This is a genomic window from Roseomonas sp. SRI_022, from assembly GCF_057586215.1.
On the sequence record NZ_JBYCZL010000037.1, the window covers coordinates 1 to 44,136 of the forward strand.

Genomic DNA, 44,136 nt, shown 5'->3' on the forward strand with positions numbered 1-44,136 from the left:
GCACCGCCGCGCAGGACCGCCTGACCCGCATCACCGCCCAGCACGGCGCGATGCAGAAGGACCGCGACGCCGCCGCCGCCGAACACATCCCAGCGGAGGAGCGCGAGGCCGCGGCTGCCGCGCTCGCCGCCGCCGAGGCCGCGGTGGAGGACGCCCGCATCGCGCTGGAGAAGGCCGAGGCGATGCGCGCCTGGGCCGCCGCCGCCCATGCCGAGGCCGGCCGCGCCGCGACCGCCGCTGGCGGCGAGCGTGCCCGCGCAGCCGCGGAAGTCGATGCGCTGAAGGCCGTGCTGTCCTCCCGCGAGCCGGGGGCAGCGGCGCCGATCCTCGACCAGGTGGGCGTGCCAGCCGGGCTTGAGGCCGCGCTCGGTGCGGCGCTGGGCGAGGCGCTGGAAAGCCCGTCCGATGAGGCGGCGCCGCGGCACTGGCGCAACCTGCCGCCGCTCGATGCCGCCGCGCCCCTGCCCGGCGGCGCGGTGCCGCTGTCGCGGCTTGTCGAAGCACCCGCCGCGCTGTCGCGCGCCCTGTCGCAGATCGGGTTGCTGCCGCGCGGGACCGAAGGCGCCGCGTTGCAGGCGGCGCTGAAGCCGGGCCAGTCGCTGGTCACCGAGGATGGCGCGCTGTGGCGCTGGGATGGCCACACCAACCGCGCCGGGGCGCCGACGCCGGGCGCGGTGCGCCTCGCCCAGCGCAATGCCCTCCGCGCGGCAGAGGCGCGGCTCGACAAGGCCGAGGCCGAGGCCGCCACCACCGACGCCGCCCGCGCCGAGGCCCTGAAGCAGGAGGAGGAGGCACGCCGCACGGAGGCCGCCGCCCGCGACGCCCGCGCCCGCGTGGAAGCAGCACTCGGTGAGGCGCGGCAGGCCGAGGCGGCGCTTGCCGCCCGCCATGCGCGTGCTGAAAGCCGGCTGGCGGCGATCGAGCCGCAGCTCGCGCGCCTTGCTGCTGACCGTGCCGAGGCCGAGGCGCTGCTCGATGCCGCCTGGCAGGCGGTCTCGGCCCTACCGGACCTCGCCGGCCTACGGGCCGAGGCCGAGGAGGCCGGCCGTGCCGAAGCCCGCGCGCAAGCTGCCGAACACGCCGCCCGCGAGGCGCGCCGCAACGGCGAGGCGAATGCCAAGGGCGCCCGGCAGCATGAATCGACGCTGGCAGCCCGCGCCGCCGAGGCCGAGAGCCGGCTCGCCGCGCTGGAACCGCAACTGGCGCGGCTCGCGGCGGAACTGGCTGAAGCCGAGGCGGGGCTTGCAGAAGCCCTGGCCGCCGAGGCCGCGCTGCCGGATCTCGACGCGATGCGTGCGGCCGTCACCGCCGCGCGCGATGCGCTGACCGCCGCCCGTGGGGCGGAAGTCCAGGCACGCAGTGACATCGGCGCGCTGGGGAATGAAGCGCAGCGCGTCGCCGCGCGGCTCGCTGCCGTGGCCGAGGAAGCCGCGCTGTGGACCACGCGCGGCGCGGATGCCGAGGCGCGGGTCATCGAACTGCGTCGCCGCAGCGCCGAGGCGCAGACCGAACGCGATGGACTTGCGGAAGCGCCGGAGGATGCCTCGGCGAGCCGCCGGCAGGCCTCGGCGCTGCTTGCCGAGTGCGAGGCGACGCACGCCGCCGCCGCCGCCGCACTGACCGCCGCGGAAACCGCGTTGCGCGACAGCGGCGAGGCCCGCCGCCGCGCCGACGCCACCTTCGCCACCGCGCGCGAGAGCCAGGTGCGTGCCGAGGGTTCGGCCGAGGCCGCCGCCACGGCCGAGGAGGCGGTCGCTGCGCGCATCGCCGAACGGCTCGGCGAGGACGCCGACCTCCCCCCACCGCCGGAGGAACTCTCCGACGTCGCTGAAGACAAGGCGCGCCGCAAGGTCGAGCGCCTGGCGCGCGAGCGCGAGGAGATGGGGCCCGTCAACCTCCGCGCCGAGATCGAGGTGACGGAGATCGAGGACCGCATCGGCCAGATCACCACGGACCGCGACGAGGTGACGGCGGCGATCGCCAAGCTGCGCGGTTCGATCGGCCATCTGAACCGCGAGGGCCGCGAGCGCCTGCGCGAGGTCTTCGACCGTGTCGATGCCGAGTTCCGCAACCTGTTCGCGCGCCTGTTCGGCGGCGGGCGGGCGCATCTGGCGCTGGTTGGGTCCGACGATCCGCTGGAAGCCGGGTTGGAGATCTACGCCGAGCCGCCGGGCAAGAAGCTGTCCACGCTCTCGCTGCTGTCGGGCGGCGAGCAGGCGCTGACGGCGCTGTCGCTGATCTTCGCGGTGTTCCGCTGCCAGCCCGCGCCGGTCTGCGTGCTGGACGAGGTGGATGCGCCGCTCGACGACGCCAATGTGGAGCGGCTGTGCGACCTGCTGGACGCCATGGCGTCGGATTCCGGCACGCGCTTCCTGGTGGTCACCCACCACCCGCTGACGATGGCGCGGATGCATCGGCTCTATGGCGTGACCATGCAGGAACGCGGCGTGTCGCGGCTGCTGAGCGTGGATCTCGGCCAGGCGGTCCAGATGGCGGAAGGGCCGGTCGCCGCCTGACGACGCGGGCGCGCATAGGCGCCTGAAACGACGGCGGCCATAACGCTTCGCTTACCAGGGCGGCTCTATCGCTTGGGTTCGAGTTGGAGCCCTCCCCGCCATGGCCCTTGCACGCCGCAGCCTGCTCGCCTCGCTCGCCACCCCTGGCGTCGCCGCGGCTACGGCTGATCCGGCGCTCGAGGTGCAGGGCGCGATCGCGCCGCCCTCCCCGCGCCGGCTCGGCCTTGACGCGCTCGATGCCATCGCCAGCCTGCCGCTGAGCACCCGCACGCCCTGGACGCAGGGTCTGCAGCATTTCTCGGGCGTGCCGCTGCGGCGCCTACTGGATACGCTGGGCGCGCAAGGCACGACGCTGCGCGCGGTGGCGCTGAACGATTACGTCGCCAGCATGCCGATCGCCGAGGCGGTGGCGAGCGACGCCTTCCTCGCGACGCGCAGGGACGGCGCGCCGATCCCCGTCCGACTGCGCGGCCCGTGCTGGATCGTCTTCCCCTGGTCGCAGCGGCCGGAACTGGAAACCCCGGAAAACCGCCGCCGCGCCGTGTGGCAGTTGCAGCACATCGAGATCGCCTGAGGAGGGCCCGGCATGGCAACGCCCCGACGATGGCCGCGCGCGACAATCCCGCTGGTCGGGGCCTTCCTTGCCGCGATGGTCTTCGTCGCGTCGCTCGCCATCTCGGCCCGGCAACTCGCGTCCCACGCCGAATTGCAGGTCGCGGGCCATCGCGTCGGAGTATGGGAAAGCAGCCAGGCGCTGCTGGAAGCGGCCCGCCTCGGCACGGAGATCGAACGCCTCGCCGCCGGCCAGCCCGACGCCGCGCGCGCCATCGCCCTGCGCTACGAGATCCTCTGGAGTCGGTTGGTGTCCCTGCAGGAAGGCGATGGGGAGAGGCATCGTTCCCCCATCCTGCTGTCGGTGCGCGCCCGGCTGCCTGCGCTGTTCGTCGTGCTCGGGCGGATCGAACCAGTGCCCGCGGTGCACCTGGCGGGCGACGGCATGGCGATCGGACGCGCCCATGATGCGCTCGGCACGCTGGTGCTCGAACTCGGCGAGGCCAATCGCGCCCTGCAACACGACCAGCGGCTCCGCACCGAGGCGGCGGCCGAGGGGCTGCGCCACCTGCACCAGGCCTTCGCGATCAGCCTGATCGGCCTGATCACCAGCGCCACGGTGCTGACGGCATTGCTCTACCTGCTGTGGCGGCGCGCCAGCGGATCGCTGCGGGATGCCGAGGCGGCGCAGCGCCGCGCCAGCCGCTCCGAACGTCTGCTGCGCGTCGTCGTGGATGCGCTGCCGGTGATGGTGTCCGCGCATGACCGGGATGGGCGCTTCGTGCTGGCCAATGCGGCACTGGCCCGCTTCCATCGCACCACGGAGGCCGACCTGCTCGGCCGCGACATCGTCGAGGCGACAGGGCAGGCCGAGGATGGCGCCGACATCGCAGCCGCGCTCGCCGGCGGCACGCAACTGCCCTTCCGCGAGGAGACGGCGAGTGGCCCGGACGGCACGCCACGCACCCTGCTGACCACCGCGGCACCGGTCGGCGACCCCGGCGCGCCGCCCTCGGCGGTGGTGCGGATCAGCCTCGACATCTCCCGCCGAAAGGAGGCGGAGGAGCATATCCGCTACATGGCGGAGCATGATTCGCTGACCGGCCTCGCCAACCGGCTGCTGTTCACGCGGCGGCTGAACCACGCCCTGGCCGAGGGCGGCATGGTGGCGCTGCACCTGATCGACCTCGACGACTTCAAGGACGTCAATGACACGATGGGGCATGCGGCGGGCGATGCGCTGCTGATGGCGGCCACCGGCCGCATGCGTGCCTGCCTGAAGCCCGGCGACATGCTGGCGCGGCTCGGCGGCGACGAATTCGCCGTGGTGCAGGCCGGCATCACCGGCGCGAAGGAGGCTGATGCGGCCGCCGCACGGATCGTGCGCGCGCTCGGCGCGCCCTATGCGATCGACGGGGCTTCCATCCCCGCCGGGGCCAGCGTCGGCATCGCCATCGGGCCGGCCGACGGGGTGGATGGGCCGGCGCTGCTGCAGCGGGCCGACATCGCGCTGTATCGCGCCAAGGCATCCGGGCGCGGCCAGGTGCGTCGCTTCTCCGCGGCCATGGCCGCCGCGCTGATCGACCAGCGGCGGCTGGAGAGCGATGTGCAGCAGGCGCTGGAAGCGGGCGAGCTGCATTTCGCCTACCAGCCGAAGTTCCGCCTGTCCGACCTGACCTTCAGCGGCTGCGAGGCGCTGCTGCGCTGGACCCACCGGACGCGCGGCGTGGTGCCGCCCTCGGTCTTCGTGCCGGCGGCCGAGCGCGCCGGGCTGTCGGCGCGCCTTGCCCGCGCGACGCTCGCCATGGCGCTGCGCCAGCAGCAGGCCTGGCAGGCGGAGGGACTCGACATCGCCGTCGCGGTGAACCTCTCGGCGCGGCACATCGTCTCCGGCCAGGCACCCGAGCTGCTGCGGGAGGCGCTGGAGGCCAGCGGCGCGCGCGCCGAGGGAATCGAGATCGAGGTGACCGAGGACGTCTTCATCCGCGACCCGGAGGCGGCGGCGGCCACCCTCGCGCGGCTGCGTGAGATCGGGGTGCGGCTGGCGCTGGATGATTTCGGCACCGGCTACGCCTCGCTCGGCTATCTCCAGCAACTGCCCTTCGATGTGATCAAGCTCGACCGGTCCTTCGTCGCCGGGCTCGGCACCAGCACGCGGACGGAACGCATCGTCGATGCGGTGGCGCGCATCGCCCATGGCCTCGGCGCCCGACTGGTGGCGGAGGGGGTGGAGAGCGCGGTGCAGCTCGCGCGGCTGCGCGATATCGGCTGCGACGAGGGGCAGGGCTACCTGCTCGGCCGGCCGATGGCGCCCGCGGCGCTGGCGCAGCTGCCGGGGCCGGCCGCGGCCCGACGCACCGGGACGCTGATCCCGGCCGCCTGACCGGGGCACGCGCGCGATTGCCGAGCCCACCCGCACCGTCCCGAGGGCCGGCGGCGACGTCGACCGACGGTCGCCGGTTCGGCCTGCGGCGAAAATGCTCTAACCTTGCGGAAACGCGTGTCTGGCGCTTGTTGCGCCGCGTCACGCGCTTGACAGGTGGGGGGGCTGACCGTAAAGCGCCGCCTGCCTTCCGGCGGGGTCCCGCCAGGGAGCGAAGGTGAACGAGCGCGACGGTTTCGAGGAGCGGTTGCGGCAGGCCAGGTCCGAACGGGGCTTGGACAAACCGCCCACAAGTGGCGGGGCGGTGCCGCATAGCCCCTGGGGGTATGGTCTGCGCGCGGGGGTCGAGGTGGTCTCGGCCCTGGTTGTCGGCATAGTGATCGGCTTTCTGCTGGATCGCTGGCTGGGGACCTGGCCTTGGCTTTTCCTGGTGTTCTTCGTCCTGGGCAGCGTGGCCGGGGTCCTGAACGTGTATCGCCTGTTCAATCCGCGTCCGCGCTCGCGCATGAAGTGAGAGATCGACGGGGGATCAGCCGGTGGCGACCGAAGGCAAGACGATCGACGCTCTGAGCCAGTTCGAGCTCTCGCCGATGCTCGGCGTGGTCGGGCAGGCTGTCTCCTTCAGCCAGTCGAACTTCTTCATGCTGCTGGCGGTGGTGCTGTCCGCCGGGCTGATGCTGGTCAGCGCGAGCCGGGCGGAGCTCATCCCGGGCCGGCTGCAGGCGCTCGGCGAAGCGGCCTATGAATTCATTGCCGGCATGGTGCGCGACCAGGTGGGCGACGAGGGCAAGAAGTACTTCCCCTTCGTCTTCTCGGTCTTCATGTTCGTGCTGTTCGGCAACCTGCTCGGCATGCTGCCCTACGCCTTCACCTTCACCTCCCACATCGCGGTGACGCTGGCGCTCGCGGTGGTGGTGTTCATCACCGTGACTGTGGTCGCGCTGGCGCGCCACGGCATGCACTTCTTCTCCTACTTCTTCCCCGAGGGCGCGCCGGTCTGGCTGGCGCCGATCATCATCCCGGTCGAGATCATCTCCTACTTCTCCCGCGTGGTGTCCCTCTCGGTGCGTCTGTTCGCGAACATGGTCGCCGGCCACGTCATGCTGAAGGTGTTCGCCACCTTCGTCGTGCTGCTGGGTGGCCTCGGCGCGGTCGGCCCCTTCGTGGCCGCCATGCCGCTCGCGGTGAACATCGCCCTGGTCGGCTTCGAATTCCTGGTCGCTTTCCTGCAGGCCTACGTCTTCGCGATCCTGACCAGCATCTACCTGCACGACGCGGTGCATCTGCACTGACCCGCCATGTGACCGGGGTGCGGTCGCACACGCGTACGTTCAGAACCTCCATGGATTGACGGAAGGACGAGTATCATGGAAGTCGCCGCTGCGAAGGCCCTCGGGGCCGGCATCGCCGTTATCGCCCTCTTTGGCGTGGGCCTCGGGATCGGGAACATCTTCTCCTCCCTGATCACCTCGGTGGCCCGCAACCCGGGCGCCCGCGACGCCGTCTTCCCGATCGGCATCCTGGGCTTCGCGCTGACGGAAGCGGTGGCGCTCTTCGCGCTGCTGATCGCCTTCCTCATCCTGTTCGCCTGATCCCCGGCCCTGCCGGCCCGCGCGAGCGGGCCGGCGGGACCTGTGGACCCGCCCGCGGCGCCCTTCGCCACGGGCATTGAGGCGATGGAGATGACGGCGATGCGCCGAGTGACGATGATGGCGGCGCTGGCCGCCGCACTGCCCGCCGCGGCCATGGCAGCCAGCACGGGCTCCGTGCCCGTCGAGGGCATGCCCCAGCTCGCCTTCGGCCACCCCGAGCAAGGCCCGCTGCTGATCGGCCAGGTGGTCTGGCAGCTGATCATCTTCGGTGCGCTGGTCTACATCATGGCCTATGTCGCGCTGCCGCGCGTCGGCGCCGTGATCGAGAACCGCCACAACCGCATCTCCGCCGACCTTGAGGCCGCGCAGGCCGCCAAGACCGAGGCCGATGCCGCCATGGCCGCGCACCGCGCCGCGACCGAGCAGGCGCGCGCTTCGGCCCGCGCTTCCGTGGCCACGGCCCTGCAGGCGGCCCAGGCCGACAGCGACGCCAAGTCCGCGACGCTGAACGCCCGGCTGAACGCCCAGGTCGCCGAGGCCGAGGCGCGCATCGACGCGTCGCGCACCGCCGCGATGGGCGCGCTGCGCGGTGTGGCAACCGACACCACCGAGGCGCTGCTGTCGAAGCTGGTTGGCAAGGCCGATCGCGCGGCGGTTGAAGCCGCCGTGACGCGCGAACTCGCCGCGCGCGGGAGGGCGTGATGCACCATTACGAACATTTCTGGCTCGACCCGAAGTTCTGGGTCGCCGTTTCCTTCGTCCTGTTCTTCCTGCTGCTCGGCAAGAAGCTGTGGGGCGCGATCTCCGGCGCGCTTGATGGCCGCGCCGCGGGCATCCGCCGCCAGTTGGACGAAGCCGCGCATCTGCGCGCCGAGGCGGAGGAGATGCTGAAGGCCGCCGAGGCCGAGCGCACCGCCGCCGCCAAGGAAGCCGAGGAACTGCTGGCCCACGCCCGCGCCGAGGCCGAGCGCGTTGCCGCCGCCGCCGCCGCCGAGGCCGAGGCTTCGGCCAAGCGCCGCGAGCGCATGGCGCTCGACCGCATCGCCGCCGCCGAGGCTTCCGCCGTCACCGATGTCCGCAACGCCGCCGCCGAGGTGGCCGGTGCGGCCGCCCGCGCGGTGCTGACCGAGACGCTCGACGCCAGCGCCGACGCCGCGCTGGTGGACCAGTCCCTGGGCGACCTGCCGAAGGCGCTGCGCGCCGCCTGAATCGGCACCGCCGATCCGTAAAGGGGTGCCAACCGCAAGGCTGGCACCCTTTTTCATGTCCGCCCTGCGGTCATCTCCCCCTTTTCCTCCGTCCCCCGATGGGCGAGCATTTCGCCACTTACCGTGTCCGGGAGGCACATCATGACGCTTCGCTTCACACTGGCCGCCGCGCTCGTCGCGGGGTCGGCCTTCGCCGCGCAGGCCAACAATTTCCGTTGGGCCAATGACGGCGACACCAACTCGATGGATCCCTACACGCGGCAGGAGACCTTCCTGCTGTCGTTCAACGCCAACATCTATGAGCCGCTGGTCCGCCGCGACGCGCAGATGCGCGTCGAAGCCGCGCTGGCCGAGCGCTGGGAGAACCTCTCCCCCACCGTCTGGCGCTTCCATCTGCGCCGCAACGCCCGCTTCTCGGACGGCACGCCCTTCACCGCCGACGACGTGCTGTTCAGCGTCGAGCGCGCCCGCGCGACGGGCTCGAACATCCAGGGCGTGCTCGCCTCGGTGAAGGAGGTCCGCAAGGTCGACGACTACACGGTGGATTTCGAAACCACTGTGCCGAATCCGATCCTGCTCCAGGAAATCACCAACTGGGGCATGATGAGCCGCCGCTGGGCGGAGCAGCACAATGCCACGCGCCCGGCCGACCTCACCTCACGCGAGGAGAACTTCGCGACCCGCAATGCAATGGGCACCGGCCCGTTCCTGCTGCAGTCGCGCGAGCCCGATCGCCGCACCGTGCTGGTGCCGAACCCGAACTGGTGGGACACGCCGCGCCACAACCTGACGCGCGCGGAATTCAACGTCATCTCGAATGACGCGACGCGCGTCGCGGCGCTGCTCTCGGGTGAGATGGACTTCGTCTACACCGTGCCGCCGCAGGATGTGGAACGCATCCGCCGCTCCCCGGGCGTGAGCATCATGCAGGGGCCGGAGCTGCGCACGATCTTCCTCGGCATGGACCAGATGCGGCCGCAGCTGCTGAAGTCCGACGTGCAGGGGCGCAACCCGTTCCAGGATGTGCGCGTGCGCCGCGCCATGCTGCTTGCGATCGACGTGAACGCCATCCAGCGCACGGTGATGCGCGGGCAGTCGCGCCCGTCCAACCTGCTCTACGGCCCGGGCGTGAACGGCTTCGTCGAAGCCGACGACCAGCGCCCGGCGGTGAACATCGAGGAAGGCCGCCGGCTGCTGCGCGAGGCCGGTTTCCCGAACGGCTTCGGCGTCACGCTCGACTGCCCGAACGACCGCTACGTGAATGACGAGGCGATCTGCACCGCGATCACCGCGATGCTCGCGCGCGTGGGCATCCGCGTGACGCTCGCCGCGCAGACGCGTGCACGCTACTTCGCCGAGATCAACGCGCCGCGCTTCAACACCTCGTTCTACCTGCTCGGCTGGACGCCCTCGACGTCGGACGCACACAACGCCTTCTACAACATCGCGGGCACGCGCGACGGGGCGCGCGGCGTGTTCAACAGCGCGGGCTATTCCAACCCGCAATTCGACACGCTGATGGACCGCATCGCCGTGGAGACCGACGCGGCGGCCCGCCAGCGCCTGATCTCCGAGGCGAGCAAGATGCTGCGCGACGACGTCGCCTTCATCCCACTGCACCAGCAGCAGATCGTCTGGGCGGTGCGCAATGGCTGGACGGTCGTGCAGACCGCCGACAACTACTTCCAGCTGCGGCATGTGCGCCACGGCCAGTAATTGACCGCTGGAGGGGCCCCTGCCCCTCCGCCCCCCGGTGCGCTTGCCATGGGCGCGCCGGGGCGCGCAGCATCGCGGCATGACACGCTTCGTCCTGCCTGCCGCCGAGGCCGCCGCGACGCCGAACGAACCCGGCCGCCTGTCCGCCCACATCTTCGCTCATGGCAGCTTCGAGGTCCGCTGGTACGCGCCGCACGGCACGGATCCGCAGATGCCGCACACGCGCGACGAGGCCTATGTCGTCATCCGCGGCCGCGGCACCTTCTTCTGCGACGGGCAGCGCGCACCCTTCGGTCCCGGCGACATGTTGTGGGTCCCTGCCAGGGCCGAGCATCGCTTCGAGGACTTCTCCGACGACCTCGCCGTCTGGGTGATCTTCTACGGCCCCGAGGGCGGCGAGGGCTGACCCCCGCGCGTTGCATGCATCGCCACGCCCGGCCATGCTGCCGCCATCCGGGCCGCGGCCCACAGGGGAGAGAAAGCAAGAATGGATCGTCGTCGTTTCGTTGCCGGTGGCGCTGCCGGTGCCGCCGTCGCGGCCGTGGCCGCGCCGCATGTCGCGCAGGCCCAGCCGCGCATCCGCTGGCGCTGCCCCGGCAGCTTCCCGAAGTCGCTCGACACGCTGTACGGCACGCAGGAACACATCTGTCGCCGCGTCGGCGAGATCACCGAGGGCGCCTTCCAGATCCAGCCCTTCGCACCCGGTGAGATCGTGCCGGCGCTGCAGGTGCTCGATGCCGCCGGCTCGGGCTCGGTCGAGATCGGCTGGTCCGCACCCTACTACTACACCGGCAAGGATCCCTCGCTGGCCTTCGGGTCCTGCGTGCCCTTTGGGCTGAATTCGCGGCAGCAATATGCCTGGTGGCACAATGGCGGCGGCGCCGAGTTGATGGCCCCGGTCTTCGCCGACCAGGGCGTGCGCTGCATCCTCGGCGGCAATACCGGCGCCCAGATGGGTGGCTGGTTCCGCAAGGAGATCAGGACCGTCGATGACCTGCGCGGCCTGAAGTTCCGCATCGCGGGCTATGCCGGCGACGTGCTGGGCAAGCTCGGCGCCGTGGCGCAGCAGCTTGGCGGGGCGGACATCTATCCCGCGCTGGAACGTGGCGTCATCGACGGGGCCGAATGGGTCGGGCCCTATGACGACGAGAAGCTCGGCTTCCAGCGGGTCGCGCAATACTACTACTTCCCCGGCTGGTGGGAGCCGGGTCCCTCGATCACCATGCTGGTCAACCAGCGCGCCTGGGAAGGCCTGCCACCGCAGTTCAAGGCGGCGCTCGAGACGGCCTGCGGCGAGGGCTACATCTACATGACCGGCCGCTACGACGCGCTGAACCCGCCGGCGCTGCGGCGGCTGATCGCAGGCGGGACGCAGCTGCGGCAGTTCCCGCGCGACGTCATCGCGGCCTGCTACCGCGCGACGCAGGAACTCTATGCCGAGCTCGGCAACCGCAATGCACGGTTCAAGGAGATCCACGCGCAGTGGGACCGCTTCCGCCAGGACCAGCAGACCTGGTTCCGGGTGGTCGAGGACAGCTTCGCCAACTCCATGGCGCAGTTGCAGGCGCAGGCGCGCTGAGCACCTTCGACCCCGGCCAGGCGATCGACTTCGCCTGGAACGGCCCGCCGCCCGGCTCCGCGGCGGCGGGCAAGACGCGGCTGCTGCTGGCCGACAGCCTCGGCTGCATGCTGGCCGGGTTGGGCCATGCCAGGCCGCGCGACTTCGGCGCGGCGCTGGCAGCGTCCATGCCCGGCGCCATCCACATCGCGGGCGTTGCGCCCGGATTGTCGCAGGCGGGCGCGGCCGCGCTGCTTGCCGCCGCGATGTGCTGGGACGAGGCAAATGAGGGCCTCGCCAGCGCCCATGGCCGCCCGGCGCTGGCCGTCGCACCGCTGTGCATCGCGGCCCTTGCGGAAGGCCGCGTGACCCTCGGCGAGGCGCTCGCCGCCTTCGCCCTGGGTTATGAGGTTGCCGGCCGCGCCGGGCAGGCCTGGCGCATCCGGCCCGGCATGCATGTGGACGGGTCCTGGCACGCGCTCGGCGCGGCGGCGGCGGCGGCGCGGCTGGCGGGCAGCGACCAGGCTGCGGCGGCGCGCGCGGTCCGGCTGGTGGGCTGCCAGATGCCCTTCTCGCTCTATGCGCCGATCGCCGCCGGGATGGACGGGCGCAACACCTATCCGGGCCATGCGGTGCTGCTCGGCACGCTGGCGGCCGCCGGGGCCGCCGCCGGCATGGACGCGCCGGAGGGCGGCTTCGCGGAGGCACGCCGTCTCGCCCTCGGCCTCGACCAGGAAGCCGCGGTGGCGCCACCCGGTCGCTGGCTGATCGAGGACGCCTACATCAAGCCCTTCGCCGGCGTGCGCCACGCCCATTACGCGGCGGCCGCGGCGATCGAACTGCGCGCCCTGCTGGGGCTGCGGCTGGCCGAGGTCCGGTCGGTCACGCTCGCCACCTATGGGGAGGCGCTGCGCTACGCCGCCAACCGCGCGCCCGCCAGCGCTATCGCGGCTCAGTTCAGCCTGTCCTGGGCCGTGGCCGCGGCGCTGGTGCAGGGGGATCTCGGCCCGTGCGCCTATACCGATGCCGCGCTGACCAACCCCGCGCTGCGCGACGTCGAGGCGATCGTCGCCCTGGTCGAGGACACCGACCTGACCGAGACCGGCGATCGCGGCGCCGGCCTCGCCGTGGAACTCCAGGACGGCACCGTGCTGGAGGCCCGCGCCGACCGGGTGCCCGGCGACCCAGCCCTGCCGATGAGCGTCGACGCCGTCTGCGCCAAGTTCCTCCGCTTCGCCGCGCCCCTGCTGGGGGAGAACCAGGCACGCGCCGCGCTTGTGCTGCTGCTCGACGGTGCCGCGGAAGACCGGGCGGCGGGGATGCTGCTCGCACCGATCCGGCCTTAGAGTAACCGCAAAGCGCAACAGGAGGCCAAACCATGCCGAGGATCACCCGACGCGCCGCCCTGGCATCGACCGCCGGCGTCGCACTGGCCATGCCCGCGCGCGCGCAAGCCGCGTTCCCATCCCGCCCGCTGCGCATCTTCGTCCCCTTCGCCGCCGGTGGGACCACCGACATCCTGGCACGCGCGATCGGGGAGAGGCTCTCGGTTGCACTCGGCCAGCCGGTGGTGATCGACAATCGCGGTGGCGCCGGCGGCACCGTGGCGGGGGAGGCCTTCGCGCGCAGCGACCCCGATGGCCACACGCTGCTGGTGGCGACCGCCTCGCTGATCTGCATCAACAAGGCGCTCTATGCGCGGCTGCCCTTCGACCCGGATACGGATTTCGTGCCGGTCGCGATGCTCGCGCAGCAACCCAACGTGCTGGTGGTGAACCCGCGCGAACTGCCGATGACGACGCTGCCGGCGCTGATCGCCCATATCCGCGCCAATCCGGGCAAGGTGAATTTCGCCTCCTCGGGCACCGGGTCGCAGTTGCACCTGACTGGGGAGATGTTCCGCGCGGCGGTCGGCGTCGAGATGACGCATGTGCCCTATCGCGGCAGCGCGCCGGCGATGACGGACCTGGTCGCGGGCAATGTGCCGATGATGTTCGACGGGCTCGGCACCGCGCTGCCGCAGGTGCGCGGCGGGGCGATCCGCTGCCTGGGCGTCGCGGCCGACAGCGAGAACGCCGCGCTGCCAGGGGTGCCGACCATCGCCTCGGTCCTGCCGGGCTTCCTGTCGGTGAACTGGACCGGGCTGTTCGCGCTGCGCGGCACGCCGGAGGCGGTGGTGGCGCGTATCGATGCCGAGACGCGCCGCGCCATCGCGGGACCGGAGCTGACAACGCTGTTCCGCGAGCGTGCCTTCGACCCGATGCCGATCCCGCGCGCCGCCCTGCCCGCCTTCGTCACGGCGGAAAGCGCACGGTGGCGCGAAGCGGTGCGGGCGTCGGGCGCACGGGCGGAGTAGCGCAGCCCCGTGCGCGCGAGGATGCGGCGATTGCGGAACCGGAGAGGGACTTCGCCCCTCTCCCGACCTCTCCCCCACCAAAGGCCGAAAGGCCTTTGGAAACCGTCACCTGGCGTTGGGCGGGGCAGGAGTTCCACGAAGACGAAGGGTGCGCCGTGCCCGGAGCGCGCTCCGTCATGTCGGCCTGGTTGTCATGCCCGACACCAAGTCCCGGCGGTCCAGGGTGCACTGCACCCTGGCGGGGTGAGGCTTGGAGAGGGGCGGAGCCCATCTCCAATCAACAGCGCCACAAAGTTCGCGCGCATGGGGCGAGACCCCTCGCGCGCCGATCAGAATGTCACGCGCCCTGCGGCGGCAAGGGCCAGCAGCAGCGACGCCACATGCGTCGATTGCTGCACCTCCCCGTCCTGGATCAGCCGCAGCACATCGGCGACGGGGATGAGTTCGACGGCGATCTCCTCCCCATTGTCGAAGGATTGCACGCCGTCGGGATGGGCACCGAGGGCGAGCACCGTGTGCACGCGGTTGGTATGCGTCGCGGGGTTGGGGCGCAGGCTGACGACGCGGCGGAACTCCCGCGCGCCATGTCCTGTTTCCTCGCGGAATTCGCGGCGGCCGGCGATGATGGGGTCGCCGGCATCGGCGGCGTCCATCACGCCGCCGGGGAGTTCGAGATGCACCTCGCCCGCCGCATGGCGGTACTGACGGTTCATCACCAGCCGGTCGTCATCCGTCAGGGCGACGACATGCACCCAGTCCGCGTATTCCAGGACGTAGAAGGGATCGACCACGTCGCCCGAGGGCGCCACGCAGGAATCCGCGCGCACGCGGATCCAGCGATCCGCGAGCACGATGCGGCTGCCCGTGACGCGCCAGTGGCCGAGCCCGCTCATTCGGCCGCGATCTGCTGCGCCTGGGCGTAGGCTTCGAGCGGCGCGCAGGAACACACCAGGTTGCGGTCGCCATAGACATTGTCCACGCGCTTCACCGGCGGCCAGTATTTGTGCGCCTTGACGAAGGGCAGCGGGAAGGCCGCCTGCTCCCGCGTGTAGGGGTGCGGCCAATCCTCCGCCGCGATCTCGGCCGCGGTGTGCGGCGCGTTCTTCAGCGGGTTGTCGGCCTTGTCCATGCGGCCCTGCTCCACCGCACGGATTTCCGCGCGGATCGCGATCATCGCGTCGATGAAGCGGTCCAGTTCGGCCTTCGGCTCGCTTTCGGTGGGTTCCACCATCAGCGTGCCGGCGACCGGCCAGGACATGGTCGGCGCGTGGAAGCCGTAATCCTGCAGGCGCTTGGCGATGTCCTCGACCATCACGCCGCCGCCCTGCTGGAAGCCGCGGCAGTCGAGGATGCATTCATGCGCGACCATGTTGTTCATGCCGCGATAGAGCACCGGGAAATGCGCCTCGAGCCGCTTCGCGACGTAGTTGGCGTTGAGGATCGCCACCTGCGTCGCGCGCTTCAGCTCCTCCGCACCCATCATGCGGATATAGGCGTAGGAGATCGGCAGGATCGAGGCCGAGCCCCAGGGTGCGGCGGACACCACGATGTCCTTCGACCCGCCGCAGTCGATCACCGGATGGCCCGGCAGGAAGGGGGCGAGTTCCGCCGTGACGCCGATCGGCCCCACGCCGGGCCCGCCGCCGCCATGCGGGATGCAGAAGGTCTTGTGCAGGTTGAGGTGGCAGACATCCGCGCCGATCGTCGCCGGTGAGGTCAGCCCCACCTGCGCGTTCATGTTCGCGCCGTCCATGTAGACCTTGCCGCCCTTCGCATGGATCAGGGCGCAGATCTCGCGGATCGACGCCTCGAACACGCCATGCGTGGACGGGTAGGTGATCATCAGCGCGGCGAGGTTACCCGCGTGCTGTTCGGCCTTCGCCTTGAGGTCGTCGAGGTCCACGCTGCCGTCGCGGTCGGTGCCGACGACGACCACCTTCATCCCCGCCATCGCCGCCGAGGCCGGGTTGGTGCCGTGGGCCGAGGCCGGGATCAGGCAGATGTCGCGATGCGTGTCGCCGCGCGACAGGTGCCAGCCGCGGATGGCGAGCAGCCCGGCATATTCACCCTGGCTGCCCGCATTGGGCTGCAGCGAAACCGCCGCGAAGCCGGTGATGCGGCAGAGCCACTCGGACAGCCGGTCCGTCAGTTCGCGATACCCCTTCGCCTGCTCGATCGGCGCGAAGGGATGAATGACGCTGAAGCCGGGCAGCGTGACCGGCACCATCTCGGCCGTCGCGTTCAGCTTCATCGTGCAGGACCCGAGCGGGATCATGCTGCGGTTCAGCGCGACGTCCTTGTCCTCCAGCGACTTCATATAGCGGAGCATCGCGTGCTCCGAATGATGCGCGGTGAAGACAGCGGCGGTGCAGAAGGCAGAGCGGCGTTCCAGCGCGACGGGAATGCCGCCCGCCGTCGCACCCGCCGCAGCGGGCTTGCCGGCAGCCTCGGCGATGGCGGCGGTCAGCGCGTCGAGATCCTCGCGCGTCACCGTCTCGTCCAGCGCGATGCCGACCGTGGTCGCGTCGATGCGCGCGAAGTTGAAGCCGCGCTTCAGCGCCGCATCCATCAGCGCCTGCGCCTTCGTGCCGGCATCAAGTGCGATGGTGTCGAAGAACGCATCGTGCTTCGGCGCGAAACCGGCGGCCTTGGCGGTGCCGGCGACCAGCCTCGCGAGCAGGTTCACCCGCGTCGCGATGCGCTTCAGCCCGGCCGGCCCGTGCCATACGGCGTACATGCCGGCCATGACGGCGAGCAGCACCTGCGCGGTGCAGATGTTCGACGTCGCCTTCTCGCGGCGGATATGCTGCTCGCGCGTCTGGAGCGCGAGGCGCATCGCCGGCGCGCCGGCGGCATCGACGGACACGCCCACCAGGCGCCCCGGCATCAGCCGCTTATGTGCATCCTTCACCGCCATGTAGCCGGCATGCGGCCCGCCATAGCCCATCGGCACGCCGAAACGCTGCGCCGAGCCGACGACGACATCGGCACCCATCTCGCCCGGCGGCGTCAGCAGGCAGAGCGACAGCGGATCGGCCGCCACGAGCGCGAGGCCGCCACCGGCCTGCACCGCGGCAATCTCGGCCGTCAGGTCGCGCACCTGCCCGGTCGTGCCGGGGTACTGCAGCACCAGCGCGAAGGGCTTCGCCGCGGTGACTTCCGCGCCGATCGACGCGACCGCGACGAACTTCACCTCGATGCCGAGCGGCGCCGCGCGCGTCGTCAGCACGGCCTTGGACTGCGGATGCAGGTCGTCGGCGGCGATCAGCAGATGCGACTTTCCGCGCGTCGCGGCGTGGGCGAGGTGCATCGCCTCGGCCACCGCCGTCGCCTCGTCCAGCAGCGAGGCATTCGCCACCGCAAGGCCGGTCAGGTCGGTGATCATGGTCTGGAAGTTCACCAGGGCTTCCAGCCGGCCCTGCGCGATCTCCGCCTGATACGGCGTATAGGCCGTGTACCAGCCGGGGTTCTCCAGCACGTTGCGGCGGATCACCAGCGGCGTGTGCGTGCCGTGATACCCCATGCCGATCAGCGACTTGACGTCGGCGCGGTTGCGCAGCGCCATGGCGCGCAGCTCCGCGAGCAGTTCCAGTTCCGTCGCCGGTTCCGGCAGCCCCGCCATGTCCATGCCGAGGATCGCCGCAGGCACGGTCTTCGCGGTCAGGTCATCGAGGCTGGTCGCGCCGACCACCTTCAGCATCTCGGCGATCTCGGCCTCGCCCGGCGCGATGTGGCGCGGCGCGAAGGCGTCGCCCGCCTCCAGCGCTGCAAGGGTGTCGAGAGCGCTCATGCCTGATCGTCCACGAAGGCCGCGTAGGTGGCCTCATCCATCAGCCCGTCCATCGCGCCGGGGTCGGAAGTCGCGATCTTGAAGAACCAGCCATCGGTGGTCGGCGCCGAGTTGATCGTGCCGGGATTGTCGCCGAGCGCGCTGTTCACCTCGACGATCTTGCCGGCGATCGGGGCATAGACATCGGAGGCGGCCTTCACGCTTTCGACCACCGCGATCGGCTCGTTGGCAACGACGACGCGCCCGACCTCGGGCAGGTCCACGAAGACCACGTCACCGAGCGCGTTCTGCGCATGGTCGGTGATGCCGACGGTGGCGACGCCACCCTCCATGCGCACCCATTCATGGTCCTTGGTGAATTTGGTGTCGGACATCGGTGCGGATCCTTCAGCGGACGTAGCGGTGGGGAACGAAGGGGGTGGGCGCGACGACGGCCGGCAGGGCCTTGCCGCGCACCATGAGTTCGAGGGCGGTGCCGTCGGCGGCGTGTTCGCGCGCGACGTATCCCATGGCCATCGGGCCGTTCAGCGAGGGGCCGAAGCCGCCCGAGGTGATCTCGCCAATGGCGGCACCGCCCGGCGCATGGACAGGCGTGTGGCCACGCGCGGGCTGGCGGCCTTCGGGCCGGATGCCGACGCGCAGGCGCTTCGCGCCATTGGCGAGTTCATCGCGCACGCGTTCCGCGCCGGGGAAGTTCCACTCGGTGCGGCGGCGCTTGCCGATGGTCCAGGTGAGTGCGGCCTCGACCGCGCTGGTCGTCTCGTCGATGTCGTTGCCGTAGAGGCAGAGCCCGGCTTCGAGGCGCAGCGAATCACGAGCACCAAGGCCCGCCGGCTGCACGCCCGGCAGCGCCAGCACCGCGCGGGCGAAGGCTTCGGCCTTGTCCGCGGGCACCGACACCTCGACCCCGTCCTCCCCGGTGTAGCCGGAGCGCGACACCAGCGCCGTCACCCCGGCGATGGTGAAGGATCCGACGCCCATGAAGGGCAGTTCCGCGATGCCCGGCGCGAGCGTCGCGATGGCCGCCACCGCGCCCGGCCCCTGCAGCGCGATCAGCGCGCGATCGGCCAGCGGCTTCAGCGTCACGCCGGCGGGCAGCGCGGCTTCGATCCGCGGCAGATCCACATGCTTGCGGCTGGCATTCACCACCAGGAACAGCCGGTCGCCCAGATTGGCGACCATGAAGTCGTCCAGGATGCCGCCATCATCGGTGGTCAGCAGGCCGTACTTCTGCCGGCCGGGCTTCAGCACCTGCACATCGGCGGGTGTCACGCGTTCCAACGCGGCGGCCGCACCTTCGCCGACGAGTTCGGCCTGGCCCATATGGGACACGTCGAACAGCGATGCGGCGGCGCGGCAATGCAGGTGCTCGGCCATGATGCCGACGGGATATTGAACGGGCATGGAATACCCCGCGAAGGGCACCATGCGCCCGCCGAGTTCGCGGTGCAGCGCCGCCAGCGGCGTTTCCAACAGGGTCTCGGGCGACGAATCGGCCACGGTGCCTCCCGCCGCATTCCGCGGCGCTTGGGGTTCAGTCCGTGGCCCCCCTCTGTCTGATGGACCTGAGAGATTCGGCGGGGGCGTTCCCTCGCCTTACTCCGTCGGTGCCGGCGCCTTGCAACGCCGGGCTTTCCAGAGGCCCCTTCCCCGCGCGGCCCTTGGTGCCTGAGCGTTTCCGGGGGCCGGTTGCGCCTTCGGCGGAGGTGTCGCCACCTCTCTCTCCCGCGCGGGATCTGCGGGGTGCGTCTTCCTGACAGATCGGGGGGTGTTTGTCATGCCCTCACATGCCGCGCCCTCAGATGCCAGGCGCCGTCGCGCTCCGCGCCCCCGTTCCTTGTGCCCTCAAACGGCGGGCGCGGCCCATCCGGGCCGCTTGCCTTCGCGCCACGCACTGGTGCGCTGGCCGCGACGGTGGGTTCGGGCGCGGTCGCGCCGTGTGCTCCCGGCCCGATGCCCCGCATCGAGCCGAAGGGGCGGATCGTCGCAGGTCCGAGGGAGCGATTTCTTCGCTTGCGTCGGGCCTTGCCCGGACAGCAGCCGCACTACCCGAAGGGCTGCCAGGTTTCGGTGACGGCCGGCGGGCGGACGGTGAAGCGCCAGGCGCAGCCGACCTGCGGCTGGTCATGGGTGCGCGCGATGGGCAGGCCCGCCAGGGCGCACATCAGCAGCGCGCCGGTGCCGCCATGGCCGACCAGCGCCAGCCCGCCGTCGCCGTGCCCGGCCAGGATTTCCCGCGCCGCTGCGACCACGCGGGCCTGCGCGTCCACCGCGCGTTCCCAACCTTCGACACTCTCGGCAGGCCGGGCAAAGAAGGCGTCGGCCAGGCGCTCGAATTCCTCGCGGGGGCGGTAGCCGGTGCTGGACCGGTCCATCTCCGCGAGCCCCGGATGCACCCGCACCGGCAAGCCGAAGCGGGCAGCGAGGATACCGGCCGCCTCGATCGCCTTGGTCTCGTCGCTCGCCCAGACAGCGGCGAGGCCTTCGAGCCGCGGATCGGCGGCGAGGCGCCGCATGCGCGCGATGCCTTCCGGCGTCAGGTGCCAGCGCGGCACCGGCACCGCCGGGTCGATGACGACCTCGGGGTGGGAAACAAAGATACCCTGCCTGTCCATGTCAGCCCCCAAAGCCGGAAATCTTCGGCCGGATGCCAGGCATCGGGCCGCGAGCGCACAGCGCGACCGCGCCCGGACCATCAGCCGCTGCCGTCACGCCAGTGCCCGGCGCGAAGCCAAGCGGCCCGGATGGGCCGCGCCCGGCGCTTGGGGGCACGAAGAGACTCCAACGGCCGCCGAGGGCGGTCGTTGGGATCATCGCGCGCCGCGGCGGCGGTTGGTCTCCAGCTGTTCCGGCGTCAGCTGGAAGGACAGGCGGACGGTGTGGTTCTCGACCCGGCGTTCCTCGACTGGGAAGTTCAGCCTGATCGGGCGGCTCTGCACGCGGGTGCGGTTGGCATTGCCCTCGAAGGTGACCGGGGTGGTGAATTCCTGGCGGTCGATCACCTGGGTGTCGTCCGAATCGGTCACGGCGATGAACCAGGGAAGCGAGACGGATCTGAGGCCCGTGCCAGCCGGGCCGCGTTCGACGTCGAAGACACCGCTGACCGCGACCACCACGGATCGCCGGCGGTCAGTGTAGTCGCAACTCGCCTGGAAGCCGATCAGCCGGGCGTCGAAGGTCATGGCGGCCAGGTCCTGCACTGCGCCAGCGCGATACCGCGTCAGGTCCGCGCCATCGGCCAGGACCGCGATGCGTGGGCAGGGTGCCGGCGGGCTGCTCGAGAAACTGTTGCCGCCACCGCACCCGCCGAGCAGCGCCGCCGCCGCCAGAGCCATCGCCACATCGCGCCGCATGAATCCCACCCCTTCTGCCCCCTTTGACCCCAGGCGCCCCATCTATAGTGTGCCGCCCGCCCGGGACAGGCCGCAACCTGCCCATATTTCGGACCCACCCTGCCTGCCATGACCGCCGACAAGCCCCGCCTCCACGTCCTGCTCGCCGGCCCCCGCGGCTTCTGCGCCGGGGTGGACCGTGCGATCCGCATCGTCGAGGAAGCGCTGAAGCGCCACGGCGCCCCGGTCTACGTCCGGCATGAGATCGTGCACAACCGCTTCGTCGTCGAAGGGCTGGAGCGCCAGGGCGCGGTCTTCGTGGACGAACTGTCCGAAGTGCCCAACGATGGCCAGCCCGTCGTGTTTTCCGCCCATGGCGTGCCGAAATCCGTCCCGGCCGAGGCGCGCGCCCGGCAGATGTATTTCCTCGACGCCACCTGCCCGCTGGTCAGCAAGGTGCACCGGGAAGCCGAGCGCCTTCACGCGCGCGACCACCACCTGCTGCTGATCGGCCATGAGGGCCATCCCGAGGTGATCGGCACCATGGGCCAGTTGCCCGAGGATGCCGTCACGCTGGTCGAGGACGCCGCGGCCGCGCGCCGCGTGCAGCCGCCGCCGGGCAAGGCGCTGACCTACACCACCCAGACCACCCTGTCGGTCGATGACACGGCCGAGATCGTTGCCATCCTGCGCGAGCGCTTCCCCGGCATGACCGAGCCCTCGAAGGAGAGCATCTGCTACGCCACCACCAACCGCCAGGCGGCGGTCAAGGCGGTGGCGGCGCGCAGCGAGCTGGTCATCGTGGTGGGCGCGCCGAACTCATCCAACTCCGTCCGCCTGCGCGAAGTCGCGGAGCGCGCCGGCGCGCCGCGCGCGGTCATGGTCCAGCGCGGCGCGGAGCTCGACCCCGCGCTGGCCGATGGCTGCACGACCATCGGCATCAGCGCCGGCGCCTCCGCACCGGAGGTATTGGTCCGCGAAGTGGTGGACCGCCTGCGCGAACGCTTCGAGGTGACGACGGAGGAAGTGACCGTCGCGCTGGAGGACGTGATCTTCCGCCTGCCGCCGATGCGCGCCGTCGCCTGATGGCCGTCTATACCGAAGTCACCGATGAGGCGCTGCGCGCCTTCCTCGCCGACTATGATCTCGGCGAATTGCTCGCCTTCCGCGGCATCGCCGAGGGGGTGGAGAATTCCAACTATGCTCTCAAGACCGATGCGGGGGATTTCATCCTCACGCTTTACGAGAAGCGCGTCGATCCGGCGGAACTGCCCTATTTCCTCGGGCTGATGGATCATATGGCGCGGCGCGGGCTCGCCTGCCCGACGCCGGTGCATGCGAAGGACGGCCAGGCGCTGCGGATGCTGGCGGGCCGGCCGGCGGCGATCGTGACCTTCCTGGCCGGCGTCTGGCCGCGCAAGGTCAGGCCCGAGCATTGCGCGCCACTCGGCCGCGCGCTCGCGCAGATGCACCGCGCCGGGGAAGGCTTCGGCATCGAGCGGCCCAATGCGCTGGGGCCGGCGGGATGGGCACCGCTGCTCGACCGCTGCCGCGCGCGCGGTGATGAGGTGCAGCCAGGACTGATCGCGGAACTCGACGCGGCGCATGCGGGCATCCTGGCTGCCTGGCCGGCGGCAGGCGCGTTGGCGCGCGGACATATCCACGCCGACCTGTTCCCCGACAACGTCTTCTTCCTGCCGGGCGAGGACGGCAAGCCGCGCGTGTCCGGGCTGATCGACTTCTACTTCGCCTGCACCGAGCTGCTCGCGTACGACATCGCGGTCTGCCTCAACGCCTGGTGCTTCGAGCCGGACTACGCCTTCAACGTGACGAAGGCGCGGGCGATGCTATCGGCCTATGACGCGGTGCGCCCGATGGGGCAGGAGGAACGGGCGGCCCTTCCCGTGCTGTGCCGCGGCGCCGCGCTCCGCTTCCTGCTGACGCGGCTGTATGACTGGACGCATACGCCCGCGGGCGCGCTGGTCACGCGCAAGGACCCGCTGGAATACCTGCGCAAGCTGCGCTTCTTCGCCCAGGCCGGCAGCGCATCGGCGCTTGGTTTATGAGCGCCGATCCCCGTCCGACGGTCGATATCTGGACCGATGGCGGCTGCAAGCCGAATCCCGGTCCGGGCGGCTGGGCGGCGATCCTTCGCTTCGGCGAGCATGAGCGCGAACTCTCCGGTGGCGAGGCGGAGACGACCAACAACCGCATGGAGCTGACCGCGGCGATCATGGCGCTGGAAGCGCTGAAGAAGCCCTGCATCGTCGCCCTGCACACCGACAGCGAGTATGTGAAGAACGGCATCAGCCGCTGGATCCATGGCTGGGTGCGCAGCAACTGGCGCAATGCGGCGAAGGAACCGGTGAAGAACCTGGACCTGTGGCAGCGGCTGCTCGCAGCGGCCAAGCCGCATCAGGTCGAGTGGAAATGGGTGCGCGGCCATGCCGGGGACCCGATGAATGAACGGGCGGACGCGCTGGCGACGGCGGCGCGGGATGCGGCGGCGGGGTGAAGCCCCGCCGCACCCGCCTCACTCAGAACCGCGGAACATGCAGCCCGCCATCCACGTAGAACGCCCCGCCGGTCGAGAACGGTATGTCGCCGGACACCAGCCCCGCCACGGCCTTGCCGACATCCTCCGTCTCGCCCCAGCGGCGGATGGGTGAGATCGCCCCGGATTCGATCTGCCGTGTATAGGCATCCCGCACCGACGCATTGATGTCCGTGCGGATCACGCCCGGGCGGATGTCGTAGACGGGGATCCCCGCTTCCGCGAGGCGCAGCGCGAAGACCTTCGCCAGCATCGCCGTCGCCGCCTTCGATGCGCAGTATTCGATGCGCCCGAGGCTCGCCATCTCCGCATTGACCGAGGAGATGAAGACCAGCGCGCGATTGCCCCGTTCCGGCGCGCCTTCCGCCAACATGCGGCGCAGCACCGCCTGGCTGACGAAGAACGGCGCGCGGCTGTTCACCGCCAGCACCGCGTTCCAGGATTCCGGCGTCACGTCGAGCGGGTCGCCGCGGTTGAACGCCATGATGCCGGCGTTGTTGACCAGCACCTCGACGCCGCCGCCGGCGTCCCAGGCCCAGTCCACCATCGGGGCGATGCCGGCCACCTCCGACAGGTCGCAGACATGCAGCCGGAAGCTGCCGCCTTCCTGCGCGACGAGACGCGCCGTCTCCTCCGCGCCCTCCTCGCTATGGTCGGCGCAAAGGATGTCGTAGCCGCGGCGGGCGAGATGGATGCTGATGGCGCGGCCCATGCCGCGACGTGCGCCGGTGACCAGCGCGACTGGACGACGGGACATACGGTTCTGCTTCCTCCTGCTCGCGCCACGCGCCGTGGCCGGCCTGCGGCAGGGTAGGCAGGTGGCGGCCGCAGCGGCAATCGCGGCCGGGCCGAAGCAGGCGGGCCGCCGGCCTCGTCCATGAACGCGCGGGTCAGCGCTGCGGCGCTTCGAGATCCGTCGTGATCACCGCGGTGTTCGGCCGGCCATCGGTGCGGTTGGCCGCCGAGGCGAGGATGGTCGCCGCCGGCAGCGGCACCGGCCCTGATTGTGGCGGCTTGCCCACCGGCGGAATGATGCTGACGTAGCGGGCGCGCAGATAGGTCAGCATCCCATAGGGGCGCGGGGTGGCCGATCGCGACGGCTCGCCCTGCCGCACCCAGCCCGGCAGCGCCTCCGGCCGCCGCATCAGCGCCTGCACATCGTCCAGGAAGGCATCCGGATCGACGCCATCGGTGTAGATGGCGCATTGGCTGCCGGGTTCCAGCATGACCACGCTGTGCCGGCCGAGCTGGCCCCGCACGCGCCAGCCCGCGGTCTCGCGCACAGGGCCGTTCGTTCGCAGTTGATCGGCCGGCACGCGCGGCGATGCGGCGAGTTCGGCCGCGGCGACCGCCTCGGCCGACTCGCGCCGCGCCAGGGCGGCGACGCAGACGCGCTCGAAGAGCGCGAGCGCTTCCGCCCCCACCGCCTGTGCACCGGCGACAGGGCCCGTGGCCGGCTTCGACCCCGCGCCCTGGGCCTGCGCCGTCCCGGCGGAAGCGGCCAGCATCACCAGGCCGGCCAGTGCAGCGCGGCGGTATGGTCGCGTCATCGTCGCTCTCCCATCCAAGGAGCCGGCGGTCAGCACCCGGCTGACACGCCGATCAGTAGTAGGTCAGCTCCCGCGCCTTGCCGCTGAAGATCCGCCAGGCGAGCGCGGTGTAGGCGAAGATGGTCGGCAACACGACGATGACGCCGACCAGGATGAAGGTCAGGCTCTCCGGTGCGCTCGCCGCCTGCCAGATGGTCAGGCGTTCCGGCACGACATAGGGGAAGAAGGACCAGGCGAGCCCGGCGAAGAACAGCGCGAACAGCGCCGTCGCACCCCAGAAGGGCAGCCGCCGCCTGGCATCGTCGGGCAGCGGCATGCGCGCCAGCAGCCGCGCCAGGCCGACCAGCAGCAGTAGTGTCAGCACCGGCAGCGGCGCGAGCAGCACGACCTCGGGGAAGGAGAACCAGCGGTCGAAGATGCGGCTGCTGACCATCGGCGTGACGGCGGACACCAGCAGGATGCCGAAGCCGAGCGGCCAGACCGCGAGCCGTGCCCAGCCGATCGCAGCGCGTTGCAGCCCACCCTCGGTGCGCCAGATCAGCCAGGCGGCGCCGACGAAGGCATAGGCGATGGGCAGCCCGAGTGCCGCCATCGCCGCAAACGCATAGGCGTGCCATGCCTCGGAGAAGCCGAGCACATAGCGCCCGAGCATCCAGCCCTGGGCCAGTGACGCGACCAGCGACCCGGCGGTGAAGGCATGGTCCCACAGCCGCTTGCGGCGCAGGTCCGGGGCCTTGGCGCGGAACTCGAAGGCGACGCCGCGCAGCATCAGCGCCACCAGCATGATCGCGACCGGCAGGTACAGCGCCGTCAGGATCACGCCATGCGCGGATGGGAAGGCCACCAGCAGCAACCCGACGCCAAGCACCAGCCAGGTCTCGTTGGCATCCCAGAAGGGGCCGATGGCCGCGATCATGCGATCGCGGTCGGCCTCCTCGGCGACCCGCGGCAGCAGGATGCCGACGCCGAGGTCGAAGCCGTCGAGCACGACGTAGTTGAAGATGCTGACCGCCATCAGCACGGCGAAGATGACCGGCAGCCAGTCGGGCGGTACGAACGGGGTCATGCCGGAACTCCCTCCTTCACCTCGGCCGTGTGGTCGGTCGCGATGCCGGCCCGCGTGGCGAGGCGGAAGACGGTGACGATGTAGGCGACCAGCAGCGAGCCGTAGAGGGTCACATACATCGCCAGCGTCAGGCCGATATTGCCCGCCGGCACCGGTCCGGCGGCCTGGGCGGTGGTCAGCACCCCCGTCACCAGCCAGGGCTGGCGGCCGATCTCGGTGACATACCAGCCGGCGAGCGTCGCGACCCAGCCGGAGAAGGTCATGCCCACCAGCGCCATCAGCAGCCATCGCGGCGGCGCACCGCGGCGCCAGAGGAACCAGGCGCTGGTCAGCCCCGTCAGGATCATCAGCACGCCCATCCCGACCATCACGCGGAAGGCGAAGAAGACCGGTGCGACCGGCGGATGCAGGCCTGGGTAGTCGTTCAGCCCCGGCACCACGCCGTTCGCGTCGTGGCGCAGGATCAGGCTCGCCAGGTCGGGGATGCCGATCTCGAAGACGTTGCGGCGCTCGGCCTCGCTCGGGATGGCGAAGATCAGCAGTGGCGCGCGGCGCTGCGTGTCCCAGTTGCCTTCCATGGCGGCGATCTTGGCCGGCTGGTGTTCCAGCGTGTTCAGCCCGTGCTGGTCGCCGAGGAAGGATTGCAGCGGCGCCAGCACCGCGGCCATCACGATGCCGGTGCGCAGCGCCGCCATCACCGACGGCGCATGGTCCCCGCGCAGCCAGCGGAAGGCCGACAGTCCCGCCACCAGGAAGGACACCGTCACCGCCGAGGCGGTGACCATATGCGCGAGGCGATAGGGAAAGGACGGATTGAAGATGATCGCCATCCAGTCCGTCGCGTGCGCGACGCCGTCGCGCATCTCGAAGCCCTGGGGCGTCTGCATCCAGGAATTCAGCGCGAGGATCCAGAAGGCGGAGGTGGTGGTGCCGATCGTCACCAGCATCGTCGCCCCGGTATGCACCCATCCCGGCACGCGACGGTAGCCGAACAGCATGATGCCGAGGAAGGTCGCCTCCAGGAAGAAGGCGGTCAGCACCTCATAGGCCAGGAGCGGGCCGGCGATGTTGCCCACCTTCTCCATGTAGCCCGGCCAGTTCGTGCCGAACTGGAAGGACATGGTGATGCCCGAGACGACGCCCATCGCGAAGGACAGCGCGAAGACCTTCACCCAGAAGCGGTAGGCATCCATCCACTTGTCGTCGCCCGTCGCGGTGAAGCGCAGCTTGAAGAACAGCAGCACCCAGCACAGCGCGATGGTGATGGTGGGAAACAGGATGTGGAAAGAGATGTTGGCCGCGAACTGGATGCGGGCGAGGATCAGGGCGTCCATGGCGATCAGGCCTCCTTCTTGCCGCGCAGCAGGCCGGCGACCCGGTCCTTCGCATCGAGAAGCTTCGTCACTCTGGCACCAAGCGCAAGCAGCGCCGCAAGACGTTCGCTCTCGAGCCGCTTCACATCATCGTACCAGGTCGTCAGCCGCTCGATCATGCCATGCATCGCGCCCATGCGGTCCTGGGCGTGGCGCTCCTCCTCGCTGCCGGGCGTCTGCATCAGCAATTCGCGCAGCACCGACAGGGTCGGATCGACCTCCCGCTTCTTCCGCTCCTCGGCGAGCGTCCGCAGGATCTGCCAGACATCGTCCGGCGTGGTGAAATGGTCACGCCGGTCGTCGGGGATGTGCCTGGGCAGGACCAGGTTCCACGCCTGCAATTCGCGCAGGCCCATCGAGACGTTGGACCGCGAGACGCCCAGCGCCTCGACGATGTCCTCGGCGTTCAGCGGGCGCGGAGAGACGTAGAGCAGCGCGTAGATCTGCCCGACGGTACGGTTGATGCCCCAGCGCGACCCCATTTCCCCGAAATGGAGCACGAAGGCCTGGATGAGCGGCGGGAGATTCATGGACATTCCGATATTTCAGAACTTTCTGAAATCTATGGCTGAATTTGATTCAGATCAAGCCGACCCTACCCTCCGGACCGCCCCGCGCCCTAACCCGGCAGCGTCGCCACCGCGCTCAACCCGCCCTGCGGGCGGTTCTGCAGCACGACATCCCCGCCGTGGGCGCGCAGGATGTTGCGCGTGATGGTCAGGCCGAGGCCGGTGCCGCCCGTCTCGCGGTTGCGGCTGCCCTCCAGCCGGCGGAAGGGCGCGAATACGGCTTCGAGCTCCGTCTCGGGGATGCCCGGCCCGTCATCCTCCACCACCAGGCGCACCGCGCCGCCATCGCCGCGCGACAGGCCGATCCGCGCCGCACCGCCATAGGCGAGCGCATTGCTGACCAGGTTCGCGACCGCCCGCTTCATCGCCACCGGCCGGGCGCGCACGGTCAGCCGCTCCGGCCCGTCATAGGCGATCGCCTCGGCCTGTTCGGGCTGCGCGTCCGCCGCCTCATCCGCCACGGTGCGGCACAGCGCGGCGAGATCGAGCGGCGATGCCGGCTCGGCCGCCGCGTCGTCGCGCGCGAAGGCGAGCGTCGCGGCGATCATCTTCTCCATCTCGTCGAGGTCGGAGAGCATCTTCCGCCGCTGCTCGTCATCCTCCATGAACTCGGCGCGCAGGCGCAGCCGGGTGATCGGCGTGCGCAGGTCGTGCCCGATCGCGGCGAGCATCTGCGTGCGGTCGGCGACGAAGCGGCGGATGCGCGCGGCCATCTGGTTGAAGGCGCGCGCGGCGGTCGCGACCTCGGACGGTCCGTCCTCATCCAGCGGGGCGGCATTCACGTCCCGCCCCAGCCGGTCGGCCGCGGCGGCCAGCAGCCGCACCGGGCGCATCAGCCGTGCGACGGCGCCGAGGATCAGCAGCACGGCCGCGACCGTCATCAGCACGAAGGCCACCAGGAAGGTCGCAGAATGCCACGGCCGGGGCGGCGGCATCGCGACCTGTACGTTCAGCCAGTCCCCATCGGGCAGGCGCATCGACGCCGCGAAGCCGCCCGGCCGGTCCGGCGGGCCGAGGCGGACCTCGCGCGGGCGCAGCCGCTGCGGCCCGCTGCCCAGCAGGTCGAGCCGGAACAGCCGCATGATGTCGGGCGGTGGCGGCGGCGCGCCGCTCCGCACCGAGGGCTGCCGGCTGAGCTCGACCGTCAGCCCCTCCGGCAGGTCGAGATCCGCCAGCAATTGCTCGCGCCGGTCGGCCGGAGCGAGGACCGCCGTGCGCCAGGCGCCGAAGGCGCGCCCGGTGATCTCCCGCGCATGGATCAGGCGCTGCAGATCCACGCGGTCGAGCGCATGGATGGTCAGCCCGGCCGCCTGCACCAGCATCAGGGCGAGGATCAGCCAGAAGGCCGTCCGTCCGCCGAGGCTCGCCGGCCAGCCGAAGCGGCGGCGCCCTTCAGCCACGTTCGACCGTCGCTGCCAAGACGTAGCCGCCGCCGCGCACGGTCTTGATCAGGCTCGGGTTGCGCCCGTCATCCTCGAGCTTGCGGCGCAGGCGGGACACGGCGACGTCGATCGCCCGGTCGAACGGTCCGGCCTGGCGGCCGCGCAGCAGGTCCATCAGCATGTCGCGCGTCAGCACGCGGTTGGGGCGTTCGACCAACACCAGCAGCAATTCGTATTCGCCCCCGGTCAGCGACACCTCCGCCCCATCCGGGTTCAGCAGCCGCCGCCGCCCCGGTTCCAGCGTCCATCCGCCGAAGCGGATCACCTTCGCCGGCGGTTCCTTGGCGGGCCCCTCGCCACTCGCCCGGCGCAGCACGGCGCGGATGCGCGCCAGCAGCTCGCGCGGGTTGAAGGGCTTCGCCACATAGTCGTCGGCGCCGAGCTCGAGGCCGACGATGCGGTCCGTCTCCTCCCCCATCGCGGTCAGGATCACCACCGGCACGTCGGACTGGCTGCGCAGCCATCGCGCGAAGTCGAGGCCCGGTTCGCCCGGCATCATCAGGTCCAGCACGACAAGGTGATAGCGCCCGAGCGGCCAGACCCGCCTGGCGTCCCGCGCATCGCGGGCGGCGGTGACGCGCATCCCCTGCTTCTCCAGGAAGCGGGAGAGAAGGTCGCGGATCTCGCGGTCGTCATCGACGACGAGGATGTGCGGGACAGGTTCCATGGCTTGTTACAATAGCGCGTCCCGGCCGGTCTTCAGGGGGGTCATCGCGTTTCGCTGCGTAACGGCGGCGGCGCCCGTTGCGCTGCGTTGCAATTCGGCGCTGCCGGGGGCTTCCTGCCGGCCATGACCAGCCCATCTCGTCCGTCCAGGAACGCCGTGCCCCGCATCCCCCCCGGGCGCGGTTCCGGGGCGGCGGGGGTTATCCCCCTCACCCAGGCTCCCGCCGCCTCCCCCCCGCTGCCCGGTTGGGCGCGGGCGGGGATCGCCGAACTGGCTGTTCTCGACCCCGATTTCGCCGGCATCGAAGCCGCCGCGGGCCCCCTGCCCTGGCGCAGCCGCGACCCCGGCTTCGCAGGCCTGTTGCGCACGATCTGCGGCCAGATGATCAGCAACCAAGCGGCGGCAGCGATCTGGGGGCGGCTGTCGGCCCTGCCCGGCGCGCTGGACCCCGCCGGGCTGCTGGCGCTGGATGAGGCCACGTTGCGCGGCGCCGGGCTGTCGCGGCCGAAGGTGGCGCATGTGCGTGCCCTGGCAGGCGCGATCGCCGACGGGCGGCTCGACCTGTCCGCCCTGCGTGAAGCGCCAGACGAGGCCGCGGTCGCCGCCATCTCCGCCGTTCCCGGCATCGGCCCCTGGACCGCGCAGGTGCACCTGCTGTTCGGCTTCGAGCGGCCGGATGTCTTCCCGATGGGGGATGTCGCGCTCGCCGCCGGCCTCGCGCATCTGAAGGGATTGCCGGAACGCCCGGCGCAGAAGGCGCTGGTCGCGATGGCGCGGGCGTGGTCGCCCTGGCGATCGCTGGCGGCGCGGCTGCTGTGGCACCATTGGCGGCACGCGACCGGCCGGCCCGCAGGCGAAGCCGCCTGACGCACAAGTCGGATCGTGAGCTGCCGCGAGCGCGGCCACGTCCAGCCCGCCAGCCGCGCCCGCCGGCCGAGGCACACCACAACGCGTCATGTCGCGGAAAGAATGTTGCGCTATGCTTCCGCGCATCATGCTCCGACGCACCCATCGCGGCATCGGCCGCCTGCCCTATGAGAACATCGCGCTGGTGCTGCAGGGCGGCGGCGCGCTCGGTGCCTACCAGGCCGGCGTCTACCAGGCGCTGCATGAGGCGGAGATCGAGCCCAACTGGGTCGCCGGCATCTCGATCGGCGCCATCAACGCCGCAATCATCGCCGGCAATGCGCCGGAGGACCGCATCGCCGCGCTGCGCGGCTTCTGGGAAGGCGTCACCGCCCCGCATGGCGGGTTGATCGGCGGCGCGTGGGATTCGATCGAACCGCCCGCCCACGGCACCGACTGGCGGCGCTGGGTGAACGGCGCGCATGCCGCCGCGGCGCTGTTCACCGGGGCGCCGGGCTTCTTCTCACCCCGCTTGCCGCCGCCCTATCTGCACCCGCCCGGCTGCGCCGAGGCGACCAGCTACTACGACACCTCGGCGCTGAAGAAGACGCTGACGGAATACGTCGATTTCGACCGCATCAACCATGAGGCCTCGCCGCGCCTCAGCCTCGGCGCGGTGAATGTCCGCAGCGGCAACTTCGTCTATTTCGACAGCCGCACCGACGTGATCATCCCCGAGCATGTCATGGCCTCCGGCGCGCTGCCGCCCGGCTTTCCCGGCGTCGAGATCCAGGGGGAGCTGTACTGGGATGGCGGCATCGTCTCCAACACGCCGCTGCAATGGGTGGTGCAGGATCGCCCGATGCGCGACACCATCGCCTTCCAGGTCGATCTCTGGAGCGCACAGGGCCAGATCCCGCGCGACCTGACCGAGGTCGCCATGCGGCAGAAGGAAATCCAGTATTCCAGCCGCACCCGCGCCAATACCGACCAGTTCATGCAACTGCAGCGGCTGCGCGTGGCGCTGCGCAACCTGCTGAAGCAGGTGCCGCCCGAATTGCTGGACACGCCGGATGGCCAGATGCTGGCGCGCGCCGCCAACAACACGGTGTTCCGCATCGTCCACCTGATCTACCGCTCCCGCCAGTTCGAGAGCGATTCCAAGGACTACGAATTCTCCCGCCGCTCGATGCGCGAGCATTGGGAGGGCGGCCTCCTCGATGCGGTGCGGACCCTGCGGGACCCGGCATCGGTGGAACGGCCCTCACCGGATGTCTGCATCGCGACCTACGACTTCGCCCGCGCCGATCCGCGCTGAGTTCAGCGGCGGTGATGGGACATCGTTTCTTGAACGTCGCCCCGCCAACCCCAGGCGCCTGCCCCGGAGCATCCCGATGACCGAAGACGAGATCCGCAAGAACGCCTTCGCGATGCCATTCACCAGCCCGGCCTATCCGGTCGGGCCGTACCGCTTCGTGAACCGCGAGTTCATGATCATCACCTACCGCACCGACATGGAGAAGCTGCGCGCCGTCGTGCCCGCGCCGCTCCAGGTGACGGAGCCGCTGGTGAAGTACGAATTCATCCGCATGCCGGATTCCACCGGCTTCGGCGACTACACCGAGACCGGCCAGGTCATCCCCGTGACCTACAAGGGCAGGAAGGGCGGCTACACCCACTGCATGTTCCTCAACGACCATCCGCCGATCGCCGGGGGCCGCGAGTTGTGGGGCTTCCCGAAGAAGCTCGCCAGCCCGTCGCTGAAGGCGGAGATCGACACGCTGGTCGGCACGCTCGACTACGGGCCGGTGCGCGTCGCTACCGCGACCATGGGCTATAAGCACCGCCACGCCGACGAGGCTGCGGTGCTCGCCTCGCTCGCCACGCCGAACTGGCTGCTGAAGATCATCCCGCATGTGGACGGGTCGGCGCGCATCTGCGAGTTGGTCGAATACTACCTGCAGGACGTGACGCTGAAGGGCGCCTGGACCGGCCCGGCCGCGCTGTCGCTGATGCCGCATGCGCTGGCACCCGTCGCGGAGTTGCCGGTGCTGGAGGTGGTTTCGGCGACGCATCTGGTCGCCGACCTGACGCTCGGCCTCGGGTCCGTCGCACACGACTACCTGGCCTGAACGGCCGGGGTCTGGACTTCGCGGCCCGGGGCTGTGAGGGTCCGCGCGCCATGCCCCCGCTCTCCCCGCGCATCCGCGACACCCAGGACCCGCCCATCCCCGCCGTCCGCGCCTGGGCGGCGCGCTACGGCGGCGGTGCGGGGCCGGTGCTGGACCTGACCCAGGCGGTGCCGGGATACCCGCCGCATCCGGACCTGCTGGCGAAGCTCGCCGAGGCCGCCGGCAGCCGCGCTACCGCCTCCTACGGCCCGATCGACGGCGAACCGGCGCTGCGCGCGGCACTCGCGGATGACATGGCTCGCTTCTATGGCGCGGCGATCGAGACGGCGGATGTCGCCATCACCTCCGGCGGCAACCTCGCCTTCACCATGGCGATGACGGTACTGGCCGGCGCGGGCGAGGCGGTGATGCTGCCCTCCCCCTGGTACTTCAATCACCGCATGGCTCTGACCGCCCTCGGCATTCCCTGCGTGCCGCTGGAATGCCGCGCCGAGGACGGCTTCATCCCCGACCCCGACCGGGCCGAGGCGTTGATGACCGGCGTGCGCGCCATCGTGCTGGTCACGCCGAACAACCCGACCGGCGCGGTCTATCCGCCCGAGGTCATCGCGCGCTTCGCGGATCTCGCGCGGCGCCACGATGCCTGGCTGGTGCTGGACGAGACCTATCGCGACTTCCTCGCGCCGAGTCAGTTGCCGCCGCATGCGCTGTTCGCGGATCCCGATTGGCGGGACGGGTTCATTCATCTCTATTCCTTCTCCAAGGCCTATTGCGTGCCGGGACACCGCGTCGCGGCCATCGCGTCCGGCGCGGGGTTCCGCGAAGCCTTGATGAAGGCGCTCGACACCATGCAGATCTGCGCCCCGCGCGCGGCACAGACGGCGCTGGCCTGGGGCGTCGAGGCACTGCGCGACTGGCGCCTGGCGAACCGCGACCTGATGGCCGGGCGAGCCGAGGCGTTCCGCCGCGCGGCCTCGCAACTGCCGGGCTGGCGGCTCGATGCGCTCGGTGCCTATTTCGCCTATCTGCGGTTGCCGCAGGATGCGCCGGATGCGGTGGCGATGGCCGAGACGCTGGCGGTGGAACGCGGGCTGCTCGGCCTGCCGGGGCCGTTCTTCGGGCCGGGGCAGGAGCGACATCTGCGCCTCGCCTTCGCGAATGCGGAGGAGAGCGTGATCGTGCAGGTGCCAGGGCGGCTGACGGCGTAAGCGCTGCGCTGGCACGCGACCGGGAGGGTTCGATGGCGGATTCTGATTCCGACGAGGACGCGGGTCGCGTCATTTCGATCGCGAGCAGCGACTTCTGGGTCAAGATGATCGAGATGCTCCAGCAGAATTGGGCATTGGTCGAAACGGACGCCCAGGGTGCCGCTGTCATCCACTTCATCAGCGATACCGGTGGTGTCTTCGACGCCCTGACCCTGGACTCGAAGTCGGCAGCGGAGATAGCACTCCGCCGCAACGGCTTCACACACTTCGCTTCGAATGAGCGACTGAAGTCCTTCCTGGCACCACCCGTGCCGCCCTACGTCGCCCGGTCGCACCCGAACGGACCGATCTATTCTTCCGGCAGGTTCTGGGTTGCGGCGGGCCGATGAGCGGCGACATAGCGGCCCTGGAACGCGAACGGCCGCGCCCGCATGATCCAGCCGGCATGATGCTTCGGCGCGCGATCCTCACGACGCCGCTGGCCTTGCTGGCGTCGACGGCGCATGCGGAGAACGAGGCGGAACCGACCCGTCAGCCGCCACGCTTGTCCACGCCGCGCCCGGTGACGTTGCGCCCCGGTGCCGAGCCCGTCACGCTGCACGCCGGGATCATCGAAGGATCACGCCCGCCGCTGCTGATCCGCTTCACCGGCGCGGGCGCGCCGGCGACCGAATTCCGCTTCCCGTCCTGGTACGGCTATGCGCGCGTCTTCGCCGTCCGCCAGATGCGCGGCCGCGACATCGTCTTCGCGGCGTTCGAGGGCAATACCGGCACCGGCACCTACCAGGAGATCCAGGCCGCGATCGGCGAGGACGATGACGGCGTCGCGCGCATCCTGGCGCTGGAGACGCTGCATCACCGCCTGACCAGCCCCTGTGAGGGCGGCACCTGGCTGTCCATCCGCGCCACGCCGCTCGCCAATGGCGGCGGGTTGCGGCTGGATCACTTCTGGCGCCAGCAGGTGGAGAACTGCCCGCCACGCCCGGGTGGCCCGGCCCGCAACCGCACCGAATGGGGCACGACGCTCACTTGGTCAGGCCGCGGGCCGATGCGCGCCCCGCCACCGCTGCCCGATGCGCCGCAGGCGCGCAGGCTGGTGGAGGACGGTCGCGCCAAGGTCATGGCCTGGCTCGCCGCCGCCCAGCGCAACGAGATCACGCCCGACGACATCGACACGCTCGGCCTGATGGAGACGATGCAGCCGGCCTGAAGGTCAGCGTGGCGGCGCCGGATCGAAGCCGTTCGGCGTCACACCGCGCGGGCGGATGAAGTCGTACGGCCCACGCGGCAGGAAGCGGCCGGTGCCCGGTTCCGCCTCCACCTCGCCGTCGCGCATCACCACCTCGCCACGGCGGATCGTCGTCACCGGCCAGCCCGTAACCTCCAGGCCCTCATAGGGCGTGTAGTCGATCGCGTGCTGCATCAGCGCGTTGGTGATCGTGACCTTCTTCTTCGGATCCCACAGCGCGAGGTCGGCATCCGCCCCCACCGCGATCATGCCCTTGCGCGGCGCGAGGCCCATCAGCCGCGCCGGGTTGGTGCTGGTCAGCCGGACGAAGTCATCAAGGCTGATGCGGCCCTTCGACACGCCCTCGCTGAACAGGATCGGCAGCCGTGCGGCGAAGCCGGGGATGCCGTTGGGGATGTCACGGAACACCGCGTCCGCGCCGTTCTGCCGCTTGCCCTTGTCGCCCTCATACGAAAACGCGCAATGGTCGGAGGAGACGACATCGAGCGTGCCGCGGCGGATCATCTCCCAGATGCGGCCCTGTTCCTCGACCGTGCGCGGGGATGGGCTGCACATGAACTTGGCACCCTCGAAGCCCGGGCGGTCCATGTCAGCGGCGGTCAGGGCGATGTATTGCGGGCAGGTCTCGCCCCACACCTTCACGCCGCGATACTGGGCGCGGGCGATCTCCTCTGCGGCCTCGGCGCAGGAGACGTGGAAGACCTGGATCGGCTGGTCCACCAGTTCGGCCAGCGCGATGGCGCGGTGCGTCGCCTCGCGCTCTACCACTGGCGGGCGCGACCAGGCATGATATTTCGGCGCGGTCATGCCGTGCTTCAGCAATTCATGCGTGCGCCAGTTGATGGCGTCGTAGTTCTCGCAATGCACCGTCACCAGGCAGCCGAGCTCGCGCGCCTTGGTCAGCACGCGCAGATACTGCCCGTCCGACAGGTGCAGCGGCTCATAGGTCAGGAACACCTTCAGGCTGCGCACGCCTTCCGCGACGACGCGCGGCACTTCCACATCCATCACCGCATCGGTGGGGTCGGAGATGATCTGGTGGAAGGAATGATCGAGCATCCCCTTCGCCGCCCGCGCCCGATAATCGGTGTAGCGTTCCCAGACCCCGAAACCCTTCCATTGCGGGATGAAGCACACCACGGAGGTCGTGCCGCCCGCGAAGGCGGAGGCCGAGGCGGTGGCGAAGGATTCCTCGTTCACCGTGACCGGCGGTTCCGCGGCACCCGTGCTGGCATAGCCGCCGCGGGACGGTTCCTCGATATGGCAATGGCTGTCCACGCCGCCGGGCAGGACCAGCAGGCCGTCGGCCTCGATGCTGCGCGCAGCATCCGCGATGCGCTCGGAGAGGGCGACGATGCGGCCATCCTTGACGCCGATGTCGCAGCGTATGGTGCCGAAGCCGGTCGCCACCTGGCCGCCGCGCACCGCGAGGTCGTATTCCGCCATCACACGTCACTCCATTCGCTGCGGTGCAAGAGTGCGGCGGGGGGAGGTGGCGGGGAAGGTGGAAATTGGAGGGGCAGCGCCCCTCTCCACGTCACCGCGGCGCGATCACCATCCGCATCCCGCCCTTCGGCCGCAGCGCCAGCCGGCAATTCGGTCGCGGCACGAAGCCGGGCGCGAGGCTGAAGCGGAAGCGGCGGAACAGGATGGCCGCGAAGACCATCACCTCCGCCATGCCGAAGGCCGCCCCGGCGCAGATGCGCGGGCCGATGCCGAAGGGCAGGTAGGCGAAGCGCGGCCGCTGCCGCGCGGCATCACCCATGAAGCGTTCCGGGCGGAAGGCGTTCGGTGCCTCCCACAGCCGTTCATGACGATGCAGCAGCCAGGGCACAGCGAGCACGATGTCATCGCGGCGGATGTCCCAGCGGCGGATGCGGTCGGGCTGCGTCGCCTGGCGCGCGAAGACGGCGACGGGCGGGTAGAGCCGCATCGATTCCTGCACCACCGCGCGGGTGAAGGCGAAGCTGTTGAGATCGCCGAAGGCCGGGGGCGTCGCCGGCAGTTCGGCGGCCATGCGGTCGGCGGTGGCTGGATGCAGCGCCGCCAGCATGGTCGTCCAGGTCAGCGTGATCGCCGCCCCCTCGGCACCCGCGAGAAGGAACATCACCACCTCGTCCAGCAGGTGCTCGCCGGTCAGCGCAGGGGATATGCGCAGCGCGCGCAGCAGCGGCGTGCCGCCTTCCGGGCCGGCGGCGTCCAGCAGCCGCGCGACGCGCCCGCGCAGCTCGGCCGCGAGGCGCAGCGCGCGCCGCCGCGTCAGCCAGCCGAACACGTCCGGCAGGCCCATCAGGCCGAGCAGGTCCACCACCTCCGCCGCATCCTGATACGCGGTGAAGGTCTCGGCGATGATGCGTGCGTCGTCAGCAGTCGCGGCATCCCCGAACACCGCGAGCAGCAGCACATGGCTGATCGCCGCGGCGTAGGCGGCCGCGACATCGACCGGGCCGGTCGCGCGCGCGAAGGCCTCGGCACAGGTCTCCGCCGCCTGGAGGTAGCAGGGATGGAACTGCGCGAGACCGGACGGGTGGATCGGCGGGGAGATCGCCTCGCGCCGTTCCGACCACTCATCCCCCCAGGCGATGAAGCACGAGCCGCCGATCACCGGCCGCAGCGCGTCCTCGAGGAAGCGGGATTTGCGCTGATAGATCTCGTGCTTGGTGACGAAGACGTCCCGCACCACCTCCGGCGCATTGGCGACCAGGATCAGCCGCCCGGGTAGGCGCGTGGTGAAGACCTGGCGGCGATAGGCATCCGCGGGGAAGATCGACAGCACGTCACGCCGCGCGCGCAGCAACCCGCCCAGCGCCGATGGCTCACGCGCCGCGCGGGGCGGCATGGGGGGGATGAAGTCGTCGGCGATGGCCTGCATGGCGGCAGGTTACGCCGCCGTGGCGGATTGGTCATCGCCGGTCGGCCTCGGGCCGTCGAGGATGGACGCGGCACTGCCGCATGCGATGATCGGAGACTCGCCACCCCGTCACGGCAAGGGCATGCGCCTTACCTCTCCGACCATCAGGCCGTCCGCCGCGCCGGTCCGCTTCACCTTCGATGGCCGCGAGGTCGAGGCCCTGCCCGGCGAGACCATCGCCGCCGCGTTGTCCGCCGCCGGCATCCTGACGCTGCGACATACGGCGAAGGGTGCACCGCGCGGGCTGTGGTGCGGCATGGGTGCCTGCTTCGACTGCATCGTCGCGATCGATGGAAAGTCCGGCCAGCGTGCCTGCCTGGTGAAGGCCGAAGCCGGCTTGCGTGTCGAGGGCGCGTCACCCGCGCAGCTCGCCCCGCTCGCCGACCAACCCACCGACATCGCCGATCGCGCCTGCGACCTTCTCGTCGTCGGCGCCGGCCCGGCGGGATTGTCCGCCGCCATCGCCGCCGCCAAGGCCGGCGCGGATGTGGTTGTCCTGGATGAACGGGCCGAGGCCGGCGGGCAATACCTGAAGCCGTTGGCGCACAGCCACGCCGACGCCGCGCCCGACGCACAGTTCCGCAGGGGTGCGGCGCTGCTCGCGGAAGCGCGCGCGACCGGCATAACGATCCATCACGGCGCGACCGTCTGGGGCGGCTTCGCGCCGGATGAGATCGCCGCGCTGGTCGATGGCGCCGCCATCACCTTCCGCCCGAAGCGGCTGATCCTCGCCCCGGGCGCGCATGAACGCCCGGTGCCGGTGCCAGGCTGGACGCTGCCGGGCGTGATGACCACCGGCGCCGTGCAGACCCTCGCCCGGGCGCAGCGCGTCAGCCCGGCAGATCGCGTGGTGATCGCGGGCAGCGGGCCACTGAACCTGCAACTGGCCTGCGAACTCATCGCCGGCGGCGTGCAGGTGGCGGCGGTGGTGGAAGCCGCGCCAAAGCCCGGCCTCGCCGTGTGGCGGGAGGTGCTGGCGCTCGCCCGCGCCGCGCCGGACCTCGCCTGGGATGGCTTGCGCTACCTCGCGACGCTGAAGCGCGCGGGGGTGCCGGTGCTGTGGGGCAGCGTCGTCGTCGCCTGCGACGGCACCGACCGCTTCGCCGCGCTGCACATCGCGACACCGGGCGGCGAACAGCGCGTCGAGGCGGGCGTCGCGGCGCTCAACATGGGCTTCCAGCCGGAGACGGGCCTCGCCCGTGCGCTGGGCTGCGGGCAGCGCTTCGTCACAGAAGGGCCGGGGGCGGAGATCGGGCGCCTGGAGACCGTCACCGATCAGGAAGGCCGCAGCAGCATCGAAGCCGTCTTCGCGATCGGCGATGGTGCTGCGATCGGCGGATCGCGCGTCGCGCTCGCGCGCGGGCGCCTGGCAGGTGCGGCCGCCGCGCGCGAGATCGGCTTCACCGTCGCCGAAGACCCCGCCGCGCGGCGCGACCTTGATCGAGCCCTGGTCTTCCAGCGCGCGCTCTGGCGCATCTTCGCCGCCCCCGCCTTCGACCCCACCGCCATCGCCGACACCACGACTGTCTGCCGCTGCGAGGAGGTCACCGCCGGTGCCCTGCGTGCGGCGATGGCAGGTGGCGCGCGGACCCTCGCCGCGCTGAAGAAGGAAACCCGCGCGGGCATGGGCCGCTGCCAGGGCCGCATGTGCGGCGCGATTGTCGCGCGGCTGGCAGGCGGCGACGCCGACGAAGCCGCCTTCGCCGCCCCGCGCGCCCCGGTGAAGCCGGTCCCCGCCGCTGCGCTGATGCGCGAAATGCCCGAAGGCTTCGACACGCCGGTCATCCACGCGCCAACGCCCAGCGCCTGGCGCAGCCGGGCCGAACCACTGGCGCCGGAGAACCGCGCCTGCGACGTGCTGGTGATCGGCGGCGGCGTGCTCGGCCTGTCCACCGCGCTGTACCTCGCGCGGGAAGGCGTGGATGTGCTGGTGGCGGACCGCTCGGAACCGGGCCTCGCCGCCAGCACGGCGAATGCCGGCAGCCTGCATGTGCAGCTGCTCTCCTATGATTTCGGCGACAAGGCGGAGGCGCTCGGCACCGCCGGCCCCGCCGCGGCCACGCTGCCGCTCGGCCCACGCTCGATCGGATTATGGAAGGAGATCGCGCGCGACGCCGGCGAGAGCTGCGGCATCCGCACCGAGGGTGGGCTGATGCTCGCCGAGACTCAGGCCGAGCTTGAATGGCTGCAAGGCAAGTCAGCCGTGGAACACAGCGCGGGCATCGACACCCATGTCGTCGGCGCCAACGAACTGCGCGACCTCGCGCCCTATCTCGCGCCGCGCTTCCTCGGCGCGGCCTTCTGCCCGCTGGAGGGCCAGATCGACCCGTTGCGCGGCACCGCCGCCCTGCTGGCCCTGGCGAAGCGCGCCGGGGCGCGGGTCGCGGGCGGCATCGATGTCACCGACATCACGCGCGACGGGGTGGGCTTCGCCATCGCCACGGAAGCCGGGACCATCCGCGCGGGGCGGGTCGTCGTCGCGGCCGGCCCGTGGTCGGGGCAGATCGCCGCGCTGGCCGGGGTGCGCCTGCCGGTCGGCGGGCTGGTGCAGCAGGTCATCGCCACCGAGGCCACCGGCCCCTTCATCCCTCATCTGGTCGCCCATGCCGGGCGTCATCTCTCGCTGAAGCAGGGACCGCACGGCCATCTGCTGATCGGCGGCGGTTGGCCGGGGGTGCACGACCCGGCCACCGGCGCCACGCGCACCCGGCGCGACAGCATCGAGGGCAATCTCTGGGTCGCCGGCCATGTCGTGCCCGCCCTCGCCGGCTTGTCCGTGCTGCGCGCCTGGACGGGGATCAACGTGCATGTCGACCGCGCGCCGATCCTGGGCGAGGCACCATCCTGCCCGGGCCTTTTCGCCGCCATCACCTCCTCCGGCTACACGCTCGGCCCCATCGCCGGGCGGATGACGGCCGATGCGGTGCTGGGCCGGGACGCGGTGGCGCCGGACTTCTCGATCGCACGCTTCGGCTGACCGGGATTCGCGGCATCGGGCCGGCGGATGGTGTAGCCTTGGGCAAATGGCCCGGAGGACTGCAGGATGCGCCCGTCCCTTCCGCCCCTGATGCTGGTGCTCGCCGGGCTGCTTGGCGCGCCCGCGGCGGCGCAGCAGCCGCCCGACCCGGTGGCCGACAGCATCGTGCATAACCTGACGCGCGGCCTACGCCTGCCGGGACAGGCGAACCAGCCGCCGATGACCTCCGACCCATCCGGCGGCGCCGTGCGGGCCGAGACCACGGCCCCGCCAGACCGGCCATCCGTCTCGCTGATGATCACCTTCGCCACCGGTTCGGCGGCGCTGACCCCGCAGGCGGAAGCGCTGGTCGCCTCCCTCGCCCGCGCGCTGGCGACACCGGACCTGACCCGGTCCCGCTTCCGGATCGAAGGCCATACCGACACGGTCGGGGCCACGGCCATGAACCAGTCCCTGTCCGAACGCCGGGCCGCGACGGTGCGCGACCTGCTGGTCGCCCGCTACGGCCTGGCACCCGCGCGGCTCGAGGCCGTCGGCCTCGGCGAGACTCAACTCCTGGTTCCGACCCCTGATGGTCGGGCCGAGGCGCGCAACCGCCGCGTGCAGGTCGTCAATCTCGGCGAGTGAGGACGGTGCGCGGCCGGAAAGGGGCCGCATCCGGTCGTTTCTGACAGGCGAGGACCGTTGCGGAAACGGCGCAGCTTGCGCCAAATCAACCGCTTTTCATCAATCGAACGTTCATATGTTTGAGATTCGGGCTATCTTTATGGAAACCTCAGCCCGAGTTTGGTGCCAGTGACCGCAACGGCGTGCCCGATCTTCCGCCAGGTTCTGAACCTGGGCGCGGCCTTGGCCTTGGTCGCGCCCGGCATGGCATGGGCACAGGTGCCGGCCGGAGTCCCTCGCCCGCCACCGCCGCCGGTCGACCTGCAGGACCGCATCCTGCCGCCCAGCGCGCCCAGCCTGTCGCCCCGGACCCAGCCGCCGCCGCCCGAGGCCCGGCGCGGCCCCGGCGAGGGCCAGCAGGTCGCCATCAGCACCGCCAGCGTGCAGGGCAACACGGCGATCGAGACCGCCGACCTGCGCCGCTACCTCAGCCCGATCGAGGGCCAGACCGTCGCGCTGTCGCGCATCGAGGAAACCCGGCTCGCCGTGCTCGGTGCCTATCGCCGCGGCGGGTATCCCTTCGTCTCGGTCGCCGCCGCGCTGGTGCCGGGCGCCGATGGCCGTGCCGAGGTCCGCTTCGCCATCACCGAGGGCTATGTCTCGGAAGTCCGGCTCGACGGCGATATCGGCCCGGCGGGCACGCAGGTGCTGCGCTTCCTCGAACGGGTGAAGGAGGAACGGCCGATCTCCACCGCGACGGTGGAGCGCGCCCTGCTGCTCGCCTCCGACGTCCCGGGCGTGCGGGTGCGCGGCGTGCTGCAGCCGATCCAGGGGGAACCGGGGGCGCTGCGCCTCGTCGCCCAGGTCACGCGCTCCGCCGTCAGCGGCTATTTCAACGTGGACAACCGCGCCTACAACCTGACCGGACCGTGGGAGGCGCTGTTCGTCGGCGGGCTGAATTCCTTCACCGAATTCGGCGAGCGCACCGAGTTGACGCTGTTCGGTTCGGAACAGGCGACGCAGTGGTTCACCCAGGCCAGCGTCGAGAGCTTCATCGGCGGGTCGGGCCTGCGCGTGCGCGTCTATGCCGGCATGGGCAACACCCTGCCCTCCGGCCAGCTCGCGCAGATCGGCTACAATGGCGAGACCTCACTCGCCGGCATCGTCGCGTCATATCCGATCATCCGCTCCCGCCCGGCCAATCTGTGGGCGGTCGGGCAGCTCGACATGTTCGACAGCACGACTTTCACGGGTGTCGGCACCTCCTCGGGCCGGCAGCTCGCGGGGCGTGACCACATCCGGGCGCTGCGCGGCGGCTTCGACGCCCAGGCGCTCGATACCTTCATCCCGTTCCTGCCGCCGGCCACGAACCAGGGCGCCTTCCGCGCGCATCAGGGCATCATCGACTGGGATGCCACCGCGAATGACGACCCGCGCGCGACGCGCATCGGCAGCGAGTTCGACTTCACCAAATGGACCGGCGAGTACCAGCGCATCCAGCCGATCTGGTCGCCCTTCGACGGGGCGATGTTCAACATCCAGGGCTATGTGAACGGGCAGTGGTCCACCAACGTGCTGCCCAATGCCGAGAAGTACTATCTCGGCGGCAACCGGCTCGGCCGCGGCTTCTATTCGGGGCAGGTGACCGGGGATTACGGCTATGGCTACGCGATCGAGCTGCAGCTCGACCTCGCCTATGAGATCCCGGCTGAACCGGCGCTCGGCAACAACCGCGGCACGACGCAGTTCTACATGTTCCGCGACATGGGCTGGGCGTACCAGAACCTCGACACCGATGCGAACCGGCGGTTGTCCTCCTGGGGCGGCGGCGTGCGCACGGTGGTCGCGGACACGGTGCAGCTGGATGTCGAGCTCGCCCGGCGCATCACCACCCAGCCGGATGGCCAGTTCTCCGAACCGCTGCGCGCCACGCAGCTCTACTTCCGCACGCTGATAAGGTTCTGAACCCCATGCCGCGTCGCG

Annotated in this window: 40 protein-coding genes and 2 riboswitches; of the genes, 25 read left to right on the forward strand and 15 right to left on the reverse strand. The window is 70.9% G+C overall.

Features of this window, described 5'->3' with window-relative positions; translation table 11 throughout:
• The 13 genes from AC2YHJ_RS25060 to AC2YHJ_RS25120 all read left to right on the forward strand — a co-directional run.
• Window positions 1-2,516: AAA family ATPase (locus AC2YHJ_RS25060; RefSeq protein WP_487398914.1), on the forward strand; the 2,516-nt coding region annotated here is incomplete at its 5' end.
• Between the two features lie 100 nt (window positions 2,517-2,616).
• Window positions 2,617-3,090, forward strand: a complete 474-nt coding sequence (locus AC2YHJ_RS25065) for a putative pterin-binding protein (protein ID WP_487398915.1) — start codon at window positions 2,617-2,619, stop codon at window positions 3,088-3,090.
• 12 nt (window positions 3,091-3,102) lie between these two features.
• Entirely contained in the window at window positions 3,103-5,451 is a 2,349-nt protein-coding gene (locus AC2YHJ_RS25070; protein ID WP_487398916.1) for a putative bifunctional diguanylate cyclase/phosphodiesterase, read from the forward strand.
• Between the two features lie 217 nt (window positions 5,452-5,668).
• A complete protein-coding gene (locus tag AC2YHJ_RS25075; RefSeq protein ID WP_487398917.1) occupies window positions 5,669-5,965 on the forward strand; it encodes an AtpZ/AtpI family protein in 297 nt (98 codons plus the stop codon).
• A 22-nt stretch (window positions 5,966-5,987) separates the two neighbouring features.
• Window positions 5,988-6,743 (forward strand): F0F1 ATP synthase subunit A, encoded by a 756-nt coding sequence (locus tag AC2YHJ_RS25080; protein ID WP_487398918.1) that lies wholly within the window; start codon window positions 5,988-5,990, stop codon window positions 6,741-6,743.
• A 75-nt stretch (window positions 6,744-6,818) separates the two neighbouring features.
• Window positions 6,819-7,043 (forward strand): ATP synthase subunit C family protein, encoded by a 225-nt coding sequence (locus AC2YHJ_RS25085; protein ID WP_133221840.1) that lies wholly within the window; start codon window positions 6,819-6,821, stop codon window positions 7,041-7,043.
• Window positions 7,044-7,085: 42 nt separating this feature from the next.
• Window positions 7,086-7,745 (forward strand): F0F1 ATP synthase subunit B family protein, encoded by a 660-nt coding sequence (locus AC2YHJ_RS25090; RefSeq protein WP_487398919.1) that lies wholly within the window; start codon window positions 7,086-7,088, stop codon window positions 7,743-7,745.
• Window positions 7,745-8,251, forward strand: coding sequence for a F0F1 ATP synthase subunit B family protein (locus AC2YHJ_RS25095; protein WP_487398920.1), 507 nt, complete (start codon window positions 7,745-7,747; stop codon window positions 8,249-8,251). The genes AC2YHJ_RS25090 and AC2YHJ_RS25095 overlap by 1 nt, the downstream gene beginning before the upstream one ends.
• A gap of 141 nt (window positions 8,252-8,392) precedes the next feature.
• On the forward strand, window positions 8,393-9,967 hold the full coding sequence (locus AC2YHJ_RS25100) for an ABC transporter substrate-binding protein (protein ID WP_487398921.1): 1,575 nt from the start codon (window positions 8,393-8,395) through the stop codon (window positions 9,965-9,967).
• Between the two features lie 79 nt (window positions 9,968-10,046).
• Window positions 10,047-10,373 carry a cupin domain-containing protein gene (locus AC2YHJ_RS25105; RefSeq protein ID WP_487398922.1) on the forward strand — a complete coding sequence of 109 codons (327 nt, stop codon included), beginning with the start codon at window positions 10,047-10,049 and terminating at the stop codon, window positions 10,371-10,373.
• 81 nt (window positions 10,374-10,454) lie between these two features.
• On the forward strand, window positions 10,455-11,546 hold the full coding sequence (locus tag AC2YHJ_RS25110) for a TRAP transporter substrate-binding protein (RefSeq protein WP_487398923.1): 1,092 nt from the start codon (window positions 10,455-10,457) through the stop codon (window positions 11,544-11,546).
• A complete protein-coding gene (locus AC2YHJ_RS25115; RefSeq protein WP_487398924.1) occupies window positions 11,450-12,871 on the forward strand; it encodes an MmgE/PrpD family protein in 1,422 nt (473 codons plus the stop codon). The genes AC2YHJ_RS25110 and AC2YHJ_RS25115 overlap by 97 nt, the downstream gene beginning before the upstream one ends.
• 32 nt (window positions 12,872-12,903) lie before the next feature.
• Window positions 12,904-13,881 (forward strand): Bug family tripartite tricarboxylate transporter substrate binding protein, encoded by a 978-nt coding sequence (locus AC2YHJ_RS25120; RefSeq protein WP_487398925.1) that lies wholly within the window; start codon window positions 12,904-12,906, stop codon window positions 13,879-13,881.
• 329 nt (window positions 13,882-14,210) lie between these two features.
• Here AC2YHJ_RS25120 and AC2YHJ_RS25125 read toward each other — a convergent pair whose 3' ends face one another.
• The 6 genes from AC2YHJ_RS25125 to AC2YHJ_RS25150 all read right to left on the reverse strand — a co-directional run bounded on the left by AC2YHJ_RS25125 (window position 14,211) and on the right by AC2YHJ_RS25150 (window position 21,024).
• Window positions 14,211-14,774 (reverse strand): NUDIX hydrolase, encoded by a 564-nt coding sequence (locus AC2YHJ_RS25125; protein WP_487398926.1) that lies wholly within the window; start codon window positions 14,772-14,774, stop codon window positions 14,211-14,213.
• Complete coding sequence (gene gcvP / locus AC2YHJ_RS25130; protein ID WP_487398927.1) at window positions 14,771-17,671, reverse strand: aminomethyl-transferring glycine dehydrogenase; 2,901 nt, start codon at window positions 17,669-17,671, stop codon at window positions 14,771-14,773. The genes AC2YHJ_RS25125 and gcvP overlap by 4 nt, the downstream gene beginning before the upstream one ends.
• On the reverse strand, window positions 17,668-18,045 hold the full coding sequence (gene gcvH, locus AC2YHJ_RS25135) for a glycine cleavage system protein GcvH (RefSeq protein ID WP_487398928.1): 378 nt from the start codon (window positions 18,043-18,045) through the stop codon (window positions 17,668-17,670). The genes gcvP and gcvH overlap by 4 nt, the downstream gene beginning before the upstream one ends.
• Window positions 18,046-18,058: 13 nt before the next feature.
• A complete protein-coding gene (gcvT, locus tag AC2YHJ_RS25140; protein WP_487398929.1) occupies window positions 18,059-19,171 on the reverse strand; it encodes a glycine cleavage system aminomethyltransferase GcvT in 1,113 nt (370 codons plus the stop codon).
• Between the two features lie 49 nt (window positions 19,172-19,220).
• A riboswitch (glycine riboswitch) is annotated at window positions 19,221-19,313 on the reverse strand.
• Window positions 19,314-19,316: 3 nt separating this feature from the next.
• A riboswitch (glycine riboswitch) is annotated at window positions 19,317-19,409 on the reverse strand.
• A 307-nt stretch (window positions 19,410-19,716) separates the two neighbouring features.
• Window positions 19,717-20,286 (reverse strand): histidine phosphatase family protein, encoded by a 570-nt coding sequence (locus AC2YHJ_RS25145; RefSeq protein ID WP_487398930.1) that lies wholly within the window; start codon window positions 20,284-20,286, stop codon window positions 19,717-19,719.
• Window positions 20,287-20,481: 195 nt separating this feature from the next.
• Window positions 20,482-21,024: a hypothetical protein gene (locus AC2YHJ_RS25150; RefSeq protein WP_487398931.1), complete on the reverse strand. Its 543-nt coding sequence runs from the start codon at window positions 21,022-21,024 to the stop codon at window positions 20,482-20,484.
• 108 nt (window positions 21,025-21,132) lie between these two features.
• On the opposite strand from AC2YHJ_RS25150, the gene ispH reads away from it, so the two are divergent.
• From ispH to rnhA, 3 genes are read left to right on the forward strand one after another with little or no spacing between them, the layout of a single operon-like run.
• Window positions 21,133-22,089 carry a 4-hydroxy-3-methylbut-2-enyl diphosphate reductase gene (gene ispH / locus AC2YHJ_RS25155; protein WP_487398932.1) on the forward strand — a complete coding sequence of 319 codons (957 nt, stop codon included), beginning with the start codon at window positions 21,133-21,135 and terminating at the stop codon, window positions 22,087-22,089.
• Window positions 22,089-23,069, forward strand: a complete 981-nt coding sequence (locus AC2YHJ_RS25160) for a homoserine kinase (RefSeq protein ID WP_487398933.1) — start codon at window positions 22,089-22,091, stop codon at window positions 23,067-23,069. The genes ispH and AC2YHJ_RS25160 overlap by 1 nt, the downstream gene beginning before the upstream one ends.
• Window positions 23,066-23,518, forward strand: coding sequence for a ribonuclease HI (rnhA, locus tag AC2YHJ_RS25165; RefSeq protein WP_487398934.1), 453 nt, complete (start codon window positions 23,066-23,068; stop codon window positions 23,516-23,518). Before AC2YHJ_RS25160 ends, rnhA begins: the two co-directional genes overlap by 4 nt.
• Window positions 23,519-23,540: 22 nt before the next feature.
• Here rnhA and AC2YHJ_RS25170 read toward each other — a convergent pair whose 3' ends face one another.
• From AC2YHJ_RS25170 to AC2YHJ_RS25200, 7 genes are all read right to left on the reverse strand, one after another.
• Window positions 23,541-24,314 carry a 3-ketoacyl-ACP reductase gene (locus tag AC2YHJ_RS25170; RefSeq protein WP_487398935.1) on the reverse strand — a complete coding sequence of 258 codons (774 nt, stop codon included), beginning with the start codon at window positions 24,312-24,314 and terminating at the stop codon, window positions 23,541-23,543.
• Between the two features lie 133 nt (window positions 24,315-24,447).
• The gene (locus AC2YHJ_RS25175; RefSeq protein WP_487398936.1) at window positions 24,448-25,107 is read right to left on the reverse strand and encodes a hypothetical protein; all 660 of its coding nucleotides are present in this window, start codon (window positions 25,105-25,107) and stop codon (window positions 24,448-24,450) included.
• A gap of 52 nt (window positions 25,108-25,159) precedes the next feature.
• Window positions 25,160-26,173, reverse strand: coding sequence for a cytochrome d ubiquinol oxidase subunit II (locus AC2YHJ_RS25180; RefSeq protein WP_487398937.1), 1,014 nt, complete (start codon window positions 26,171-26,173; stop codon window positions 25,160-25,162).
• On the reverse strand, window positions 26,170-27,507 hold the full coding sequence (locus tag AC2YHJ_RS25185) for a cytochrome ubiquinol oxidase subunit I (RefSeq protein WP_487398938.1): 1,338 nt from the start codon (window positions 27,505-27,507) through the stop codon (window positions 26,170-26,172). Before AC2YHJ_RS25185 ends, AC2YHJ_RS25180 begins: the two co-directional genes overlap by 4 nt.
• A gap of 5 nt (window positions 27,508-27,512) precedes the next feature.
• On the reverse strand, window positions 27,513-28,076 hold the full coding sequence (locus tag AC2YHJ_RS25190) for a GbsR/MarR family transcriptional regulator (RefSeq protein ID WP_487398951.1): 564 nt from the start codon (window positions 28,074-28,076) through the stop codon (window positions 27,513-27,515).
• 89 nt (window positions 28,077-28,165) lie between these two features.
• A complete protein-coding gene (locus tag AC2YHJ_RS25195; RefSeq protein ID WP_487398952.1) occupies window positions 28,166-29,437 on the reverse strand; it encodes an ATP-binding protein in 1,272 nt (423 codons plus the stop codon).
• Between the two features lie 70 nt (window positions 29,438-29,507).
• A complete protein-coding gene (locus AC2YHJ_RS25200) occupies window positions 29,508-30,224 on the reverse strand; it encodes a response regulator (protein WP_487398939.1) in 717 nt (238 codons plus the stop codon).
• A gap of 156 nt (window positions 30,225-30,380) precedes the next feature.
• Between AC2YHJ_RS25200 and AC2YHJ_RS25205 the strand changes: the two genes are divergently transcribed.
• The 6 genes from AC2YHJ_RS25205 to AC2YHJ_RS25230 all read left to right on the forward strand — a co-directional run bounded on the left by AC2YHJ_RS25205 (window position 30,381) and on the right by AC2YHJ_RS25230 (window position 35,620).
• Window positions 30,381-31,091: a DNA-3-methyladenine glycosylase family protein gene (locus tag AC2YHJ_RS25205; protein WP_487398940.1), complete on the forward strand. Its 711-nt coding sequence runs from the start codon at window positions 30,381-30,383 to the stop codon at window positions 31,089-31,091.
• Window positions 31,092-31,218: 127 nt separating this feature from the next.
• Window positions 31,219-32,388: a DUF3734 domain-containing protein gene (locus AC2YHJ_RS25210; protein ID WP_487398941.1), complete on the forward strand. Its 1,170-nt coding sequence runs from the start codon at window positions 31,219-31,221 to the stop codon at window positions 32,386-32,388.
• 76 nt (window positions 32,389-32,464) lie between these two features.
• On the forward strand, window positions 32,465-33,202 hold the full coding sequence (locus AC2YHJ_RS25215) for an acetoacetate decarboxylase (RefSeq protein ID WP_487398942.1): 738 nt from the start codon (window positions 32,465-32,467) through the stop codon (window positions 33,200-33,202).
• Between the two features lie 50 nt (window positions 33,203-33,252).
• Window positions 33,253-34,410 (forward strand): aminotransferase, encoded by a 1,158-nt coding sequence (locus AC2YHJ_RS25220; protein ID WP_487398943.1) that lies wholly within the window; start codon window positions 33,253-33,255, stop codon window positions 34,408-34,410.
• A gap of 32 nt (window positions 34,411-34,442) precedes the next feature.
• Window positions 34,443-34,799: a hypothetical protein gene (locus tag AC2YHJ_RS25225; protein ID WP_487398944.1), complete on the forward strand. Its 357-nt coding sequence runs from the start codon at window positions 34,443-34,445 to the stop codon at window positions 34,797-34,799.
• Between the two features lie 56 nt (window positions 34,800-34,855).
• Window positions 34,856-35,620 (forward strand): hypothetical protein, encoded by a 765-nt coding sequence (locus tag AC2YHJ_RS25230; RefSeq protein WP_487398945.1) that lies wholly within the window; start codon window positions 34,856-34,858, stop codon window positions 35,618-35,620.
• Between the two features lie 3 nt (window positions 35,621-35,623).
• Here the strand turns inward: AC2YHJ_RS25230 and hydA are convergent, their stop codons facing one another.
• The gene (hydA, locus tag AC2YHJ_RS25235) at window positions 35,624-37,105 is read right to left on the reverse strand and encodes a dihydropyrimidinase (protein WP_487398946.1); all 1,482 of its coding nucleotides are present in this window, start codon (window positions 37,103-37,105) and stop codon (window positions 35,624-35,626) included.
• 91 nt (window positions 37,106-37,196) lie between these two features.
• Window positions 37,197-38,531, reverse strand: coding sequence for a cytochrome P450 (locus AC2YHJ_RS25240; RefSeq protein WP_487398947.1), 1,335 nt, complete (start codon window positions 38,529-38,531; stop codon window positions 37,197-37,199).
• Here AC2YHJ_RS25240 and AC2YHJ_RS25245 point away from each other — a divergent pair.
• From AC2YHJ_RS25245 to AC2YHJ_RS25255, 3 genes are all read left to right on the forward strand, one after another.
• Entirely contained in the window at window positions 38,530-41,547 is a 3,018-nt protein-coding gene (locus tag AC2YHJ_RS25245; protein WP_487398948.1) for an FAD-dependent oxidoreductase, read from the forward strand. The genes AC2YHJ_RS25240 and AC2YHJ_RS25245 overlap by 2 nt on opposite strands.
• Window positions 41,548-41,613: 66 nt before the next feature.
• Window positions 41,614-42,174, forward strand: a complete 561-nt coding sequence (locus AC2YHJ_RS25250) for an OmpA family protein (RefSeq protein ID WP_487398949.1) — start codon at window positions 41,614-41,616, stop codon at window positions 42,172-42,174.
• 243 nt (window positions 42,175-42,417) lie between these two features.
• Window positions 42,418-44,118: a ShlB/FhaC/HecB family hemolysin secretion/activation protein gene (locus AC2YHJ_RS25255; protein ID WP_487398950.1), complete on the forward strand. Its 1,701-nt coding sequence runs from the start codon at window positions 42,418-42,420 to the stop codon at window positions 44,116-44,118.
• Window positions 44,119-44,136: the final 18 nt, after the last annotated feature.

Excerpts from the sequence above, each read along its gene's own strand:
- AC2YHJ_RS25065 (WP_487398915.1), top strand. The coding sequence starts at position 2,617 with ATGGCCCTTGCACGCCGCAGCCTGCTCGCCTCGCTCGCCACCCCTGGC.
- AC2YHJ_RS25070 (WP_487398916.1), top strand. The coding sequence starts at position 3,103 with ATGGCAACGCCCCGACGATGGCCGCGCGCGACAATCCCGCTGGTCGGG.
- AC2YHJ_RS25085 (WP_133221840.1), top strand. The coding sequence starts at position 6,819 with ATGGAAGTCGCCGCTGCGAAGGCCCTCGGGGCCGGCATCGCCGTTATC.
- AC2YHJ_RS25095 (WP_487398920.1), top strand. The coding sequence starts at position 7,745 with ATGCACCATTACGAACATTTCTGGCTCGACCCGAAGTTCTGGGTCGCC.
- AC2YHJ_RS25100 (WP_487398921.1), top strand. The coding sequence starts at position 8,393 with ATGACGCTTCGCTTCACACTGGCCGCCGCGCTCGTCGCGGGGTCGGCC.
- AC2YHJ_RS25105 (WP_487398922.1), top strand. The coding sequence starts at position 10,047 with ATGACACGCTTCGTCCTGCCTGCCGCCGAGGCCGCCGCGACGCCGAAC.
- AC2YHJ_RS25110 (WP_487398923.1), top strand. The coding sequence starts at position 10,455 with ATGGATCGTCGTCGTTTCGTTGCCGGTGGCGCTGCCGGTGCCGCCGTC.
- AC2YHJ_RS25120 (WP_487398925.1), top strand. The coding sequence starts at position 12,904 with ATGCCGAGGATCACCCGACGCGCCGCCCTGGCATCGACCGCCGGCGTC.
- AC2YHJ_RS25125 (WP_487398926.1), bottom strand. The coding sequence starts at position 14,774 with ATGAGCGGGCTCGGCCACTGGCGCGTCACGGGCAGCCGCATCGTGCTC.
- gcvP (WP_487398927.1), bottom strand. The coding sequence starts at position 17,671 with ATGAGCGCTCTCGACACCCTTGCAGCGCTGGAGGCGGGCGACGCCTTC.
- gcvH (WP_487398928.1), bottom strand. The coding sequence starts at position 18,045 with ATGTCCGACACCAAATTCACCAAGGACCATGAATGGGTGCGCATGGAG.
- AC2YHJ_RS25145 (WP_487398930.1), bottom strand. The coding sequence starts at position 20,286 with ATGGACAGGCAGGGTATCTTTGTTTCCCACCCCGAGGTCGTCATCGAC.
- AC2YHJ_RS25150 (WP_487398931.1), bottom strand. The coding sequence starts at position 21,024 with ATGCGGCGCGATGTGGCGATGGCTCTGGCGGCGGCGGCGCTGCTCGGC.
- ispH (WP_487398932.1), top strand. The coding sequence starts at position 21,133 with ATGACCGCCGACAAGCCCCGCCTCCACGTCCTGCTCGCCGGCCCCCGC.
- AC2YHJ_RS25160 (WP_487398933.1), top strand. The coding sequence starts at position 22,089 with ATGGCCGTCTATACCGAAGTCACCGATGAGGCGCTGCGCGCCTTCCTC.
- rnhA (WP_487398934.1), top strand. The coding sequence starts at position 23,066 with ATGAGCGCCGATCCCCGTCCGACGGTCGATATCTGGACCGATGGCGGC.
- AC2YHJ_RS25170 (WP_487398935.1), bottom strand. The coding sequence starts at position 24,314 with ATGTCCCGTCGTCCAGTCGCGCTGGTCACCGGCGCACGTCGCGGCATG.
- AC2YHJ_RS25175 (WP_487398936.1), bottom strand. The coding sequence starts at position 25,107 with ATGACGCGACCATACCGCCGCGCTGCACTGGCCGGCCTGGTGATGCTG.
- AC2YHJ_RS25180 (WP_487398937.1), bottom strand. The coding sequence starts at position 26,173 with ATGACCCCGTTCGTACCGCCCGACTGGCTGCCGGTCATCTTCGCCGTG.
- AC2YHJ_RS25185 (WP_487398938.1), bottom strand. The coding sequence starts at position 27,507 with ATGGACGCCCTGATCCTCGCCCGCATCCAGTTCGCGGCCAACATCTCT.
- AC2YHJ_RS25190 (WP_487398951.1), bottom strand. The coding sequence starts at position 28,076 with ATGAATCTCCCGCCGCTCATCCAGGCCTTCGTGCTCCATTTCGGGGAA.
- AC2YHJ_RS25195 (WP_487398952.1), bottom strand. The coding sequence starts at position 29,437 with ATGCTGGTGCAGGCGGCCGGGCTGACCATCCATGCGCTCGACCGCGTG.
- AC2YHJ_RS25200 (WP_487398939.1), bottom strand. The coding sequence starts at position 30,224 with ATGGAACCTGTCCCGCACATCCTCGTCGTCGATGACGACCGCGAGATC.
- AC2YHJ_RS25210 (WP_487398941.1), top strand. The coding sequence starts at position 31,219 with ATGCTCCGACGCACCCATCGCGGCATCGGCCGCCTGCCCTATGAGAAC.
- AC2YHJ_RS25215 (WP_487398942.1), top strand. The coding sequence starts at position 32,465 with ATGACCGAAGACGAGATCCGCAAGAACGCCTTCGCGATGCCATTCACC.
- AC2YHJ_RS25220 (WP_487398943.1), top strand. The coding sequence starts at position 33,253 with ATGCCCCCGCTCTCCCCGCGCATCCGCGACACCCAGGACCCGCCCATC.
- AC2YHJ_RS25225 (WP_487398944.1), top strand. The coding sequence starts at position 34,443 with ATGGCGGATTCTGATTCCGACGAGGACGCGGGTCGCGTCATTTCGATC.
- AC2YHJ_RS25230 (WP_487398945.1), top strand. The coding sequence starts at position 34,856 with ATGATGCTTCGGCGCGCGATCCTCACGACGCCGCTGGCCTTGCTGGCG.
- hydA (WP_487398946.1), bottom strand. The coding sequence starts at position 37,105 with ATGGCGGAATACGACCTCGCGGTGCGCGGCGGCCAGGTGGCGACCGGC.
- AC2YHJ_RS25245 (WP_487398948.1), top strand. The coding sequence starts at position 38,530 with ATGGCGGCAGGTTACGCCGCCGTGGCGGATTGGTCATCGCCGGTCGGC.
- AC2YHJ_RS25240 (WP_487398947.1), bottom strand. The coding sequence starts at position 38,531 with ATGCAGGCCATCGCCGACGACTTCATCCCCCCCATGCCGCCCCGCGCG.
- AC2YHJ_RS25250 (WP_487398949.1), top strand. The coding sequence starts at position 41,614 with ATGCGCCCGTCCCTTCCGCCCCTGATGCTGGTGCTCGCCGGGCTGCTT.
- AC2YHJ_RS25255 (WP_487398950.1), top strand. The coding sequence starts at position 42,418 with ATGGCATGGGCACAGGTGCCGGCCGGAGTCCCTCGCCCGCCACCGCCG.